50 protein-coding genes, 4 tRNA genes and 1 pseudogene (2 of these 55 running past the window's edge) are annotated in these 56,649 nt (G+C 70.1%); 23 read left to right on the plus strand and 32 right to left on the minus strand.

The features are described from left to right. A protein-coding gene (locus tag QWU11_RS33800) for an AMP-binding protein (protein WP_290118559.1) crosses the window boundary here: on the minus strand, positions 1–153 show its start. The gene continues 1,473 nt to the left of window position 1, outside the view; only the first 153 of its 1,626 coding nucleotides appear in the window; the start codon lies at positions 151–153; the stop codon falls past the left edge of the window. Between the two features lie 147 nt (positions 154–300). On the opposite strand from QWU11_RS33800, the gene QWU11_RS33805 reads away from it, so the two are divergent. Then, on the plus strand, positions 301–1,581 hold the full coding sequence (locus tag QWU11_RS33805) for an amidohydrolase family protein (protein ID WP_290118560.1): 1,281 nt from the start codon (positions 301–303) through the stop codon (positions 1,579–1,581). A 21-nt stretch (positions 1,582–1,602) separates the two neighbouring features. On the opposite strand, the gene QWU11_RS33810 is transcribed toward QWU11_RS33805, so the two are convergent. The 5 genes from QWU11_RS33810 to QWU11_RS33830 form a co-directional block, all read right to left on the minus strand. Continuing rightward, positions 1,603–2,265, minus strand: coding sequence for a GntR family transcriptional regulator (locus tag QWU11_RS33810; RefSeq protein WP_290118561.1), 663 nt, complete (start codon positions 2,263–2,265; stop codon positions 1,603–1,605). 199 nt (positions 2,266–2,464) lie between these two features. After that, complete coding sequence (locus QWU11_RS33815) at positions 2,465–3,703, minus strand: amidohydrolase family protein (RefSeq protein ID WP_290118562.1); 1,239 nt, start codon at positions 3,701–3,703, stop codon at positions 2,465–2,467. A 78-nt stretch (positions 3,704–3,781) separates the two neighbouring features. Next, positions 3,782–4,453, minus strand: coding sequence for a TetR/AcrR family transcriptional regulator (locus QWU11_RS33820; RefSeq protein ID WP_290118563.1), 672 nt, complete (start codon positions 4,451–4,453; stop codon positions 3,782–3,784). Continuing rightward, positions 4,446–5,426 carry a Rieske 2Fe-2S domain-containing protein gene (locus QWU11_RS33825; protein WP_290118564.1) on the minus strand — a complete coding sequence of 327 codons (981 nt, stop codon included), beginning with the start codon at positions 5,424–5,426 and terminating at the stop codon, positions 4,446–4,448. Before QWU11_RS33825 ends, QWU11_RS33820 begins: the two co-directional genes overlap by 8 nt. Before the next feature lie 30 nt (positions 5,427–5,456). Next, positions 5,457–6,686, minus strand: a complete 1,230-nt coding sequence (locus tag QWU11_RS33830) for a CaiB/BaiF CoA-transferase family protein (protein WP_290118565.1) — start codon at positions 6,684–6,686, stop codon at positions 5,457–5,459. Positions 6,687–6,737: 51 nt separating this feature from the next. On the opposite strand from QWU11_RS33830, the gene QWU11_RS33835 reads away from it, so the two are divergent. From QWU11_RS33835 to QWU11_RS33845, 3 genes are read left to right on the plus strand one after another with little or no spacing between them, the layout of a single operon-like run. After that, positions 6,738–7,535, plus strand: coding sequence for an enoyl-CoA hydratase-related protein (locus QWU11_RS33835; protein ID WP_290118566.1), 798 nt, complete (start codon positions 6,738–6,740; stop codon positions 7,533–7,535). Then, a complete protein-coding gene (locus QWU11_RS33840) occupies positions 7,525–8,235 on the plus strand; it encodes a GntR family transcriptional regulator (RefSeq protein WP_290118567.1) in 711 nt (236 codons plus the stop codon). Before QWU11_RS33835 ends, QWU11_RS33840 begins: the two co-directional genes overlap by 11 nt. Before the next feature lie 9 nt (positions 8,236–8,244). After that, positions 8,245–8,625, plus strand: coding sequence for an ACT domain-containing protein (locus tag QWU11_RS33845; RefSeq protein WP_290118568.1), 381 nt, complete (start codon positions 8,245–8,247; stop codon positions 8,623–8,625). A 2-nt stretch (positions 8,626–8,627) separates the two neighbouring features. Here the strand turns inward: QWU11_RS33845 and QWU11_RS33850 are convergent, their stop codons facing one another. The 3 genes from QWU11_RS33850 to QWU11_RS33860 are packed head-to-tail and all read right to left on the minus strand — an operon-like array spanning position 8,628 to position 12,017. After that, positions 8,628–9,782, minus strand: coding sequence for a thiolase family protein (locus QWU11_RS33850; protein WP_290118569.1), 1,155 nt, complete (start codon positions 9,780–9,782; stop codon positions 8,628–8,630). A 16-nt stretch (positions 9,783–9,798) separates the two neighbouring features. Beyond that, on the minus strand, positions 9,799–10,560 hold the full coding sequence (locus QWU11_RS33855; protein ID WP_290118570.1) for an SDR family NAD(P)-dependent oxidoreductase: 762 nt from the start codon (positions 10,558–10,560) through the stop codon (positions 9,799–9,801). 53 nt (positions 10,561–10,613) lie between these two features. Beyond that, entirely contained in the window at positions 10,614–12,017 is a 1,404-nt protein-coding gene (locus QWU11_RS33860; protein WP_290118571.1) for an AMP-binding protein, read from the minus strand. A gap of 62 nt (positions 12,018–12,079) precedes the next feature. Here QWU11_RS33860 and QWU11_RS33865 point away from each other — a divergent pair, with 62 nt between their 5' ends. Next, complete coding sequence (locus QWU11_RS33865) at positions 12,080–12,532, plus strand: MaoC family dehydratase (RefSeq protein WP_290118572.1); 453 nt, start codon at positions 12,080–12,082, stop codon at positions 12,530–12,532. Between the two features lie 36 nt (positions 12,533–12,568). Here QWU11_RS33865 and QWU11_RS33870 read toward each other — a convergent pair whose 3' ends face one another. Then, complete coding sequence (locus tag QWU11_RS33870; protein ID WP_290118573.1) at positions 12,569–12,979, minus strand: nuclear transport factor 2 family protein; 411 nt, start codon at positions 12,977–12,979, stop codon at positions 12,569–12,571. Between the two features lie 67 nt (positions 12,980–13,046). On the opposite strand from QWU11_RS33870, the gene QWU11_RS33875 reads away from it, so the two are divergent. From QWU11_RS33875 to QWU11_RS33905, 7 genes are all read left to right on the plus strand, one after another. Next, the gene (locus tag QWU11_RS33875; protein WP_290118574.1) at positions 13,047–14,393 is read left to right on the plus strand and encodes an ABC transporter substrate-binding protein; all 1,347 of its coding nucleotides are present in this window, start codon (positions 13,047–13,049) and stop codon (positions 14,391–14,393) included. A gap of 7 nt (positions 14,394–14,400) precedes the next feature. Continuing rightward, a complete protein-coding gene (locus QWU11_RS33880; protein WP_290118575.1) occupies positions 14,401–15,468 on the plus strand; it encodes an acyl-CoA dehydrogenase family protein in 1,068 nt (355 codons plus the stop codon). Positions 15,469–15,587: 119 nt separating this feature from the next. Continuing rightward, positions 15,588–16,361, plus strand: coding sequence for a hypothetical protein (locus QWU11_RS33885; protein WP_290118615.1), 774 nt, complete (start codon positions 15,588–15,590; stop codon positions 16,359–16,361). Next, positions 16,277–16,828 carry a hypothetical protein gene (locus QWU11_RS33890; RefSeq protein ID WP_290118614.1) on the plus strand — a complete coding sequence of 184 codons (552 nt, stop codon included), beginning with the start codon at positions 16,277–16,279 and terminating at the stop codon, positions 16,826–16,828. Before QWU11_RS33885 ends, QWU11_RS33890 begins: the two co-directional genes overlap by 85 nt. 45 nt (positions 16,829–16,873) lie before the next feature. Then, the gene (locus QWU11_RS33895) at positions 16,874–17,527 is read left to right on the plus strand and encodes a hypothetical protein (RefSeq protein WP_290118576.1); all 654 of its coding nucleotides are present in this window, start codon (positions 16,874–16,876) and stop codon (positions 17,525–17,527) included. Between the two features lie 85 nt (positions 17,528–17,612). Continuing rightward, positions 17,613–17,747, plus strand: a complete 135-nt coding sequence (locus tag QWU11_RS33900; RefSeq protein WP_290118577.1) for a hypothetical protein — start codon at positions 17,613–17,615, stop codon at positions 17,745–17,747. A gap of 119 nt (positions 17,748–17,866) precedes the next feature. After that, complete coding sequence (locus tag QWU11_RS33905) at positions 17,867–18,586, plus strand: hypothetical protein (RefSeq protein ID WP_290118578.1); 720 nt, start codon at positions 17,867–17,869, stop codon at positions 18,584–18,586. A 20-nt stretch (positions 18,587–18,606) separates the two neighbouring features. Here the strand turns inward: QWU11_RS33905 and QWU11_RS33910 are convergent, their stop codons facing one another. After that, on the minus strand, positions 18,607–19,761 hold the full coding sequence (locus QWU11_RS33910; protein WP_290118579.1) for an aldose epimerase family protein: 1,155 nt from the start codon (positions 19,759–19,761) through the stop codon (positions 18,607–18,609). Positions 19,762–20,064: 303 nt separating this feature from the next. On the opposite strand from QWU11_RS33910, the gene QWU11_RS33915 reads away from it, so the two are divergent. Further along, the gene (locus QWU11_RS33915; RefSeq protein ID WP_290118580.1) at positions 20,065–24,129 is read left to right on the plus strand and encodes a discoidin domain-containing protein; all 4,065 of its coding nucleotides are present in this window, start codon (positions 20,065–20,067) and stop codon (positions 24,127–24,129) included. A gap of 17 nt (positions 24,130–24,146) precedes the next feature. Here the strand turns inward: QWU11_RS33915 and QWU11_RS33920 are convergent, their stop codons facing one another. The 3 genes from QWU11_RS33920 to QWU11_RS33930 all read right to left on the minus strand — a co-directional run bounded on the left by QWU11_RS33920 (position 24,147) and on the right by QWU11_RS33930 (position 27,311). Next, entirely contained in the window at positions 24,147–24,383 is a 237-nt protein-coding gene (locus QWU11_RS33920; protein WP_290118581.1) for a hypothetical protein, read from the minus strand. Positions 24,384–24,448: 65 nt separating this feature from the next. Next, positions 24,449–26,140, minus strand: coding sequence for an AIPR family protein (locus QWU11_RS33925; protein WP_290118582.1), 1,692 nt, complete (start codon positions 26,138–26,140; stop codon positions 24,449–24,451). 265 nt (positions 26,141–26,405) lie between these two features. Further along, positions 26,406–27,311, minus strand: a complete 906-nt coding sequence (locus QWU11_RS33930; RefSeq protein ID WP_290118583.1) for a LysR family transcriptional regulator — start codon at positions 27,309–27,311, stop codon at positions 26,406–26,408. 82 nt (positions 27,312–27,393) lie between these two features. On the opposite strand from QWU11_RS33930, the gene QWU11_RS33935 reads away from it, so the two are divergent. Next, the gene (locus QWU11_RS33935) at positions 27,394–28,332 is read left to right on the plus strand and encodes a DMT family transporter (protein WP_290118584.1); all 939 of its coding nucleotides are present in this window, start codon (positions 27,394–27,396) and stop codon (positions 28,330–28,332) included. A gap of 145 nt (positions 28,333–28,477) precedes the next feature. Further along, positions 28,478–29,341 (plus strand): pyridoxal-phosphate dependent enzyme, encoded by an 864-nt coding sequence (locus tag QWU11_RS33940; protein WP_290118585.1) that lies wholly within the window; start codon positions 28,478–28,480, stop codon positions 29,339–29,341. Between the two features lie 226 nt (positions 29,342–29,567). On the opposite strand, the gene QWU11_RS33945 is transcribed toward QWU11_RS33940, so the two are convergent. After that, a tRNA-Val gene (locus QWU11_RS33945) sits at positions 29,568–29,639 on the minus strand. Positions 29,640–29,714: 75 nt separating this feature from the next. After that, positions 29,715–30,077 carry a TIGR02611 family protein gene (locus QWU11_RS33950; RefSeq protein ID WP_290118586.1) on the minus strand — a complete coding sequence of 121 codons (363 nt, stop codon included), beginning with the start codon at positions 30,075–30,077 and terminating at the stop codon, positions 29,715–29,717. A gap of 204 nt (positions 30,078–30,281) precedes the next feature. On the opposite strand from QWU11_RS33950, the gene QWU11_RS33955 reads away from it, so the two are divergent. Beyond that, on the plus strand, positions 30,282–30,704 hold the full coding sequence (locus tag QWU11_RS33955) for an SsgA family sporulation/cell division regulator (protein ID WP_290118587.1): 423 nt from the start codon (positions 30,282–30,284) through the stop codon (positions 30,702–30,704). 84 nt (positions 30,705–30,788) lie between these two features. Here QWU11_RS33955 and QWU11_RS33960 read toward each other — a convergent pair whose 3' ends face one another. The 3 genes from QWU11_RS33960 to QWU11_RS33970 are packed head-to-tail and all read right to left on the minus strand — an operon-like array spanning position 30,789 to position 34,379. Beyond that, positions 30,789–31,622 (minus strand): aminotransferase class IV, encoded by an 834-nt coding sequence (locus QWU11_RS33960; RefSeq protein ID WP_290118588.1) that lies wholly within the window; start codon positions 31,620–31,622, stop codon positions 30,789–30,791. Next, the gene (locus tag QWU11_RS33965) at positions 31,619–32,593 is read right to left on the minus strand and encodes a chorismate-binding protein (RefSeq protein WP_290118589.1); all 975 of its coding nucleotides are present in this window, start codon (positions 32,591–32,593) and stop codon (positions 31,619–31,621) included. Before QWU11_RS33965 ends, QWU11_RS33960 begins: the two co-directional genes overlap by 4 nt. 16 nt (positions 32,594–32,609) lie before the next feature. Beyond that, positions 32,610–34,379: a carboxyl transferase domain-containing protein gene (locus QWU11_RS33970; RefSeq protein WP_290118590.1), complete on the minus strand. Its 1,770-nt coding sequence runs from the start codon at positions 34,377–34,379 to the stop codon at positions 32,610–32,612. Between the two features lie 98 nt (positions 34,380–34,477). Between QWU11_RS33970 and QWU11_RS33975 the strand changes: the two genes are divergently transcribed. Then, entirely contained in the window at positions 34,478–36,154 is a 1,677-nt protein-coding gene (locus QWU11_RS33975) for a serine/threonine-protein kinase (RefSeq protein ID WP_290118591.1), read from the plus strand. Here QWU11_RS33975 and QWU11_RS33980 read toward each other — a convergent pair. From QWU11_RS33980 to QWU11_RS34000, 5 genes are all read right to left on the minus strand, one after another. Beyond that, the gene (locus QWU11_RS33980; protein WP_290118592.1) at positions 36,132–38,558 is read right to left on the minus strand and encodes a transglutaminaseTgpA domain-containing protein; all 2,427 of its coding nucleotides are present in this window, start codon (positions 38,556–38,558) and stop codon (positions 36,132–36,134) included. The two genes, QWU11_RS33975 and QWU11_RS33980, sit on opposite strands and share 23 nt — an antisense overlap. Further along, positions 38,555–39,682: a DUF58 domain-containing protein gene (locus tag QWU11_RS33985; RefSeq protein ID WP_290118593.1), complete on the minus strand. Its 1,128-nt coding sequence runs from the start codon at positions 39,680–39,682 to the stop codon at positions 38,555–38,557. Before QWU11_RS33985 ends, QWU11_RS33980 begins: the two co-directional genes overlap by 4 nt. 2 nt (positions 39,683–39,684) lie before the next feature. After that, positions 39,685–40,674, minus strand: coding sequence for a MoxR family ATPase (locus tag QWU11_RS33990; RefSeq protein WP_290118594.1), 990 nt, complete (start codon positions 40,672–40,674; stop codon positions 39,685–39,687). Next, positions 40,674–42,785 carry a fibronectin type III domain-containing protein gene (locus tag QWU11_RS33995; protein WP_290118595.1) on the minus strand — a complete coding sequence of 704 codons (2,112 nt, stop codon included), beginning with the start codon at positions 42,783–42,785 and terminating at the stop codon, positions 40,674–40,676. Before QWU11_RS33995 ends, QWU11_RS33990 begins: the two co-directional genes overlap by 1 nt. A 256-nt stretch (positions 42,786–43,041) precedes the next feature. Next, on the minus strand, positions 43,042–43,740 hold the full coding sequence (locus QWU11_RS34000; protein ID WP_290118596.1) for a winged helix-turn-helix domain-containing protein: 699 nt from the start codon (positions 43,738–43,740) through the stop codon (positions 43,042–43,044). A 138-nt stretch (positions 43,741–43,878) separates the two neighbouring features. On the opposite strand from QWU11_RS34000, the gene QWU11_RS34005 reads away from it, so the two are divergent. The 3 genes from QWU11_RS34005 to QWU11_RS34015 all read left to right on the plus strand — a co-directional run bounded on the left by QWU11_RS34005 (position 43,879) and on the right by QWU11_RS34015 (position 44,144). After that, positions 43,879–43,951: transfer RNA gene (locus tag QWU11_RS34005), tRNA-Gly, on the plus strand. A 28-nt stretch (positions 43,952–43,979) separates the two neighbouring features. Next, positions 43,980–44,050, plus strand: a tRNA-Cys gene (locus QWU11_RS34010). A 19-nt stretch (positions 44,051–44,069) separates the two neighbouring features. Continuing rightward, positions 44,070–44,144, plus strand: a tRNA-Val gene (locus QWU11_RS34015). A 362-nt stretch (positions 44,145–44,506) separates the two neighbouring features. Here QWU11_RS34015 and QWU11_RS34020 read toward each other — a convergent pair. The 4 genes from QWU11_RS34020 to QWU11_RS34035 form a co-directional block, all read right to left on the minus strand. After that, on the minus strand, positions 44,507–44,872 hold the full coding sequence (locus tag QWU11_RS34020) for a hypothetical protein (protein ID WP_290118597.1): 366 nt from the start codon (positions 44,870–44,872) through the stop codon (positions 44,507–44,509). A 194-nt stretch (positions 44,873–45,066) separates the two neighbouring features. Then, the gene (locus QWU11_RS34025) at positions 45,067–47,472 is read right to left on the minus strand and encodes a ThiF family adenylyltransferase (protein ID WP_290118598.1); all 2,406 of its coding nucleotides are present in this window, start codon (positions 47,470–47,472) and stop codon (positions 45,067–45,069) included. Then, positions 47,469–49,724, minus strand: coding sequence for a hypothetical protein (locus QWU11_RS34030; RefSeq protein ID WP_290118599.1), 2,256 nt, complete (start codon positions 49,722–49,724; stop codon positions 47,469–47,471). The genes QWU11_RS34025 and QWU11_RS34030 overlap by 4 nt, the downstream gene beginning before the upstream one ends. A 107-nt stretch (positions 49,725–49,831) precedes the next feature. Next, a complete protein-coding gene (locus tag QWU11_RS34035) occupies positions 49,832–52,222 on the minus strand; it encodes a hypothetical protein (protein WP_290118600.1) in 2,391 nt (796 codons plus the stop codon). Positions 52,223–52,439: 217 nt separating this feature from the next. On the opposite strand from QWU11_RS34035, the gene QWU11_RS34040 reads away from it, so the two are divergent. Beyond that, the gene (locus QWU11_RS34040; RefSeq protein ID WP_290118601.1) at positions 52,440–52,583 is read left to right on the plus strand and encodes a hypothetical protein; all 144 of its coding nucleotides are present in this window, start codon (positions 52,440–52,442) and stop codon (positions 52,581–52,583) included. Between the two features lie 431 nt (positions 52,584–53,014). Beyond that, on the plus strand, positions 53,015–53,272 hold the full coding sequence (locus tag QWU11_RS34045; protein WP_290118602.1) for a hypothetical protein: 258 nt from the start codon (positions 53,015–53,017) through the stop codon (positions 53,270–53,272). Between the two features lie 111 nt (positions 53,273–53,383). On the opposite strand, the gene QWU11_RS34050 is transcribed toward QWU11_RS34045, so the two are convergent. After that, entirely contained in the window at positions 53,384–53,572 is a 189-nt protein-coding gene (locus tag QWU11_RS34050; RefSeq protein ID WP_290118603.1) for a hypothetical protein, read from the minus strand. A gap of 154 nt (positions 53,573–53,726) precedes the next feature. Here QWU11_RS34050 and QWU11_RS47505 point away from each other — a divergent pair. Beyond that, positions 53,727–53,972, plus strand: a pseudogene (locus QWU11_RS47505) (integrase core domain-containing protein); the annotation flags it as partial. 91 nt (positions 53,973–54,063) lie between these two features. Here the strand turns inward: QWU11_RS47505 and QWU11_RS34055 are convergent. The 3 genes from QWU11_RS34055 to QWU11_RS34065 form a co-directional block, all read right to left on the minus strand. After that, positions 54,064–55,119: a pentapeptide repeat-containing protein gene (locus QWU11_RS34055; protein ID WP_290118604.1), complete on the minus strand. Its 1,056-nt coding sequence runs from the start codon at positions 55,117–55,119 to the stop codon at positions 54,064–54,066. 297 nt (positions 55,120–55,416) lie between these two features. After that, positions 55,417–55,992: a hypothetical protein gene (locus QWU11_RS34060; protein WP_290118605.1), complete on the minus strand. Its 576-nt coding sequence runs from the start codon at positions 55,990–55,992 to the stop codon at positions 55,417–55,419. Between the two features lie 564 nt (positions 55,993–56,556). Continuing rightward, on the minus strand, positions 56,557–56,649 hold the final stretch of the coding sequence (locus QWU11_RS34065; protein WP_290118606.1) for an integrase core domain-containing protein. 624 nt of this gene lie beyond the right edge of the window; only the last 93 of its 717 coding nucleotides appear in the window; its start codon lies beyond the right edge, outside the window; its stop codon occupies positions 56,557–56,559.

A 56,649-nucleotide genomic window follows, 5' to 3' on the forward strand; every position in this document is an offset into this window, starting at 1 on the left:
GGCGTTCGCCACGCGGGCCGCCGCGCGGTCCAGCTCGGCGGCGGTGTACGGCGTGCCGCAGCAGTCGATGAAGGGCGTGTCGGGCTCCCGCTCCAGGCGGCGCTCCAGCAGGTCGGGCAGGGTCTGTTGCTCTGCCACCACCCAGTCGGCCATCGAGGTTCTCCTCGCTTCGACCTCTAGATCAAATCATTAATACATTATCCATCTTGCTCCTGATCTGCGAGACCCTCTTGCCGGTCGAGCCGAACCGTTGTTCACTTTGCTGAAACCACCGTTCATACCGTCCGGCGAGGAGCAGCGATGAACGCTGAGGAACTCATCATGATCAGCGTCGACGACCACGTCGTGGAGCCTCCGGGCCTGTTCGAGAACCACATCTCCGGCAGGTACCGCGACCAGGCCCCCAAGGTCGTCAAGCAGAAGAACGGCGCGGACGTCTGGACCTTCGGCGGCTCGATCATTCCCAACATCGGCCTCAACGCCGTCGCCGGGCGCCCCAAGGAGGAGTACGGCATCGAGCCGACCGCCTTCGACGAGATCCGGCCCGGCACGTACGACATCGACGAGCGGATCAAGGACATGAACGCGGGCGGGATCCTCGCGTCCATGAACTTCCCGTCCTTCCCCGGCTTCAGCGGACGACTGTTCGCCGCGGCCGAGGACAAGGACCTCGCGCTCGCCGTGCTGCGCGCGTACAACGACTGGCACGTCGACGAGTGGGCCGCCGCGTATCCGGGCCGCATCATCCCGATGGCGCTGCCGATCCTCTGGGACGCCGAGCTGTGCGCCGAGGAGGTGCGCCGCGTCGCGCGCAAGGGGTGCCACTCGCTCACGTTCACCGAGAACCCCGCCACGCTCGGCTATCCGAGCTTCCACAGCGACCACTGGGACCCGCTCTGGCGCGCGGTCTCGGAGGAGAACGTCGTCGTCTCCATCCACCTCGGCTCGTCGGGCCAGCTCTCGGTGACCGCGCCGGACGCGCCCATCGACGTCATGATCACGCTGCAGCCGATGAACATCTGCCAGGCGGCGGCCGACCTGCTCTGGTCCCGCGTCATCAAGGGGTTCCCGGACATCAAGTTCGCGCTGTCCGAGGGCGGCACCGGCTGGATCCCGTACTTCCTCGACCGGATCGACCGCACCTACGACATGCACCACCTGTGGACCGGCCAGGACTTCGGCGACAAGCTGCCCAGCGACGTCTTCCGCGAGCACTTCCTCACGTGCTTCATCTCCGACCCGGTGGGTGTACAGCTCCGGAACCTGATCGGCATCGACAACATCGCCTGGGAGTGCGACTACCCGCACTCGGACTCGTCGTGGCCGAACGCGCCGGAGGAGCTGGCGGAGGTCGCCGAGGGGGTGCCCGACGCGGAGCTCGACAAGATCAGTTACGAGAACGCGATGCGGTGGTACTCCTTCGACCCGTTCGTCGGCCGTACGCGGGAGCAGTCGACGGTCGGCGCCCTGCGCGCCGAGGCCGCCGGGCACGACGTGAGCATCAGGGCCTCGGACAAGGGCCGGTTCGAGAAGTCGGTCGGCGTCGAGATCGGCAAGCTCGCCAAGGCCGCCACGGCGTGACTCACCGCGCGGCGGGCTCGGTCAGGTCGAGTCCGCCGCGGCCTCGGCGGGTTCTTCGAACATGCCGCGCTCGCGGAACAGCCGGACGACGTTGTCGCCCTGGCGGCGGAGCATCTTGGTGTACTCCGCGGCCGCGCGCTCGGCGTCGGCCTTGCGGATGGCGCGGACGATGGCGGCCGTGCCGTCGCGCTCGGCCTTGTCCGAGCCGGGCACCTGCTCGAAGAAGTTGCCCGGGACGATGCCGGTCATCTGGCCGAGCATGCTGCGCAGCCGCGGGGAGCTGGCGGCGTCGATGACCAGGCGGTGGAAGTCGAGCGTCAGCTCGTGCAGCCGCGCGACGTCGTCGCACCCGGCGATCTCCCGCTGGACCGGGGCGAGCCGGTCCGCGAGCGCGGCGCCGCGGCGCTCGACCGCGCACTTGACGCCGAAGCCGTAGAACAGGCCGTACAGCTCGTAGTGGTCACGGACCGAGGCCTCGTCGAGCGCGTTCACGAAGACGCCTCGGTGCGGGACGATGGTCATCCAGCCCTCGCGTTCGAGGGCGACGAGCGCCTCGCGAACGGGGATGCGTGACACGCCGAGCGTCTCGGCGATCGCGTCCTGGGGCACGCGCTGGCCCTGGCGCAGCACTCCGTCGAAGATCAGCCAGCGGATGTACTGCTTGACCTGCTCACCGCTGCTCATGCGCGAAAGCTGGGAGCCGGGGAGCGGAGTGGCGTCTCCGGCCGGCAGGTCCGATCGCCTGAGAGGTTGCTGACGGCGCGCGATCGTTCTCACTCCTCCATCCGGCGGACGGCGCTGCACCACCCGGGCCCGACCAAAGTTAGCAGCAGCGGGACCGGAGTCCGGGCGTTCGGCGGCGACGCCGGACGCCCGGGCGCCGTCACCGTACGGGCAGGTCCAGGCCCAGCAGTTCGATCGCGTTGCCCCGGGCGATCTTGTCGATCGCCGTCTGGTCGAGGTGGCCGAGCTGCATCGCGGCGGCCTCCCGTGAGTGCGGCCAGGTGCCGTCCTGGTGCGGGTAGTCCGTCTCGAAGGTCACGTTGTCGAGGCCGACCTTGTGGAGGATCTCCACGCCGACGGCGTCCTTGAAGAAGCAGCTGTTGATCTGCCGGTAGTAGTAGGTGGACGGCGGCTCCGGGCAGTTGTCCTTCCCGCGTGCCCAACCACGGTGGGTCTCCCACACGTCGTCGATGCGTTCGAGGAGGTAGGGGATCCAGCCGATCTGCGCCTCGGCGTACAGCAGCCTCAACCGCGGGAACCGGTGCAGCACGCCGGCGAACAGGAAGTCGGTCATGCTGGCGACGCTGTTGCCGAAGATGATCGTCGCGCCGACGGCGCCGGGGGCGTCGGAGGAGGTCTGCGGCGTCTTGGTGCCCGAGCCGATGTGCATCGCGACGACCGTGCCCGTCTCCTGGCACACCGCGAAGAACGGGTCCCAGTAGCCCGAGTGCAGGCTCGGCAGGCCGAGGTAGGCGGGAAGCTCGCTGAAGGCGACCGCGCGTACGCCGCGTGCCGCGTTGCGCCGTACCTCGGCGACCGCCAGCTCGATGTCCCACAGCGGCACGACGCACAGCGGGATCAGCCGTCCTCCGCTGGAGCCGCACCACTCCTCGACCATCCAGTCGTTGTAGGCCTCGACGCTCAGCCGGGCCAGCTCGCGGTCCTTGCCCCACAGGAAGATCTGGCCGCAGAAGCGCGCGTAGTTGGGGAAGCACATCTGCGCCTGGACGCCGTTCAGGTCCAGGTCGGCGAGCCGCTCGGCCGGGATCCAGCAGCCCGGCCGCATGTCGTCGTAGGTGATCCCGCCGGTGGTGACCTCGTCGGCGGGCACTCCGGCCGCCGCGATGTAGCGCTTGATCTGCGTTCTGGCCTCCTCGTAGAACCACCAGGCCACGTCGGGGCCCTCGGTCCCCGGGGTCTCGACGTACTTCCCGTCGACCAGCCGGACATCGCCGGCCGGCGCGTGGACGATCCTCGGGCCCGCCTCGCGGTGGCGCTGCGGGAGGCGGCTGCTCCACAGGTCCGGGGGCTCGACGACGTGGGCGTCCATGTCGATGATCGGCGGGATCTTTGCCAGTCGTTCGCTCAGCACGTCGGCGCCGACTACCTGGTCTGTCACGATTCACCTCGGGACGTATATCAGATCTTTTATACATTTTATGTGCAACGTGGGGCGACCGCGAGAGTGTCCTCCGGGTCATTCCCCCAAGTACCGGCGGGTCGCCGGATCGACCGGCGCGGTCAGGGCCGCCGTCGTCATGTCGATGAGGTTCTGTGCCACCACGGACAGCGGCAGCGGACGCCGCCTGCTCTCCTCGCAGTCCTCGACGATCGCCCGGTCCGCCATCGCGTGCATGATCGACTGCGACGCGACGACGAGGCGCTCGACGGCCAGTTCGCGGGGCATCGACGCGGACATGACCTCGACGAGCGTACGGGCGGCCAGGGTGAGCGCCGGGTCGACGATGGTCTGGACGTCCTCGATGGCCAGGCCCGGGTGGGACAGCATCGAGGTCCAGATCCGGATCGCGGCCCGCTCGCCGCTCCCCCGGCCGATGTACTCGGCGACCGGCAGGACGATCACCGCGACCAGGTCGCGCACCCGCGGCTCGCCGCCGACGATCTCGGCGTAGAGCTCCTCGTGGCGGGCCCGCAGCCAGGGCCCGTGGCGCTGCATGATCGCGCGCAACAGCCCGTCGCGGTTGCGGAAGTGGTAGTGCAGCGCCGCGGTGTTGCGCTGGCCCGCCGCCGTGTTGATCTCGTTGAGCGAGACGCCGGCGATGCCGCGCTCGGCCATCAGCCGCTCGGCGGCGTCCAGGATGCGCTCGCGCGTCCCGGCGCCTCGCGACGCGACGGCTCGCTCAGACACCACTGCCTTCCATCCGGCGTACGCGGCCCGGCACCCATGCCTCCTTCGGCACGTCCTCACCATAGAACTGCTTCGCCCAGTGGCGGAACTCGATGATGGGCCCGTCGCCCTTGATCAGCAGAGGCTTCTCGACGTAGACCTTGTTCTCCCAGATCGGCACGTCCTCGGCGATGGCGTCGACGAAGGTCTGGATCATCTTGGCGGCGAAGCCCGCCATCGACTTCGGCGTCGTGAAGACCCAGCGGATGTGGACGTGCTCGTCGTCGACGGGGCTGACCGAGGAGACGAAGGACATCACGCCCTTGAGCCGCAGCGCGCCGAGGCCGAGCCCGTAGGACCGGCGGACGAAGTCGACCGCGTGCCGCTTGCCGCTCTTGCTCGTGAACTCCTGCCGCTCGGTCACGGTCTTGACGAACCCGTCGTATTCCACGTCGCCGCCCGGCACCGTCTCCAGGCCGTGGACGTACTTGAAGTGGACGTAGTCGGCGTTGTTCTCGGCCATCTCCTGGCAGCAGGTCGCGAACCGGAACTCATGGAAGACCGGTTCGGTCCACTCCTCGTCGCCGAACTCCTCCATCGCCGGCATCTCGATGTACGGCTCGGCGGCCCCGAGGTGGTGCCAGGCGAAGACGAGGCCGAAGCGCTCGACGACGGGATAGGAGCGGACCCGCGCCTGCGGCGACGGCTCGGCGTCGGTGTAGGGCACGTCGAGGCAGCGGCCGGACACGCCGTCGAACCGCCAGGCGTGGAACGGGCACTCGAGCAGCTCTCCGGTGACCCGGCCGCCCTTCGCCAGGTTGGCCCCCAGGTGCGGACAGTGGGCGTCGACCACGTGGGCATCGCCGGACGCCGTACGGAACACCGCCAGGTCCCGCCCGAAGTAGTGCGCGGGCTCGACCTCACCGACCTTGATCTCATCGCTGCGCGCCACGGCGAACCAGCCGTTCGGGACCGGGAACGGGAAACGGGGCACGACGCCCTCCTCCGATTTAAAGAGAGTTCTTCAATCGAAGGTAACACCGGCCCCGCCGTCTGACCACAGCCCCGGACCCTCGTCGATGACGCCGAGAGCGCGCATGGCGGCCAGGTCTTCGGCGCCGTAACCGAGCTCTCTCAGCACCGGCTCGGTGTGCTCGCCGAGTGCGGGGATCGGGTCGAGCCGCATCTCCCAGTCCGCCGACTCCGGCGGTGGCAGCAGGGCCCGCAGCGGACCGGCGGGCGAGGCGACCTCCCGCCACCGGCCGCGTTCGGTGAGCTGAGGGTGGTCCAGCACCTCGCTCGGGCGGTTGAGCCGCGCGTGCCCGAGCCCGGCCGCCGCCGCGGCGCCGCGGCACTCGGCCAGCGTCCGGCTCCCCGCCCACGCGCCGATCGCCGCGTCGAGTTCCGCGCGGTGCTCGACGCGCCCGCGGTTGCTCCCGTACCGGTCGTCGCCCGCGAGGTCGGGCCGGTCCAGCACGTCGAGCGCCAGCCGCCGCCACTCGCGGTCGTTGGTGGTGCCGAGCACCAGCGTCTGCCCGTCCGCGGTGCGGTACGCGCCGTACGGGGCGACCATCGGCGAGCTCAGGCCGTTGGGCCGCAGGTCGGAGCCGCCGTAGCGGGCCTGGTTGAGGGCGAAGCCCATCCATTCGGTCACGGCGTCGAACAGCCCCACCGAGATGGCCGTCCCCTCGCCGGTCCGCTCGCGGACGAACAACGCGGTGAGCACGCTCGACAGGGCGTACATCGCGGCGCTGAGGTCGGCGACCGGGACGCCCGGTTTGGCCGGCTGCTCAGGAGTACCGGTGATGGCGCACGAGCCGGCCTCTGACTGGACCAGCAGGTCGTACGCCCGCTCCCCCGCGTACGGGCCGTCCCGGCCGTATCCGGAGATGTCAACCGTGATCAGGCGGGGATGCGCGGCCCGCAGCGCGGCCGGGTCCAGGCCCAGCCGTACGGCCGCGCCGGGCGCCAGGTTCTGCACGAGGACGTCGGCTCGCGCCACCAGCCGGGCCAGCGCCTCCCGGCCCAGCGGGTGCTTCAGGTCCAGCGCGACGGACTCCTTGTTCCGGTTGGCCCAGGTGAAGTGGGCGCTCATCCCCCGTACGACGTCGTCGTAGTCGCGGGCGAAGTCGCCGCCGGCGCGGTTCTCGATCTTGATCACCCGGGCGCCGAGGTCGCCGAGGTGCCGGGTGCAGACGGGGGCCGCCAGCGCCTGCTCGACGGCGACCACGACGATTCCGCGCAGAGGGTGCACTCGGACGCTCCGTAAAGCCGAATTTGATTCTATATATATAATATCCGAGTGATGCGTGAACGCGACGGTGCGCTGGTCGGCCTCTCGATCGACGACGGAGTGGCACGGATCCGCCTGGCCGACCCCCGGCACCGCAACGCGCTGTCCAAGCGGCTGAGCGACGACCTGGCGGCGGCCGTCGGCGCCGCGCTCGCCCAGGACGCCCGCGCGATCGTGCTGACCGCCGCGCCTCCCGTCTTCTGCGCGGGCGGCTCACTGGAGGGACTGCTCGACCGCACGACCCCGCTCGCGGACATGTACGCGGGCATGACGCGCCTGGCGGACGCCCCGGTCCCCACGATCGCCGCGGTGGGCGGCGCGGCGATCGGCGCGGGGGTCAACCTGCCGCTGGCCTGCGACGTCGTCATCGCCTCGCCGGACGCCCGGTTCGACCCGCGCTTCCTCGACGTCGCGATCCACCCCGGCGGCGGCCATCTGTGGCGACTGGCGCGGCGCGTCGGCTCACAGGGCGCGGCGGCGCTCGTCCTGTGCGGCGACACGCTCACCGGGCGAGAGGCCGCCGACCGCGGCCTGGCCTGGCGCTGCGTCGACGGTCCGGACCTGGAGCCGACCGCCCTGCGGCTGGCGCGGCGCGCGGCCGGGCGGTCCGCGCCGCTGGTCCGCCGTACGAAGGCCACGCTGCGCGACAGCGTCGCACTGTGCGACGCCTCGGACGCCGCCCGGCTGGAGCTGCGGGCGCAGCAGTGGTCGGTCGAGCAGCCGGAGTTCCCCGAGGCGGTAGGGCGGATCCGGCAGCGGCTCCGCGACGGTGAGACAACGAGTGACAGCGGGGGTTCCCATGTCGACTGACGCGGCGAGCGAGGCGGCCACGTCCCTGCCCGCGCCCAGCGGGGCGATGGTGCGGCGCAACAGCGGCGAGCAGGTCGCGCTCTACCTGCGCCGGCTGATCTTCGACGGCCACCTGCGGCAGGGCGACCGCGTGCCCCAGGACGAGATCGCCCACGTCCTGGGCGTCAGCCGGATCCCGGTCCGCGAGGCCCTGCTCTCACTCGAACGCGAGGGCTGGGTGACGATCAGGCCGCATCGGGGCGCCTTCATCGGCGCGCTCGACGAGGCCGCCGTACGCGACCACTACGCGCTCTACGGCCTCATCTACGGGTTCGCGGTCAGGCGCGCCGCCGAACGCAGCACGCCGGAGCTCGTCGAACGGCTGGCGGCGACGTGCGCGGAGCTCGACGGGGAGGACGACCCGGCGATCGTCTCCCGGCTCACTCGCCACTTCGACCGCCTCATCCTGGAGACCGCGAGCTCCCCGCGGCTGCGCGCGGTGCTGCGCGGGATGGTCGGCATCGTGCCGGGCAACTTCTTCGCGCTCGTCCCGGGCTCGATCGCGGTGGAGCGGACCGGCAGCAAGGCCATCCTCGAGGCCATCCGGCGGCACGACGCCGAACAGGCCACCGAGGCGTACGCGACGATGCTGAGGCGGCAGGGCGACCTGGTCGCCGACCTGTTCACCTCCCGCGGCCTGTTCCCAGGCCCCGGGGCCTAGCCTGGACCGATGACCACGGCTCAGCGGCTGCGCGTGCTGGCTCGTCCCTACCTCGTCGACTTCGTCGAGGACGGAAGTCTCCCCGCCGACGGCCGGTGGACGGCGCTGGTGCGGGCACCGGAGGGCCTGACGGTCGTCCGCGAGGCGCCCCCGGCCACCGGGGACGGGCTGTGGGCCGGGCTGTACGGCGGTGAGACCGCCCATGGGCCGGACACTCCGGGAATGCTGGCCGCGCTGGTCGGGCCGCTGGCCCAGGCCGGGATCGCGGTCTTCGTCGCGTCGACGTTCCACGCCGACCTGCTGCTCGTGCCGTACGAGCGGCTCCCGGAGGCCGTCGAGGTGCTCCGCGGCGCCGGGCACGAGGTGGATCCGGCCGCGCGCGAACCCTGAGCTCACACGATTTCGAGGACGAGGGCCGAGCCCATGCCGCCTCCCGCGCACATGGACACGCAGCCAAGCGCGCCGCCCCTGCGGCGCAGCTCGCCCAGCATGGTGATGACCATGCGGGCGCCGGTCGCCGCGACGGGGTGACCGAGGCCGCATCCGCTGCCGTTCACGTTGAGGACGTCCGGGTCGATGCCCAGGATCCGGCTCGACGCGGCCGCCACCGGGGTGAACGCCTCGTTGATCTCGAACAGGTCGATGTCGGCGGTCCTCAGGCCGGCCCGGTCCAGCGCCTTGGGGATCGCCTCCGCCGGGGCCAGGCCCGTACGCTCCGGTTCGACGCCGACCGAGGCCCACGACACGATCCGCGCGAGCCGGTCGAGGCCGTGCGCCCGCGCGTACGCGTCGTCGGCGAGCACGACCGCCGCGGCGGCGTCGTTGAGCCCGGCGGAGTTGCCCGCGGTGATCACCGCGCCGGGGATCTCCGGGTGCAGGACCGGAAGGCCCGCGAGCCGCTCGGCGCTGGTGTCCGCCCGCGGGTGCTCGTCCGTGTCGAACACCCGGCCGTCCGGCAGCCGCACCGGCGTGATCTCCTCGCGGAACCGGCCGCCGGCCACGGACGCGGCGGCACGCAGGTGGGACCGCAGCGCCCACTCGTCGGCCTCGGCCCGGGTGACGCCGGCCAGCCGGGCCGTGTTCTCCCCGACGGTGACGGACATGTCCCACGCCGGAGCCCGCGGCGTCTCCGGATGGCTCGGCGAGGCCCACGGCTCGAAGGAGCCCGCCGTCGCCTTGAGCACGCGGGGCATGGAACTCAGGCTCTCGGTGCCACCGGCCACCACCACCCGGTCCATCCCGGCCAGGATGGAGGAGGCGCCGATCTGCACGGCGCTGAGCCCGGCCGCGCAGTGCCGGTTGCCGGCGAGCCCGGGTACGTGCGCGAGCCCCAGTTCCAGGGCGACGTACCGGCCGATCACGCCACCGCCCTGCAGCGACTCGGCGAGGACCAGGTCGTCGATGTCGGTGGCGGGCACCCCCGACCGCTCGATCGCGGCCCCGGCGGCGACCTCGGCCAGCGCGAAGGCGTCGACGCCGGCCAGCGAGCCCTTGCGCGCCCGGCCGATCGGCGTTCTGGCCGCGGCCACGATCACTGCGTCCGTCATCGGGACTCCTCCGGTCTCAGCGCGGGGCGAACCGCTGACCCCCGTCCAGGCGGATCGTCTGCCCGTTGAGCATGGGGTTCTTGACGATGGCCTCGACCAGCCAGGCGTACTCGTGCGGGAGGCCCGCGCGCCGGGGGAACGCGGCGTCCTTGGTCAGCTCGGTGATGAGCTCCTCGGGCGCGCCTTCGAGCAGTCCGGTGGCGAACAGGCTGGGGGCGATGGCCATCACCCGGATGCCCAGGCCGCCGAGGTCGCGGGCCATGGTCAGGCTCATGCCCGCGATGCCGGCCTTGGCGGCGGTGTAGGCGACCTGGCCGATCTGCCCCTCGAACGCGGCGATCGAGGAGGTGTTGACGATGACGCCGCGCTCGCCCTGGCCGTCCGGGTCGTTCCGGCTCATGTACCAGGCCTGCAGGCGGTTGAGGTTGAAGGTGCCGATCAGGTTCAGCTCGACGATGGCGCGGAAGTCGGCCAGCGGGAGCGGGCCGCTCCTGCCGATGGTGCGCTTGCTGACACCTCCGCCGGCGGTGTTGACCGCGACGTGCAGGGCGCCGTGCGCCTCCAGTACCGCGTCGAGGGCCGCCTCCGTCCCCTTCTCGTCGGTGACGTCGCACGGGTGGAACGTCGCGGAGCCGCCGAGCCCGCCGACGACCTCGGCGCCCTTCCCCGACGGCAGGTCGAGGACCGCGACCGTGGCGCCCTGCCCGGCCAGCAGCTCCGCCGAGGCCCGTCCCATGCCGGATCCGCCTCCGACGACGACCGCCACCTTCTCTGCCACGTCCACACGACCTCCTCTATGTATTGTTTATCTTATATATAAGTTTGGCGAGATCAAGGGCGCACCCGCCGCTCCGCCTCCGCCCGCAGGGCCCGCCGGGCCGCCTTCCCCGCCGCGTTCACGGGCAGGTCGTCCACCCACCAGAGCAGGCGCGGCACCTTGAACCCGGCCAGCCGCGCCCGGCAGAAGGCGCCGACGCTCTCGTCCCGCGTCCCCACGACGAACGCGGCGGGCACCTCGCCGAGCCACTCGTGACCGACGCCGACGACGGCCGCCCGGCGGACCGCCGGATGTTCGAGCAGCACCCGCTCGATCTCCGCCGGATAGGCGTTCAGCCCGCCGACGATGATCACGTCCTTGAGCCGGCCGACCACGCGGAGGCGTCCGCCGGCGTCGAGTACGCCGAGGTCCCCCGTACGGAGCCAGCCGTCTCCCATCACCCGCGCGGTCGCCTCGGCGTCGTCCAGGTAGCCCGCCATGAGACCGGCGCCGCTGACCAGGATCTCCCCGCTGCCAGCCGCGATCCGGACCCGTACGCCCGGGATCGGCCGCCCGGCCGTCTCCGCCACGGCCCGCGCGTCGTCGCCGGGACGCGTCATCGTGCACACGCCGCTCGCCTCGGTCAGCCCGTACGCGGTGATGACGGTGCCGACGCCGAGGACGGACCGCAGGTCGCGGACCAGCGCGGACGGCACCGAGGCGGCCCCGGTCACGGCGGCGCGTACGCGGCCCGGCGCCGTCGTGTGGTCCAGCAGCGCCTGGTACATCGCCGGCGGCCCCTGCAGGAAGGTCACCGCGCCGCCCGCGACCGCCCGGCTCAGCGTGGGCGCGTCGAGCGCCGGCTGCGGCAGCCCGCAGGCTCCGGCGACCGCGCAGGCCAGCAGCCCCGTCTTGTGCCCGCCGATGTGGGAGAAGGGCGCCACCAGCGGGTATCGGTCGCTCGCGCGCAGGCCGGTGATCTCCACCCAGGTACGTGTCGTGGCCACGAGGGCGCCGTGGCGCAGGAGGACGCCCTTCGGCCGGCCCTCGGTACCGGAGGTGTACTGGACGTGGCTGATCCGTTCCGGCGTGATCGCCCGCATCCGCCGGCTCACCTCGGCGTCGTCGCCCCCCGTGAACTCGTCGCCGGGGCCGATCACCAGCGCGCATCCCGCCCGCTCCACGATGTCGGCCGCCTCCGGATCGGTGTAACGCGCGTCGAGCGGCACGACCGTCGCGCCGGCGCAGAGCACGCCGTACGAGGCCACCGCCCACGCCGTGCCGTTGGGCTGCCGGATCGCGACCCGGTCCCCCGGGCCGACGCCGAGGCGCACCAGCCCCGCGGCGGTTCCGCGCGCCGCCGCGAGGAGTTCCCGGTAGGTCAGCGTGCCCCGGTGGTCCACCAGGGCGGGCGCGCCGTGATGGGCCAGGGCGGCGCGCTCCAGCACGCCCGGTACGGTCGCGGCGTCCGCGTGCACGGCCTTCCTCCTTCTCTCGACATCATGGTAGATCTTCTACTTGATATTTGATGGAGGCGGTCATGCGCATCCTCAACGGTTCCGGCGAGGTCCGCGCCGCCGTCGGCGAGCACCTCGGCCACAGCGACTATCGCCCGATCACCCAGGCCGACATCGACGCGTTCGGGGCGCTGACCGGTGACGACCAGTGGATCCACGTCGACGTCGCCCGCGCCGCCGAGGGCCCCTTCGGCGGCACGATCGCCCACGGGCTGCTGACGCTGTCGCTCGGCCCGCGGCTGGTCCGCTCGATCTACCGGATCGACGGGATGCGGATGGGCGTCAACTACGGCTACAACAAGATCCGGTTCCCCAGTCCCGTACCGGTGGACTCGGAGGTACGGGTCGGCGTCACCCTCGACGCGGCCGACGACGTCCCCGGCGGCATCCAGGTCACGCTCGGTTTCGTGTGGGAGATCAAGGGCCGTCCGAAGCCGGCCTGCGTGGCGGAGATGCTGCTGCGCTACGTCGCCTGAGACGCCGGGCCGCGGAGTGGCACGGCGCCGCTCCGTCTAGCCGCCGGAGATCAGGCGTTCGGCGAGGCGCCAGCCCTCGGGCGTACGGCGGAAGGTGTCGCGGTAGTGCCCCATCGACCGGAGCACCGGCGCCGTGGCGGTGTCGGCGTAGAACTGCCAGTACGACTCGGCGACCGCGGTGTCCCCGTCGACGGTCACCGCCGTCGTACCGACGACGTGCCGGGTGTCGCTGCCCGGCCCCGTGGCGCCCTCGGCCCGGCGCGCCACGCCCGCCTCCTGGATCCGCGCCCGCCCCTCCTTGACCGGCACCCCGGACATCTCCCAGCGGGCGTCCTCGGTGAACTGGGCGCCGTACTCCTCGATGTCGCCCATGTCCGACAGGTGCGCGATCCGCGCGAGCACGTTGCGGATCGCCGCCTCCGCCTCGGCACTTCCACTCTTGTCCACGGAATGGATTTTATATATAAGTTGCAAGCGTACGCTCGGGCCCACGTCGCCACGAAGGAGAGTCCCGATGGTCAGTCAGGACGGTCCCCGCTACGCCGAGCGTCTGTTCCCCGCGCCCCGCGACCACGGGATAGCCCTCCCCGACCGTGCCGCCAGCACGGTCGCGTCCGGCACCGACACCGTTTCCGGCGAGAGCGAGCTGTGGTACCAGGGCGGCGGCCGGATCGGTGAGAAGGCGGTCGAGTCGATCGTCGTCTACCCGCCCACCGGAGGCGTGCGGACCCAGGGCGACCCGTTCGAGCCGGTCAGGATCGGCGTCCTGATCGACATGGACCTCGGCCAGCTGCTCGCCGACCTGATGGACCCGATCATCCTGGCCGTCGAGGACGCGCTGAACGAGGGCGCCTACGACCGGCCCGTCGAGATCCTCACCGTCGACGCCCGCGGCCTGCCGCGCGAGAACTACCTGAAGGTCCGCAAGGGCTACCAGCGGCTGGTGGACGAGGGCTGCGTCGTGGTGATCGGCCCGTTCATCTCCGACAACTCCGTCAACCTGTGCGCGACCGTGAACCGCACCGGTGTCCCCTGCCTGGGCTGGACCGGCACGACCCGGTTCTACGGCGAGTACTGCTTCACCGTCGCGAACGGCGACATCCCGGTCGAGGGCGGCATGGCGGCCGACTGGTGCTTCCGGAGCGGCCACACCAAGCTCGGCTTCTTCTGGGAGCAGGGCTCCTCCGGCGACCTGTACTCCGACTACTTCCGCGCCGCGGCACGGGGGTACGACCTGGAGATCGTCAAGGAGGTGCAGCTCGGCCCCAACCCGCGCGACCTGGAGCGTCACCTCGCCGTCATGCGCGACCAGGGCGCCCAGGCCATCGTCTACATGGGCTACGGCTACTCCACGTTCCACTTCGCCGACGCGTTCCGCGCGCTGGAGTGGGATCCGCCGCGCTTCATGGGGACCGCGTTCATGTTCTACTCCAACTCCAACAGGTGGGCGGAGGGCCTCGAAGGCTGGCACGGCGTCGACCAGCTCGGCGAGGACGGCGCGAACCCCAACTACGAGGCCATGCTGGAGCGTTTCCAGGCCCGGTTCGGCCGCGTCTCCCGCAACGTCGTCGTCGCGCTCTCCTACGACACCGCCCGCGCGGCCGTCCACGGCATCGGCAACGCCCGCATCGCCACGCCCGAGGAGGTCAAGGCCGGGCTGGAGAAGATCAAGTGGATGCCGTGCACGAACGGCGGCCCCGGATGTCACCTCACGTTCGCCGAGTACGACCACCGCGGGTACAAGGGCGACTTCCTCACCATCCGCGAACTGCGCGGCGGCGAGCTGCACTTCCGTGGCTACCACCGGCCGGCGTGGCCGTCCAACACCCGCTCGCCGCTGCTCGCCGCCGGGCGTCCCTAGGAGGGCCATGTTCAGCGAGGAACAGGACGAGCTGCGCCGGACCGTACGGGCCTTCCTGCGGGAGACGTCGCCGGAGACCGAGGTGCGGCGGCTGATCGCGTCCGCGAGCGGCTACGAGCCCGCGGTGTGGACGCGGATGAGCGGGGAGCTCGGCCTGCACGGGCTGGCCGTGCCCGCGGAGTACGGCGGGTCCGGGTTCGGCGTCCTGGAGACCGGCATCGCCTTGGAGGAGATGGGCCGGGCGCTGCTGTGCGCCCCGTACCTGAGCACCTGCGTCCTGGCCGCGCGAGCGGTGCTGGCCTCGGAGGACGCCGGGGCGGCGAGGGAGCTGCTGCCGGGGATCGCGTGCGGGGTGACCATCGCCACCGTGGCCCTGCCACCGCCCGGCGCCGTCACCGTACGGCGGTCGGACGGCCGGTGGCTGCTGAACGGGACCGCGCGCCTGGTGGTCGAGGGAGGGCTGGCGGACCTGATCCTGGTGGTGGGCGCCGCCGAGGGCGTGTACGCGGTCTCCGGCGACGCCGGCGGCCTGTCCCGTACGCCACTGAGCACGCTGGACCCGACGCGGCGGCTGGCGAGCCTCGGCTTCGCCGACACCCCCGCCCATCCCCTGGGCCGCGCGGGCGACGGCCCGCGCATCCGGTCGGCGGTCCTGGACCACGCGGCGATGGCCCTGGCCGCCGAGTCCGTCGGCGGCATGGAGCGGGTCATGGAGCTGGCGGTCGAGCACGCCGGGACCCGCGTGCAGTTCGGCCGCCCGATCGGCGCGTTCCAGGCGGTGAAGCACGCGTGCGCCGACATGTACGTCGACGTCGAGTCGGCCCGCGCGGCCGCGCACCGCGCCCTGTGGTCGGCCGCCGAGAACGCGTCGTCGGCCTCCGCCGCGGCGAGCCTGGCCAAGGCGTACTGCACGGACGCCTACATCCGCGTGACGACGGAGGCCATCCAGGTCCTCGGCGGCATCGGCGTCACCTGGGAGCACCCGGCCCACCTGTACTTCCGCCGGGCCAAGAGCTCCCAGCTCCTGTTCGGCGACTCCGACCACCACCGCGACCGGCTGGTCGGCCACCTCTGAGGGATCTGCCATATAGCCTGCAGCCGCTCCACCAAGCTGGCCCGGTACCAGACGAGCCGAATCACGAGAACCCTTGCCTCTATTGATGCGCTGAGGACCGTCGATGGAGGAGGGGTCGCATGTCGCCGGACAGATTCTCGGCTTTGTTGTCGGCGGAATTGAGGGATCGAAACTCCGACGGCGACACGCAAGAGCTCCTGGCGTGTTCCGAGAGTACGGTCGTCGAGGGGACCCGGGAGGTGCTCAGGCAAGTCCTGGACCACATCACCGAGTACGAGTTCGAAAATCCCGATCGGACCTTCTTCGAAGCGTGCAGCGACGCCCGGGCCCGTTTGATGTCACGAGCGGAGAGCGGCCGCTCTCCGCTGATCGGCGCGCTCGGGTTGATCTGCCTCAACGTCAAGCTGCTCGATCGGCGCTTCAAGTCCCCCAGCAAAGTCGAACAAAGAGAAGCCGACCTCTACTGCGCGTCGTTGTTCACGACGCCGGAGGTCGGCCTGGCGATCGCCACCATATACGCACCGGACGAGGAGACGGGCAATCGTATCGAGCACAGGACCTGGGATGAGATCGACTTCGCCCACCTGAGCTATCACAAGGCGGGTACGACCTCCTTCATCCTGAAGGGGTACAAAATCGAGCCCGACAACGAGGCCGGAGCCCGCTCACCGCTTGCGATCAAATGTGTGCTCTTCCCCTGGAACAAGATAACGGCGATGCTCCTCTGGACGGAGGCGATCCGCGTAGGCAGCACCTGGATCTGTCGCCGCAAAATGTCATCGTCGACGCGGAGGGATACTTCAGCTTCATCGACCTCGGCGTCAATCACCTCTACAGTCGGCAGGTCGGCATCGCCGAACACGACGACGCGGTGTACATCGCGCCCGAGGTGAAGAATCGCCACCGGTTGCACGCGATGGCGGACGTCTACTCGCTCGGCGTCATCCTTATGCACATACTCGCCGGCCAGCCGCCGAGGGACGGCAGGACTCCCGAGGCCGTATGGACGGCGAGCCCCATCCTCGGACGCACACTGGAGGATCTCATCGAGGAGGCGGCGGACAATCGTCTGCTCCTGATGCCGGATAACGAGCGTCATTCCTACTCGTCGCTGAGAGCCCACCTGGACTTCTGCTTCGAGCTCGTCTCCCGGGAGCCGGTGACGAGCAGGTCTCTGTGGGGCTACCGGTGGGCACAGATCGCGCCGACGTCACGAGAGTTCCGGACGCAGCTGAAACAGTGGTGGACCTGGCGCAGGGGTGAGGGCCGTAAGCCGGAGTACGAGCGATATCTGCTGTTGTTCAGCGCGCTGTCGTCGTTCTCGTGGTGGCTGATCGTCGCCAAGACGGCGCTCTTCTAGTCGGATGACCTGGTCAGCTTTCAGCCGCTGTCCCTGCCCAAAGGGATGCAGTTGTACGCCGACGTCATCGCCCTTTCGCAGGGCCTCGTGGCGGCGAAGTTCTACCAGACGGTCCTCGCGCGGCTCACCGTGCGCAACATACCCGGGAAGCTGGCCCGGTTCACCGAGGTGCTGATCCGGTCGATGACGGTCGTGGCGGTTCCCACCACGCTGTTATCCACCGTCTCCAGTTCCACGTACTGGATGTGGCCCTGGACCTGCGCGGCTGGTGCCGTCGCGGTCGCCGCGTGCAACTGCCTCACGTACTTCCTGGCGGACCGCATCCTCAGCGCCGCCCGCGACGGACTGTCCACCGTGCCCGACGCCGACCGAAAGTTCGCACGCGGTTACGAGCAGTGGTGGTGGACGATGTTGCTGTACGCCTTCATAATCGCGACAATCGCCACCGGCCTTCAGGTGGGCGCACTGAAGGACCGATGGGCGTACGTGTTCGTGCTCGTGATCATCACTGTCGGCGTTCACTACGCCGCCAAGTGCGCCGCCGCGGGACCGGCGGTTCGAGGAAGCATCGCGCGTGCCTTCTCGACCGGTGAACGCATCGCCGTCTCGTCCCGTCATCCGAGTGATCCGATGACGTGGCCCCCACGGCTGTTCTCGCCGCACGACCCACCTCCGGCGGAGCTCCGACGAGGGCGGTGAGGGCCTGTCCCCTGGGGCCGGCCCTCACCGCGTATCTCAGTGGGCCGAGAAGGCGAAGGACGGTCCCGTCGAGGAAGTCGCCCGAGTGGAACTGGACGCCCGGCTGGTCGATCGAGATGCTGAGCGCCCGGCCCACCTGTACTTCCGCCGGGCCAAGAGCTCCCAGCTCCTGTCCGGCGACTCCGACCACCACCGCGACCGGCTGGTCGGCCACCTCTGACGGATCTGCCACAGAGTCCGGCGCCGTTCCACCATGCTGGCCCGGTACCGGACGGGCCGAATCGCGAGAACGCTTGCCCCCATTGACGCGCCGAGGGCCGTCGATGGAGGAGGAGCCGCATGTCGCCGAACGGATTCCCGGCTCTGTTGTCCGCGGAACTGAGAGACCGGAACTCCGATGACGACACGCGAAGGCTGCTGCGGCTTTCCGAGAGCACGGTCGTCGAGGGGACCCGGAAGGTGCTCGGGCAGATACTGGACCACATCACCGAGTACGAGGCCGACAACCCCGACCGGACCTTCTTCGAGGCGTGCAGAGACACCCGCGCCCGGTTGATGTCACGAGCGGAGAGCGGCCGCTCTCCGCTGATCGGAGCGCTCGGGTTGATCTGCCTCAACGTCACACTGCTCGATCGGCGCATCAAGTCCCCGGGCAGAGTCCAGCAAAGAGAGGCCGACCTCTACTGCGCGTCCCTGTTCACGACGCCGGAGATCGGCCTGACGATCGCCGCCATCTACGCACCGGACGAGGAGACGGGCGATCCTCTCGAGCGCAGGACCTGGGACGAGATCGACTTCGCCCACCTCAGCTACCGCAGGGCGGGGACGGCCTCCTTCGTCCTGAAGGGGTGCAAGGTCGGGGCCCGCTCACCGCTCGCGATCAAGTGTGCGCTCTTTCCCTGGGACAGGATGACGGCGATCGCGAAGGCGACGAATCGCCACGCCACCGAGTACGGACGGCAGAGCGCCGTCGTCGAACGCCCCTGCGCCAGGTCCACCACCGTCGTCGTTCTCCTGATGGCCGATCGGCCCGGCGAGGCGGCGGGGCCGGTCTCCTGAGACGGGCCCCACCGCGTCTCTCAGTGGGCCGAGAAGGCGAAGGACGTGGCCGTACGGTAGGTCTGGCCGGGGCGGAGGACGGTGGAGGGGAAGGCGGGGTGGTTCGGTGAGTCGGGGAAGTGCTGGGTCTCCAGCGCCAGGCCGTCGCCCTGGCGGTACTGGTGGCCGCTCGTCCCGTACAGCGTCCCGTCGAGGAAGTTCCCGGAGTAGAACTGGATGCCCGGCTGGTCGGTGGAGATGCTGAGGACCCGGCCGCTGTCCGGGTCGCTGACGCGGGCGGCGAGGCGGAAGCCCGAGCCGTCCAGCACCCAGTTGTGGTCATAGCCCTGGCCGTACGCGAGCTGCTGGAAATCGTCCCGGATCCGCGCGCCGACCGCGGTCGGCCGCCGGAAGTCCATCGGCGTGCCGGCGACCGGCGCGATCTGGCCGGTCGGGATCAGCGTGGAGTCGACGGGCGTGTAGTGGCTCGCGTTGAGCTGCAGGCGGTTGCCGTAGATGCCGCCCGTGCCCTCGCCGCCCAGGTTCCAGTAGCTGTGGTTGGTGAGGTTGACGACGGTGGCCTTGTCGGTGGTGGCCTGGTAGTCGACGCGCAGCGCGCTCCCCCGCAGGGTGTACGTCGTGGTCGCCTTGAGGGTGCCGGGGTAGCCCATCTCGCCGTCGGGGCTGGTGTAGTCGAGCCGCAGCGAGACCTCGTCACTCGTCCTGCCGGGGGTGGCGTTCCAGACCTTGGTGTCGAAGCCCTTGGTGCCGCCGTGCAGGCTGTTCGGGTCGTTGTTGATCGGCAGGTGGTACGTCTTGCCGTCGAGTGTGAACGTGCCCTTCGCGATGCGGTTCGCGTACCGGCCGATTAAGGCGCCGAAGTACGGCCCGGGGTTGTTCTTCTCGACATAGCCGGCGAGGTCGGGGAATCCGAGGACGACGTTCGCCTGGTGACCGTGCTTGTCGGGCGCGTCGAGCCGCTGCACGATCCCGCCGTACGTGATGATCCGTACGCGGAGAACACCGCTGGTCAGCGTGTACCGCCAGACCTGGGTGCCGTCGGAGAGCGTGCCGAACAGGTCCTTGGTGATGTCGGGTCTGGGCGCCGCCTCGACGGCGGGCGCCGAGAACGAGGTCATCAACCCGGCCAGCATGGCCAGGCCGACGAGCCGGGTCCTCATGGGGCGGATGAGCATGAAGTGTTCCTTTCTCCGACCACAATTAGGCCACATTGTTCGACATTTCGAACAATGTCCGAGATATGCGCGCCCTGAAGGTAAGTTGCGGCGGAATAGCTGTCAAGAATTCGCCGCAAAGCCTTGAAAATCGGTGCGGCGGCCGGCCCGCGGGATCCCCGCCGGCGGGGCGCGCCGGGAGCGTCGCCCCGCTCACCGAAACGGACATTGTCGTAGATCTTGACAGGAGTCGGCCTCAGAGCGGAGCCTATGACAACGTTGTCATCCGCAGCCCCGCCGGGCCGCCCACTGGAAGTCGGATTCATGGCAAATCAGGCGAATCTGCGTCACCCCTCGCGGCGAACCGTCCTCACCGCCGGTTCGACTCTTCTGGGCGGCTTCGGTCTCGGCGTGCTGCGGCCGGGGACGAGTTCGGCCGCCGGCCCCGCGAACGCGCCGGCGTCCCAGGAGCTCGCCGCGTACCGTCCGGTCGCGGTCTCCTCGACCGCCTACGCGCCCACGCCCGGCGCGTTCGCGGTGGACGGGATCGCCACGCCCGGGGTGCGGGGCACCGGATGGCGAGCCGCCGGCGGTGACCCGCAGTGGATCTCGGTCGACCTGCAGGCGGACTGCCAGGTCACCTCGGTCCGGCTGACGTTCGAGGCCGCCGCCGGCGACCCGGTGTTCGTTCCGCCCGCCACGGGCAACCCCGCCGACGGCACCACCGGCAAGGAGATCCTGTCGAGTTACGCGCTCGACTTCTCCGTCGAGACGTCCCGGGACAACCGCTCGTGGACGAGCGTCCACCGTACGACCTCCGGGACCGGCGGCGTCGTGAACATCGCCCTTGACAGGCCGGTCGCCGCCCGGTGGGTGCGGATGACGGCCCGCGAACGGTCCAGCGCCAATCCCGTGGGCCTCAACGGCTTCGAGGTGTACGGCACCGCGGCGGGCCGCCGGCCGTCCGCCACCGGCTGGACCGACTGGGGCACGCACGACCATCACGCCCCCGGCCTGAAGGTCGCCTCCGACGGCACCGTTCCGCTGGAGTCGGGCTGGACGCTGACCATGGATGACTGGGCCGGCGGCGAGGGCGCGGACCTGTCCCGTACCTCGGTGGACACCGGCCGGTGGCTGCCCGCGACCGTACCCGGCACGGTCCTCGCCTCGCTGGTCGAGCAGGGTCACCTGCCCGACCCGGTCGCCGGCCTGAACAACCTGCGCATCCCCGAGGCCCTGTCGCGCCACTCCTGGTGGTACAAGCGCGACTTCGCGCTGCCACGCGGCCTGCGCACCGGCTCGGGACGCCACGTCTGGCTGGAGTTCGACGGCGTCAACCACCAGGCCGACATCTGGCTCAACGGACGGCACGTCGGCGGCATGACGTACCCCTTCGCCCGCTCGGCCTACGACGTGACGCCGCTGCTCGCCACCGGGGAGCAGGCGCTGGCGGTGAAGATCACACCGATGCCCGTCCCCGGGAGCCCCGGAGACAAGGGGCCCGCCGGGGAGTCCTGGGTGGACGCCGGGGCCCAGCAGATGAACCTCAACTCGCCGACGTACCTCGCCGTGTCCGGCTGGGACTGGATGCCCGCCGTACGGGACCGCGTCTCCGGGATCTGGAACCACGTACGGCTGCGGTCCACCGGCCACATCGTGATCGGCGACCCGCGGGTCGACACCCTGCTGCCGAAACTGCCCGACACCTCCGCCGCCGAACTCACCATCGTGGTCCCCGTACGCAACGCCGACTCCGCCGACCACAAGGCGACCGTCACCGCCTCCTTCGACGGGGTACGGGTCGCCAAGGACGTCACGGTCCCGGCCGGCCAGAGCGTCGAGGTCGTCTTCGCTCCCGGCGCCTTCGGCCGGCTGCGGCTGCGCGACCCGAAGCTGTGGTGGCCGAACGGCCTCGGCAGCCCCGACCTGCACGACCTCACGACGACCGCCTCGGCCGGGGGCAGGGAGAGCGACCGGCGCACCACCCGCTTCGGCATCCGTCAGTTCGGCTACGAGTCCACGGTGCCGCTGCCCTTCACCAGCGGCGACGACTCCTACACCCAGTCCGTCGCGCTCGGCCGGCAGAGCGCCCGGTACGTACGGATCAGGTGCCTGACGCGCGCCACCGGGTGGGGATCGTCGCTGTGGGCGCTCTCGGTCTTCGACGGCTCCCGGCCGGGCACGGACCTGGCCCTGCACGCCGAGGCCACCTCCTCCAGCGTGGACGAGGACGACCACGGGCCCGGCAACGCCACCGACGGCGACCCGGGCACCCGCTGGTCCTCGGCGTTCGAGGACGACCAGTGGATCCAGGTGGACCTGGGCTCCGTGCAGGCGTTCGACCAGGTCGACCTGGTGTGGGAGCAGGCGTACGCCCGGACGTACGTGGTGCGGGTGTCGGCCGACGGCTCGGCCTGGACCGACGCGAAGTCCGTCGACAACACCGCGGTGCCACTGCCGTTCAACGGCGGTGACGCTAGCCTGCAGACCGAGGACTTCCCCGCGCGGACCGCACGTCACGTACGGATCCAGTGCGGCCTGCGAAACACCAGCTGGGGCAACTCGCTGTGGTCCCTGGCCGTCGTCGACAGCGCCGACCCGGGCACCGACCTCGCGCTGCGCAAACCGGTCAGGGCCTCGACCGAGGACTCATCCAACCCCGCGGCGAACGCCACCGACGGCGACCCGGGCACCCGCTGGTCCTCGGAGTACAAGGACGACCAGTGGATCCAGGTGGACCTGGGCGCCTCGCGCCGGTTCGACCGGGTGACGATCGTCTGGGAGCAGGCGTACCCGAAGACGTACGTGATCCAGGTGTCCGACGACGGTGACACGTGGACGGACGTGAAGTCCGTGAGCAACGCTCCGGAGCCGCTGAAGATCAGCGTCAACGGAACGCGCGTCCTCGCCCGCGGCGGCAACTGGGGCTGGGACGAACTGCTGCGCCGCATGGACCCGGCCCGGATGGACGCGGCCGTCCGGATGCACCGCGACATGAACTTCACCATGATCCGCAACTGGGTCGGATCGAGCGACCGCGAGGAGTTCTTCGCCGCCTGCGACGAACACGGCATCCTGGTGTGGAACGACTTCCCCAACGCCTGGGGAATGGACCCGCCGGACCACAGGACCTACAACGACCTGGCCGCGGACACCGTGCTGCGCTACCGCGGCCACCCGTGCGTCGTGGTGTGGTGCGGCGCCAACGAGGGCAACCCGCCGGCCGCGATCGACAAGGGCATGCGCGACGCCGTGCACTCGCAGGCTCCCGGAATCCTCTACCAGAACAACTCGGCCGGCGGCATCATCACCGGCGGCGGCCCGTACAACTGGGTCTCGCCGGAGAAGTACTACGACCCGTCGACGTACGGAAGCAACGGTTTCGGCTTCCACACCGAGATCGGCATGCCCGTCGTCTCCACCGCCGAGAGCATGCGCCACTTGGTCGGCGACGAGCCGGAATGGCCGATCGGCGGCGCGTGGTTCCACCACGACTGGAGCGAGCACGGGAACCAGGCTCCGCAGAACTACAAGGCCGCCATCGAAGCCCGCCTCGACACGGCGACGGGACTCGACGACTTCGCCCGCAAGGCACAGTTCGTCAACTACGAGAACACGCGCGCCATGTTCGAGGCGTGGAACGCCCACCTCTGGAACGACGCCAGCGGCCTCATGCTGTGGATGTCGCACCCCGCGTGGCACAGCACGGTGTGGCAGACCTACGACTACGACTTCGACGTCAACGGCACCTACTACGGGGCCCGTACGGCCTGCGAGCCCCTGCACGTCCAGGCCGACCCGGTGAAGTGGCAGGTCATCGCGGTCAACCACACCGCGCGCGCACTGAACGGCGCGACGGTGCGGGCCCGCGCGTACGGCCTGTCCGGCCGGCCTCTCGGCAGCGCCCAGACCGCGAAGGTCGACGTCGGGTCCTCGGCCACGACGCCCGCTTTCACCGCCGCCTGGACCGATGACCTGCCTGACCTCCACCTTTTGCGGCTGACCCTGGAGGACGGCTCGGGCCGGCCGCTGTCACGGAACACCTACTGGCGCTACCGCACGCCCGCCGCGATGAAGGCCCTGAACGGGGTCGCGCAGGTCAAGGTCGCGGCCTCCGTGGGCCGGGTCACCCGCTCCGGCCCGCGGCACGGGCTGACCGCGACGATCCGGAACAATGGCCGGGCGGTCGCGGCGATGGTCCGGCTGTCACTGGTGGACGACAAGAGCGGCGAGCGCGTCCTGCCGACGCTGTACAGCCACAACTACGTGTGGCTGCTGCCCGGCGAGTCCCAGACCGTCACGCTCTCCTGGCCCGCCGAGGCCCTTTCCTCCGGCCGCCCGGCGTTGCGGGTGGAGGGCTACAACGTCCCGCGCACCATGACCCGGTAGATCGACGGAGTCCCTTCTCAGACGAGGAGCCGCTTGCCGCCGTCCACGCCGATGACCTGGCCGTTGATGTAGCCGACGCTTTCGCCTGCGAGGAAGACGAGCAGCGGGGTGCCGCACTTGGCCCACTTCTGCGAGGCGTTCCTGGTCAGGGCGTCCTTGGACCGGGCCTCCAGGTAGCGCATCTCGCCCATGGCGCCTTGGGCGATGGTGGCCAGGATGTCGATCCGGCCGAAGGATGCGACGGCCGCGTGCACGACGGCGCCGCCTTTCCCCGGCGAAACGTCTCGCCGTCGCCGAGCCGATGCCGCCCGCAGGTTTCCTACTCAACTTCGAGCGCGGCTCGGACTCCAGCGGCCAGATCGCGACACTTGGTTATGTTTTTGAAGAGACTCGTCACATAGTTCGTAGAGTATCTGGCTTCCACTTCATCGATCAGCGCCTCGACGACCCTGCCTGTCAATTTTTCGACTTTGGTGAGCTCATCCGCCCATTCGAGCTCTGGGTCATCGATTCGGTGTAGATCAAGTCCGCGGAATACGAGATGAAGGACAAGGCGGTTACCTTGAGCAGCGATTGACCTGGAACGGCCGTCCATATGTCGCTGAAGCCTCACGAGTTCAGCATCTACAGACCGCATAACCTGAACGCACCGCCATACTCGGTATGCTCCGATGCCTGAATTGAATAGGAGCCGATAAGGCGGTTTCTCAATGGACTCCCACAGGCTTCCGACTTTACTTTTCGCGAGCACCGCCAGCTGCGGTTCCCGATTGGCGCAGGCAAGGGCAATGGTCGCATCGACAACGGTACAGCCGTCCTCCGGCCGGGGAGTTTGTTCACCCCGCTTTATGGAGTACGTTTTGCGCAACGAAAGCACCAGTTCGGTCCTCAAGCGGTTCTGCTCGGGATCCAAGGCGACGAAGTCACGAGCCTCAACGGTATTTTGCGTGTTAGTCGCTCGCGTAACGGCCGTCCCAAAGTCAGGCGGGCATCCCTCAAGCGATATGAACCTTACCCAGACCCTTGCCTCACCCACCGACTCCGCACTCCGATGGGCCGCCCTGTGGACGGCCGCAACCGTCTGAGCGCCGTTCACAACACTGACACCCGAGAGGGAGAAGGCGCCGTACGTTCGAGACGTCGCCCCGCGCGCAGTCTTCTTGATGGACTCACAGAGTGCGGTGATTCCGTTGTTGAAGTACCAGAAGTGTCCGGGATCCTCGACCAGGGTGTCATCAAGAGTTTCATTGACCGACGTCCGCCCGAGCGCTTTCCTTATGTTCTGCGAAAACAACCTGTCGCCATGCCGCTCATACCAGTCGGAGACGTCAGTCGCGGCCACGACTCCATAATACGCTTCATAAGGCTCGCCGATCGTTCCCCAATTCTCCAAAGTTACATCTAGATCGATTCGGGATCCGTCGAGACCTTCGCTTATCAAAGCATGAAACTCATTGAGGCCGAGCACCTCAAGAGTCGCCAGTGGCTGAGTCTCGTTTATCTCGGCGAGCTCATCGTCGAACGCATCTTGTACCGGCTTGGCGAGATCGGTCTGGCCGGTAATCGCCACGATCAGCATGAATCGGATGTCCGGATTATCGAGCGCCGCCGTTATCTGCTCCTGTTGCCGGCGAAGCGCAGCCGTGAAACGGTCGTACTTTAGATTGAGAAGGTCCCTGAATCCGGCAATGAAGTTCCGTGCGTCCCCCAGCCCGAGTCCCCCGTTCCCCGACCCGTCCCACTTCGACTGAACGAGAATGACCAGCTGCTGGTCTTCATCTACTGCTATGGCGTCTATTCCGTTGTCTCCGGTGCCGTCAACGACGGTACTGGCGGCGTCCTTAGGCGTGAGACCGGTAAACCGCTGGACGGCAAGAGCGGCCAGTCCACGACTGAGGAATGCCTTCTCCCGGACAGACTCATTCGCGTTGGCGTAGTCGTGCAGATCTATATGGTCCGAAAACCCGGTCTTGATGGCTTCCCTGATGTGCCGCACCCACAGCTTCTTCACTTGCGCCCCCAATGCCGGCTGCGTAGCAGCCTAGGCCGCCCATCGCCTTGGTTGAACCCCTGCCACCAACTAGCAACAGCTATCGTCGAAACAAGCTCACCGTTACATATTCCGAGTTAAAGGATGAGCTGTAATCCCAGATATGGCCAAGACAGAAACGGCGCCCGCCGCGCTCCGGCGGGACGACCTTCGCACCGGCCTCGGCGCCGCGGCCAAGGTCCACGGGGTCGCCGACCGGGCTGGTGTCACTGCTGACGCGTGCTCCTCAGGCGTCCCGGTCCTGGATCGCCGCGGCGGCACGGTGCAGCTCGGCGAGGACCGTACGGACGGCCCTCCGCGCGGTGCGCTCGGGCCGGTGGAGAACGTCGATGTGACGCCGGGCGTGGACGCCGCTCAGCGGCCTGAGGACCACGTCGGGGTGCGCGCGGGCGGTCCAGCGGGGCATCAGCGCCAGGCCGCCGCCGGCCGCGACGGCCTCGGCGACCACCGCGAACTCGTTGATGCGGTGGACGATGTCCGGCCGCCGGTCGGCGGCGCCGGCGATGGCGTCGATGGTGGCCATCAGCGGGAAGCCGTCGTGGACCGTGATCCAGGGATGTCCCGCCACGTCGCGAGGCGAGAGGACCGGTTGGGAGGCGAGCGTATGGCCGACCGGCAGCGCTACGTCGAGAGGTTCGCGCAGTAACACGGTGGCGGTCACCGTACGCGGCCAGGGCGGACCGTGGTCGAGGCGGTGGGCGAGCACGAGATCGTAGTCACGGGTGAGCGCGGGGAAGCGATCCTGGGCGACGTCCTCGTCGGCGAGCACCAGGCGCGGACGGTCCGGTCCGGTGAGGCCGCGCAGCAGGAAGGGGAAGAAGGCTGAGGCCGCACTGTGGAACGCCGACACCGACACACTGCCGTCGGGTCGCTCCGCGAAGTCGGTGACGGTGTGCCGCGCCCGCGCCAGGGCGACCTCCACCTCGATGGCCGCCGCGGCCAGGGCCCGCCCGGCGTCGGTCAGCACCACCCGGCGCCCAGAGCGCTCGGTGAGGGGTACGGGGATCGAACGCTGCAGCAGCCGCAGCTGCTGGGAGATCGCGGAAGGCGTCACGTGCAGCGCCTCGGCGACGGCGCTCACGCTGCCCAGCTCCCCCAGCTCGCGCAGGATCCGTAGCTGCCGTTCGTCCATCTTCGTCAGTGTAGGGCGGCTACAGCGTCGTTGAAGAACCTGGTCGTAGCCTTCACCATCCTGGCTGGTGCAGCGTTGGGGCATGCCCGCCGCACGCCGCACCGATGCGGTACTCCTCCTGGTCGCCCTCGTCTGGGGTTCCAGCTACCTGTCGGCCAAGACCGCCACCGCCGCACTCCCGGTCATGACGGTGCTGTTCGCCCGGTACGCGATCTCCGCGCTCGCCTGCGGCGCCTTCGCCGTCTTCCGTCGCCGGACACACCGCTGGACCCGCTCGGAGATCACCGTCGGGTCCCTGCTGGGCCTTACGCAGGCGGCCGTGCTCGTCCTGGAGACCTTCGGGGTGGCGCACACCAGCGCCGCCAACGCCGGGTTGATCATCAGCCTGACCATCGTGCTGACGCCGCTCCTGGACCGTACGGGAGGCTCCGGCGGCCTGCCGGCACGGTTCTTCCTGCCCGCGGGCCTCTGCGTCCTGGCCGTCGGACTGCTCACCTCCAGCACCGGCCTGCACACGCCGAGGCTGGGAGACGCTCTGGTACTCGCCGCCGCGGTGGTCCGGGCGGGCCACGTCGCCCTCGTCGGCCGGCTCACGGCTCGCCGTCCGCTGGACCCGGTGAACCTGACGACCGCCCAGACGATGGTCGGCTCGGCCTTGTTCCTGACGCCCGCCGCCCCTCATCTGCCCGACCTGGCCCGTAGCAGCGCCACCACCTGGACGCAGCTGCTCTACCTGGCCCTGTTCTGCAGCGTGTTCGCCTTCCTCGCCCAGACCTGGGCCGTGCAGGGCACCTCCGCCAGCCGGGCCAGCCTCCTCCTGGGCACCGAACCGATCTGGGCCGTCGCCGTCGGAACCATCGTCGGCGGCGAACACCTGACCGCCTGGGCCACCGCCGGCGCGGTGCTCATGGTCGCCGGAACCTACTGGGGTCAGGCCATCGAACGCACCCACCGCGCGACCCCGGCGGGAGACCGATCGGCCGAAGCGGGAGATCTGGTCGACGCGGGCAGGACCCGATGAAACACACGCGCGGTGCACACACGCGCCGCCGTAGCAGAAGCGTTCCTTCACCCGGGCGGCAGCGACGGCGCGGTCCGCAGGAGCAGGTGATCGATACGGTCGGGGAATGGCGGCGACCGGGCGTGAGAGAAGTGCCTCTTTCCTCTTGCCTTCACCGGTCGAGGAACTGACGGACCCTCGGCTCACCGATCGTTCGGTACGGCTTCTGCTGAAGCGGGATGACCTGATCGACCCCGACGTCCCCGGAAACAAGTGGCGCAAGCTCAAGTACAACCTCGAAGCCGCCCGGCGCGATGGCCACAAGACGCTCCTGACCTTCGGGGGCACTTTTTCCAACCACATCCGGGCGACCGCCGCCGCCGGCCACTACTTCGGGTTCGCGACGATCGGCGTCATCCGCGGTGAACCGCACGACCCACTGAATCCCGTGCTCACCTATGCCGTCGACCACGGCATGACCCTGACGTATCTCGACCGCAGCGCCTACCGGCACAAGCATGAGCCCACCGTCGTACGACGGCTTCGCGACGAGTTCGGCGAGTTCTACCTGCTGCCCGAGGGAGGGAGCAACGCCCTCGCGGTGCGAGGCTGCGCCGAGATCCCGCAGGAGATCACCGAGCGGTTCGACGCGATCTGCTGCCCGGTCGGCACGGGCGGGACCCTGGCCGGTGTCGCCGCAGGGCTCCAGGCCGGCCAGGAGGCGATCGGCTTCTCGGTGCTCAAGGGAGGGGGTTTCCTCAACGATGACGTACGGGAGTTGCAGGAGCAGGCCTACGGTGAGGAACGCGGACCCTGGCGGATCGAGCTCGGCCATCACTTCGGCGGCTACGCGAAGCAGAAGCCCGAACTCACCGAGTTCATCGACGATTTCGCCGGCAAGCATGGCCTGCGGCTCGATCGGATTTACGGCGCGAAGATGATGTGCGGAATCTTCGACCTTGTTGAAAGGGGCCGGTTTCCCGCCGGCTCGGTCGTCGTCGCGCTCATCACCGGTGTCGCGGACACCTAGAGTTCGAACGTGCGCCGCAGCCCCTACCTGCGCGCCGCCCACCTGGACAACGCCACCGCTGAAACGACAATGGCGCCGCCCGCCACCGCTCGAACCAGCCGGTGTACGAACAACGCCATCGAAACGACTTCAAGCCATCCGCCGACCTCAGCCCGTGGGGGGCTGTGGGGGGCGGAGCCCCTCACATCGAGGGGGTTCCGGGGGGTCGCCCCCCCGGGCCAACACGTGGGCGATACTGGGTTCGAACCAGTGACCTCTTCGGTGTGAACGAAGCGCTCTCCCACTGAGCTAATCGCCCTTGACAGGTTGCCCCGTCGCCAGCACAGATTAGCGCATCTCGGCCCCGCTTCGCTCGCCCGAAGCGGCTCGGGCCTCAGAACGGCAGGCTCAGCCCGAACACCGCCAGGTACGCGATCACCCCCGCCGCGATCACCAACCCTGCGATCACCGCGATCAGTGTGTTCCGGCGGCGAGCCTCCGGATCAAGGGCCTTGTCCTTGGCCTTCGCCGCCTTGTCCTTGGCCCACAGCAGCGCCGCCTTCGCCCACGCGAACTCCGTGGCCAGGATCGCGAAGCCTACGAAGATCGCGGCCCAGCCCGGTCCCGGCAGCACCAGCATCGCCACGCCTGCCAACAGCACGGCCATACCCACCGTGAACACAGCGATGCGCCATGCGTTGTTCAACAATGCGTTGCGCCGGACGCGCTCACGCCACCTCGTCAGGTACTCAGACACGCATCGACCTTAGCCCGCCCCGCTTCCATGCAGGTCAGAGCGGGTATCAGGACGGTGAGGCCGGTCAGATCGGGTTCGGGGGGCGGAATGTTCTTAGGAGTTTTCGCAGTTACGGGTCATAGACCGAAGGGGACACCCGTTGGAGGGAGCGACGTCCTCACCGAGTGCCCGCGATGCGGGTCCGACGCCTGAAGGAATGGCCCGATGAACAGCAGCAGCACCGTCTCGGCCGAGGTCGGCCTTCGGCTCGTCGTTCCCGACCGTACGACGGTCCCGCTGCTCGCGACGCTGGAGTACGCCGCCGACGATCCCTATGCCATCCGTGTCGCGTTCCACGTCGGGGACGACGATCCCGTGGAGTGGATCTTCGCTCGCGAGCTGCTGACCGTCGGGGTCGTGCGCCGGGTCGGGGACGGGGACGTTCAGGTGTGGCCTGCCGACGAGGTCGGGGACGGCGGGGCACTGAACCTGTCGCTTTCGTCACCCTTTGGTACTGCGCACTTCGAGGCTCCCCTGACGCCGCTGACCGACTTCCTCAACCGCACCTACGAGATCGTGGCCGCAGGCCGGGAATCGGACTTCATCGACATCGAGGCGGAACTCGACGACCTTCTCTGGCACTCCTGACGTAAAAGACCGTACGGCCCCGTGCCAAGCGCCTCCCAGCGCTGGCCCACACCCAGGCGCGGGGCCGTACGCCCCGAACCGGGATCACGGGTCCAGGTCGGCCGCACCCCGTGAGGCGAACACCTCGATCGCCTTGCTCGTGACCGGGCCCGGAGCGGCCGGGAACACCACACCGTCCACCGCGCGGATCGGCTGCACGTCGCGCGTGGTCGAGGTCAGGAACGCCTCCTCCGCCTCACCGAAGGCAGCGAGCGGCACGTCCTCCTCCGAACCCCCCACCCACTCCAGCACCAGCGCCCGCGTGATGCCCGCCAGGCAGCCCGAGGACAGCGGCGGGGTGATCAGCCGGCCGCCGCGTACGAGGAAGACGTTGGAGCCGGTGCCCTCGCACAGGTTGCCGGCGAGATTCCCGAAGATCGCCTCGGCGCCGCCGCGGTCGTGCGCGTACGCGAGGGCCTTGGCGTTGTCGCCGTACGAGGTGGTCTTCAGGCCGCTCAGGGCGCCGCGCTCGTTGCGCGGCCACGGCACGACCGACACGTCGCCGGTGGCCGGGAACGGCTGCTGCTCGGCGATGGCCACGACCGCGGTGGCGCCGTGCGCGCCCCGGTCGGAGCCCAGCGGGCCGACCCCACTGGTGTAGGTGATGCGGATGCGGGCGAGCTCCCAGGCGGGCGCGGCGGCGAGCACGTCGAGGGTGCCCTGCCGGATGGCGCCGAGGTCGGGGTCGGGCAGGCCGAGGCCGGCCGCCGACACGGCGAGGCGGTCGAGGTGGCGGGTCAGGGCGAAGGAGACGCCGCGTACCGCCTTGATCGTCTCGAAGACGCCGTCGCCCACGAGGATGCCGTGGTCGAACACGGACACCTGGGCGTCCTCCGGTGCGTGGAGCGCACCGTTGATCCATACCGGACCCACACTCATCGCGAAGCCACCTCCAATAGCCGGGCCGCCTTCAGCTCGGTCTCACGCCATTCGCGGCAGGGCTCAGAATGCCATGTGATGCCCGCCCCGGTGCCGAACCTGATCAGGTCGCCGGTCGCCCAGAACGTGCGGATTCCGACGGCCAGAGATCCGCGCCGGGAGTCCGCGTCCACCCAGCCGATGGCTCCACAGTACGGCCCCCGCGGCGCCGTTTCGAGCTCATCGAGCAGGGTCAGGGCGCTCGACTTCGGCGCGCCGGTGACCGATCCGGGCGGAAAGGTCGCCGCGATCAGCTCCGGCCAGCCGGCCCCGTGGGGCAGCCGCGCGCGTACGGTCGAGACCAGGTGCACCAGGCCCGGGTGTTCTTCGAGATTGCACAGGGCCGGCACCGACACCGAGCCGGGCTCCGCGATCCGGCCGAGGTCGTTGCGGACCAGGTCGACGATCATGACGTTCTCGGCGCGGTCCTTGGGCAGCAGGTCCGCCGGCGTACGGCCGGTGCCCTTGATCGGCCGCGACACGACGATGTCACCCTTGCGTGACAGGTAAAGCTCCGGTGAGGCGGAGGCGATCCGCAGCCCCGGCAGGTGCATGACGCAGGCGTACGGCGCCGGGTTGCCGGCGGCGAGGACGTTCGCGAGGCCGAGCAGGTCCGCGTCCGGCAGCGGGGCGGACAGCACGCGGCACAGGTTGGCCTGGTAGACCGTGCCCTCGGCGATCGCGGCCCGCACGCGCTCGACGCCCGCGACGTACGCCGCCTCGTCGAGCGAGGTGGACCAGGCGTCGCGCGGCGGCCCCTTCCAGGGCGCGTACGGGAGTGGCGCCTCGCGTACGGTCCCGAAGCGGGCGCAGGTGACCTCTCCCTCGTACGTGACGACGACGGCCCAGAAGCCGGCCGAGTCGAGCGCGGCGAGGTCGGTGGTCACGTCCTGGAGGTCGGTCGCCAGCACTCCCCCGACGTGGGCGAACATGGCTACAGTCTGCCGGTCACCAGGTGTCCAGCGGAATCCGGCGTTCGCCGCGCGGTGCGTCCCGCAGGGCGGTGCCGATCCACTGGCGGGTGGCGGCCGGGTCGATCACGTCGTCGATCTCGTAGACGGTGGCGGCCGACAGCGCCTTACCGCGCTCGTACGCGCGGGCGACGAGGTCGTCGAACAGCGCTTCGGAGTCCTCGGCCCCCTCCAGCTCCTTGCGGTAGCCCAGGCGCACCGCCCCCTCCAGCCCCATGCCGCCCAGCTCGCCGGTCGGCCACGCCACGGTCGCCACCGGGACCTTGAGGCTGCCGCCGGCCATGGCCTGCGCGCCCAGCCCGTACGCCTTGCGCAGGATGACCGTGACGACCGGGACACTGAGGTTCGCCCCGGTGACGAACATGCGGCTGAAGTGGCGTACGGTCGCGGTCCGCTCGGCGTCGGGGCCGACCATGAACCCCGGGGTGTCGCACAGCGAGACGAGCGGCAGGCCGAACGCGTCGCACAGCTTCATGAACCGCGACATCTTGTCCGCGCCGTCGGCGTCGATGGCGCCACCGAGGTGGGCGGGGCTGTTGGCGACCAGGCCGACGGGCACGCCCTCGATCCGGGCGAGCGCGGTCACGACCCCGGGGCCGAACGCCCGCCGCAGCTCCAGCACCGAGCCGGTGTCGGCGACCGTCTCGATCACCGTACGGACGTCGTAGACCCGCTTGCGGTCCTGGGGTACGAGGTCGCGCAGCGCCTCCTGGTCGGCGCACTCCCACTCGGCGGCGGGCCCCTGGAAGTAGCCGAGGTAACGCTTGGCGACCCGTACGGCCTCGGCCTCGTCGGCGACCGGAACGTCCACGACGCCGTTCGGGACCTGGACCGACATCGGCCCGACCTCCTCGGGCGCGAAGACGCCCAGGCCGCCACCCTCGATCATCGCCGGGCCGCCCATGCCGATGTTCGCGTCGCCGGTGGCGATGACGACGTCGCAGCAGCCGAGCAGCGCGGCGTTGCCCGCGAAGCACCGTCCGGCCACGATGCCGACGAGGGGCACCTGGCCGCTGAGCCGGGCGAACAGGTAGAACGCCATGGTGTCCAGGCCGGAGATCGAGGTGGTGTCGGTGTCGCCGGGCCGCCCGCCGCCGCCCTCGGCGAACAGCACGACCGGCAGGCGCCTGCGGTCGGCGAGCTCGAGCATCCGGTCCTTCTTGTAGTGGTTCATGGCGCCCTGCGTGCCCGCCAGGACCGTGTAGTCGTAGGCGAGGACGACGGCCGGACGCCCGTTCACGTCGCCGACGCCGGCGACCAGCCCGTCGGCGGGGGTCTTGTCGATCAGCTCGTCCATCGTGCGCCGGGCGCGCTGGGCGGCGACGGTCAGCGCGCCGTACTCGGTGAAGGCCGTGCACAGGTCCGCGACGTTCTCCCGCGCCGTACGGTGCCCGGTGCCGCGCCGTCGTCGTACGGCCTCCGGGCGCGCGGCGTCGAGGCCGATCTCGTGGCGGCGCAGCACCTCGGCCAGGTCGGCCCGCTCGCGCGGCGCGAGGTCCTCGGGCTCGGCCGGGACGACGACCTCCCGCTCCTCCATCGACAGGAGGAGCTCGTCCTCGCGGACGACCTCTCCCTGGACGGCCGCGACCTCGCGGACGACGCCGCCGACCGGCGCCACGACGACGTGCTCCATCTTCATCGACTCGAGGACGAGCAGCGGCGCTCCCGGCGGAACGGATTGTCCCGGGATCACGTCGATACTGACGACGACGCCGTACATCGGCGCGGTCACGGGGGTCGTGTCCATGAGCTGCAACCCTCTCTCTGTTGTCAGGGACACGTACTACCATCAACGGGACACTCCCCCCGCTGCTCCGTGCCCCTGATCGACAAAGAAGGGACCGCATGATCGACGAGGTCCCCGGCTACCGCATTCTGCAGCGGGCGGGGGAAGGCGGATTCAGCGTCGTCTACCGTGCGCACCAGACGCGTCTCGACCGCATCGTGGCGCTGAAGGTGCTGTCGGTCGACGCGGTGGACGACGACACGATGCGACGGTTCGAGCGTGAGTGCCAGATCACCGGGCGGCTCACCGGGCATCCGAACGTCGTCACCGTTCTCGACACCGGGATGACCAGCGGCGGCCGGCCCTACATCTCGATGGACTACTTCGAGCACGGCTCGCTGCGCGACCGGCTGTCCCGCGAAGGACCGCTGCCCGTGCCGGACGTGCTGCGGATCGGAGTCAAGATCGCGGGCGCGCTCGCGGCAACGCACGAGGCCGAGGTGCTGCACCGCGACGTCAAGCCGCAGAACATCCTCGTCTCGCGGTACGGCGAACCGGCGCTGGCCGACTTCGGCGTCGCGCGGCTGGTCGACTCCGCCGAGGCCACGCACACCAACGCGTTCACGCCCCACCACGCCGCACCCGAGGTCGTCAACGGCGACCCGCCGGGCGTGACCTCCGACATCTACGCCCTGGCGTCGACGATGTACCAGCTGCTGGCGGGCGGCCCGGCGTTCCGTACGGCCACCGGCAGCGGCATCGGCCCGCTGATGATGCGCATCCTGAACGAGCCGCCGCCGCCGATCAAGCGTTCCGACCTGCCGCCCCAGGTCTTCGAGGTGATCTCCAAGGCGATGGCCAAGGCGCCCGGCCAGCGTTTCCCGAGCGCGGTCGCGTTCGCGGGGCGCCTGCAGCAGCTCCAGGTGGAGCTGCGGCTGCCCGTGACCGAGCTGGCCCGCAGCGGCGCGGTGTCCGGTCCGCCGGGCCCGGTGGACCACTCCGGGTTCACCGGCCCGGGGCTCGACATGCTGATCCGCTCGCTCGATCCGCACCTGCCGGCGGCCCATCCCGACGCCTCGGGGCCGCCGCCCGCGCCACCGTCGCCGTCCGTCTCCCAGCCCTCGCTCTCCCAGCCTTCGCTCTCCCAGCCCTCGGTCTCCCGGCCGTCGGCCGCTCAGCCGCCGGTCTCTCAGCAGCAGCCGGCCCGGCCCATGGCGCCGCCGCCCGCTCCTCCGCGTCCCCAGGCACGGCAGACCGCTCCACCCGCCACCACGGCGACGCCACAGACCGGGCCCGCGAAGGGCGGGAGCCGCCGCGGCCTCGTCATCAGCGGGGTGCTGGCCGTCCTGCTGGCCGGTACGGGCGCGGGCGTCGGCGGCGTCCTCCTGCTGGGCGGAGGCGGTGGCGGCGACAAGCCCGCTCCGCCGACCACGAGCCCGACCTCGGCGACGTCGCCGAGCCGGACCGCCGCCCCCGCCGTCCCCTCGCGCGTCCTGCGCGCCGCGATGCCACGCAGCGTCCGCGCGATCGGCAAGGGCCAGCTCGTGAGCCTGCACTGGAGGCTGATGCGCGGCAACGACTACCCGATCATGGTGCAGCAGGCCGACGAGACGGGCTCCCAGACGCCGCAGGCGCTCCCGAAGCACACGCTGAGCACCACGATCAGCGGCCTGAACCCGGCGAAGGGCTACTGCTTCACGGTCGGCGCGATCGTCGCGCTCGGCCAGAGCGACGGCCAGCCGGCCACCATCGCCTGGGCCAGGCCCGCCTGCATCAGGGGCGCGACCGCCCACTAGAGGTGGAGCGCAGTGTGCGCGGGTGGAGGCGGCGGCCGACGCGGCGCATCGGGCCCGCGGCGCTCGCGACCAGGCGTCCGATCTGGTCGGTGTGCTGCCAGGCGGTCTCGGCGGCGGCCGGGTCCGGCGGCCTCCCGGCGTACTCCGCGCGGTTGACCAGGTCCGCGAGCGGGCGGAGGTGGTGCTCGGTGCCCGTCACCGTACGGCCGCCGAAACCGGCCACCTCGTGCGCCGTCAGCGCGGTCGCCGGGGGCAGGCCCACGGCGTGCAGGGTCTCGACCGTCTGTTCCCACGCTCCGGCGATCCGGTCGGCGGGCGTGGCTCCCTTACGCCTGCGGCGGCGGCGCAGCACCGGCAGGACCAGCGCGGCGGCGAGGTACGCGACCGGGACGAGCGCCGCGGCGGCCAGCGCGAACACCCACCAGGGCGTCGCGTGGCGCACCGGCGGCTTGGCCGGGAGCGCCGGCGGCGGCTGCTTGCCGGTGCCGGACCCGGTGCCCTTGTTCTTGGAGGCGGCGTTCTTCTGCGCCTGCTCGAGCTTTTGCTGCGTGTCTCCGGCCGGCACCGAGCCGGACTGCTGGGAGCGCCCCTGCTGTTCCGGCGTCGGGTAGAACGGCACCCAGCCGAGGCCGGCGAAGTCCACCTCGGGCCAGACCAGCACGTCGCCCGAACGCACCTCGAACGCGCCGTTCCCGCCGATGCCCGGCCGGAAGCCGACGACGACGCGCGTCGGCAGCCCGACCGACCGGGCCAGGACGGCGTACGCCGTGGCGAACTGCTCCGACGTGCCGCGCCGGGACCGGGTGAGGAAGTAGTTGAGCTGCGCGTACGTGTGGCCGGGCAGGCCGCTCACGTCGTACTTGGCCGTGGTCCGCAGGTAGTCCGCGAGCTTGGCCGCGCGCGCGAAGCCGGTGCTCTGCCCGCCGGTGACCTGCTCGGCGAGCTTGCGGAACGCCGGGACCTGGGCGTTTCGGGCCGTCGTGCCGGGCGACTCGGGCAGGGTGGTGGCGGCCTGCGCCTCCGCGTCGCGGGCGGGCTCGGCCGTGGCGAGCTCGTCGGCGTCGTAGTCGCGGGCCGCCGAGGTCACGTCGTACGCCTGGCCGGTGTGCAACTGCTGCGCCGAGGTGAGCACGCCGCTGACCGGGTCGACCGTGACCGCCAGGCCCTTGACCGTACGGGGGCGGTCCGCGGCGGGCACCCAGACGCCGGGCAGGTTCTGAATGGTGAAGTGCTGGTCGACGGCGGTGGCGGCGATGTGCCTGGTGTGCTCGGCGGCGGGTACCCGGCTGCCCGCCGGGACGAAGCTCGCGCCGGAGGTCCAGGTGATGCCGTCGAAGCGGTCGAGCACGGCGAGCCGCCAGTTCTCCGGCGAGGTGGTGTGCACGGTGAACATCTGCTGGTCCGGCGTCTGCAGCCAGGCCGAGACGCGGTCGAGCGGGCTGATGCTGTCGCGCTGCTGCGGGGGCGGCGCCTTGACCGTCGCCCTCGGGTCGTACGGGGTGCCGGCGACCGGCAGGACCGGGCCGGCGAGGGCCGCCAGCACCGCGAGCACGGCCGCCATGGCGATCCCGGCCGGCGCGCGGGACGCCCGGCCGCCGCCGCGCACGATCACCAGTACGGCGGTGAGGGCGACCAGCCCCGCCGCGACCGGGAGGTTCGAGCCGGGACCGCCGACGCCGATGAGCAGCGCCACGCCGAAGACGGCGATCGCGGGAAGTGCGGGAAACGCGCGTGTCCGTGAGCGCAGGACGAGCTCGGCGCCGGTGGCGGCGGCGAACCAGACCAGGATGTGCGGAAGAACGAGCAGCTCGGGCCGGCCGGGGGCGGGCATGAGCGTGGTGAGGGTGGCCTTCCAGGAGTTCCGGAGGGCGCCGCCGATCACGCCGAAGTCGCCGTGGAACAGCGTGAGGCCGGCGACGAGCGTCCAGCCGCCCACGGTCAGGATGATCGCGATCCAGAGCGCCCAGGTGCGGCGCCGGGGCCAGGAGATCAGCGCGGACAGCAGCACCGGGACCGCCGCGATCGCCGCGACCGGGCCGATGTCGCGCAGCGCGTACACGCGGTGGAAGCCGAGCCCGGCGCCGGCCGCCAGCACGGCCACGCAGACGAGCGCGAAGACCAGGCGTCCGGCGGGCTCGGGGCGGGTGTACGGAGCGGGGGCGCGCTTGGCGGCGCGCGACGCGGGCCGGGGGGGCTGCGCGTCCGGCGCAGGGACGTGCGCCGCCGCCCCGGAGCCGGCCCCGTCTGGGGCGTCCGGGCCGTACGCCGGGCCGTCGGCGGGGCCGAGGTCCGCCTCGGAGAGCACGGGTCCGGGGGTGGTGGGGGCGGGCTCCTCGTAGGAGTCCGGGCCGGGCGGCGGCGCCGAGCCGTTGCCCGCCTCGGGAGGTTCGGGAGGTGTCGTCACCGGATCGCCCCCGCCCAGGCCGCGCGCAGTTCGTCGAGGTCGGCCATCTCGATCAGGGCGATGCCGGCCAGGCCGGGGCCGGGTGCCTCGGGACGCACCCGTACGCACACGACCCGGTCGAACCGGCGACGCAGTGTCCCGGCCCGCGAGATCTGCCCGCGCGCCCCGGTGAGGACCACGAGCGACCCGCCCGCCCGTACGCGGCGGGCGACGTCGAGCGCCTCGTGCGGCACGTCGTGCGCGCTGAGGCGGGCCAGGCGGTCCAGGATCAGTTCGATGTCGTGCCGCCCGCCCTTGGTCTCCACGAGCGGCCCGTCGCCGGTGAGGACGCGTACGGGGAAGCCGGCCCCGGCGGCGCCGGCCGCCACCGACGCGGCGGCGTCGACGGCGAGCTCGAAGTCGTCCGCGTCCGGGTAGGCGGCCTCGTTCGTGTCGATCACGATGGTCGTCTGCGGCAGGCTCGCGTCGACGAGCTGGCGGACCATGAGCGTGCCCGTACGGGCGCTGGAGCGCCAGTGGATGTGCCGCAGGTCGTCGCCGACGACGTACTCCCGCAGCGCGTGGAAGGTGACCGTCCCGGCGGGGGCCGTGTCGGTGGTCGGCCCCTCCAGGTGGTGGTTGCGGCCGGACGGCATGAGCGGGAGCGCGACCGTCCGCGGGCGCACGAGCAGGGTCTGGCGCTCTCCGTACTCCCGTACGCGCCGCGCGAGGCCGAACGGGTCGGCGCGCACGAGGCGGAGCGGGCCGACCGGGATCTCTCCCCGCCGGTCGGTGGGCAGCGCGTAGGTCACCGACTCGGTACGGCCCGGGCGCAGGCCGGGGACGTCGACCTCGATCGCCCCGGCGCCGCACGCGTCCTGGGCGCGCATCCCGGCGCGGCGGAGCCGGCCGGTGTTGGTGACGCTCAGCACGCCGCGCGCGGACTCCCCGCGCGCGACCTTGAGCGGACTGATCTCCCGCCGGACGGTGAGCCGCGGCCGCGGCACCGTCCACAGCAGCGCCGTCACCACGGCCAGCACGCCGCCGACCGCCAGGACGACGGGTTCGGGGTAACCGAGCCAGGCGCCGGCGGCGTACACCACGACGGACGCCACGGCGATCCCCCAGCCGAGCCGCGTCAGCACGGTCAGACCCCGGCCGCCTGCGGGACGGGAACCCGGCCGAGCGCCTCGGCGACCAGCTCGGCCGCCGTACGGCCGCGCAGCTCCGCCTCCGGCGTCAGCATGAGCCGGTGCGCGATGACGTGCGTCGCGAGGGCCTTGATGTCCTCGGGCACCACGAACGAGCGGCCGGCCGCGGCGGCGCGGACCCGTACCGCCCGGAGCAGCGCGAGACTCGCACGCGGGCTCGCGCCGAGCCGGATGTCGGGATGCTGCCGGGTCGAGGCGACGATGTTCACGACGTAGTCGTACAGCGGCGGCGCGACGTGGATCCGGCTCGCGAAGTCGATCATGTTCTTGACGTCGTCGCGGCCGGCCACCTTGGGCAGCTGCTCGACCAGCGGCCCGTTGGGCATGCCGGTCAGCACGGCGACCTCCGACGCGTGGTCGGGGTAGCCCATCGAGATCTTCATCAGGAACCGGTCGAGCTGCGCCTCGGGCAGGGGGTACGTCCCGTCCATGTCGACCGGGTTCTGCGTCGCGATGACCATGAACGGCCGCGGCACCGGCTGCGGGCGCCCGTCCACGGTCACCCGCCGCTCCTCCATGACCTCCAGGAGCGCCGACTGCGTCTTGGGCGAGCCACGGTTGATCTCGTCGGCGACGACGATGTTGGCGAAGATCGGGCCCGGGTGGAACTCGAACTTGCTCGTCGCCTGGTTGAAGATCGACACACCGGTGACGTCGGACGGCAGCAGGTCGGGCGTGAACTGGATGCGCGTCCACTGCGCGTCGACGCTCGCCGCGACCGTACGGGCCAGGGTGGTCTTACCGACCCCGGGCACGTCCTCGAGCAGCAGGTGCCCCTCGCTGAGCAGGCACAACATCGAGAGCTCGACGTTCTCCCGCTTGCCCCGGATGACCCGTTCCATATTGCCGACGAGCGCGCCGAACAGCCGTGCGAACTGTGCCGCCAAAGCCTCCGCGTCAGGCGCCCCGTACGCCTCCGCCGTCATCAACACTCCCAGATGGTGGGACCGGCCAGCTCCTGCCACGGACTGTGCGGCGTGTTGGGGAGGTAGCCGATCATGTAGCCGACGTTTCCGTTGTGGCTCAGGTAGTCGTACAGCTTGCCGCTGAACGCCGCCTCGCCGTTCGGGTGGTTGTACTGCGCGCCGATCTTCTGGCACCGGACCTGGACGCTCTGGCCGTTGGCGTCCAGGATCGACTCGACCTGGCCGCTGCCCGACGCGGCCTGGGACCAGATGTAGCTGTGGTCGTACTCGGTGCCGCCGTTGTGGATCACGTAGGTGCTGTACGGGCCGGCGAGGGTCCTCGTCGCGCTGCCGGTCCGGCGGCCTGCGGGGTTCACGGCGGTGACCTGGATCGTGTACGAGCCGTTCTTGGAGATCTGCGCGTACGTCACCGACGTCCCGGAGTAGTTGGCGCTGGTGGCGGTCTTGGCCCCGGTCACCTGCACGTCGTAGGTGATCTTCTTGGCGCCGGCGTTGGGCGGAGCCTGCCAGCTCGCCCGCAGGCCCTGCTGCGTGGCGGTGCCGGTGATGTTGCTGGGCGTGTCCGGCTCGGTGCACGACAGGGCGGGCGGCGTGTACGCGGAGTCGACCTCCGAGGCGTGGTCCTTGTTCTGGTACAGCGCGGCCACCGCGAACTGGTACTCCGAGCCGCAGACGCCGCCGTTGACGGTGAAGGTGTAGTCGGGCCCGGTCGGCTGGATCTGGTCGGGCGTGGCCGTCAGGCCCTCCGGCAGCAGCAGCTTGAAGCCGGTGGTCTCACCGCCGCCGCCCGGCTCGAAGTCGACCTTGATGGTGCCGTCCGGCTGCGCCGTCGCCCGCAGGTTGGCGGGCGCGCCCGGCGGGGTGACCTTCGGCGGGTCGGGCTTGTGCGTGGGGGGCGCCTTCGGGGTCCTGGTGGGCGTGGGCGTCGACTTCGGGTGACCGCCGCCGGACCCTCCGCCGGGCGCGGGCCGGCCCCGGTCGCCGCCCGGGTCGACCGCCTTCGGAATGGGGTTGTTCTGGCTGCCCGGTACGTCGGGGGTGTACTTCTGGATCGGCTTGTGCGCGCCGGACCCGTCGATCACGACGGCCTTGGCGCTCTCCGGGCCGTTGACCCACAGCAGCCCGTCCTTGACGAACGCGTCGAGCTGGCCGGGCCGCCCGGTGACCGGGACCTGCTGCTCCATGCGGTTGGTCGCCGAGTCGTACACGAGGAGGCTGCCCGTGCTCTGGTCGGGGATGTAGACCTTCTGGCCGAGCGCCTGCGGCGCGGCCAGCCGGTGCCGCGGCGGCAGCTTCAGCGCGACGCTGCTGATCGAGCCGCTGCCGGCATTGAGCACGATGAGCGAACCGCCCGCGAGCAACGGGACGAGCTGGCCGTCCGTGCTGGTCGGTGCGAGCACCGAGCCCTTGGGCGCCTGCGCGACGGACGAGGGCAGCCGGACCTTCACCTGGATGCCGTCCTTGCCCAGGATGACGCTCTGCGCGGAGGTGAAGTCGGTGATCACCGCCGAGCCGGCGGCGATGGTGAGCGCGAGGTCGTCACCGGCACTCCCGATGGCGACCGGCCGGGCGGCGAACCCGCTCCGTACGGGCGCGGCCTGGCCGTTGGTGGGGACCGGGACCCAGAGGACGGAGGTCGCGTCGATGGCCGCGGCGCCGAGCGGGCTGGTGAGGCTGAGCGGCCCGCCGAGTGTGGCGAGGGTCATCGGGTCGAGCCGCTGGACGCTGCCCTTCTTCTGGTCCAGCGCGTACGCGGAACCGGCGGCGGACACGACCTGCATGCCCGCGGCGCCGCGGTAGCCGGCGCCCTGGACGACGTTGAGGTGGGCGGGGTCGACGCGGCTGACCACACCGGTCACCTCGTCGACGATGAGCACCACTCCGCCCTGCTGGATCACCTTCATCGGGTGACCGGTCGAACCGGACAGCGTGACCTTGCCGTCCACCTTGCCCGACAGGCCGTTGACGTGGACCAGCTCGCCCTTCTCCGTCGAGGTCAGCCAGCCGCCGACGTCCGCGAGGTGGTACTTCGCGCTGGCCATCCCGACCCCGAAGACAACGGCCGCGGCGCAGAGCACGCCGACGACACCGATCGCGATATGTCCCGTCATCCGATCACGACGGAAGAACCTGCGCTCCCCGCTCACCGTTTCGCCTACCTCCCGCGTCGCGTCACGGCCCTAAGGGCTGGGACCTAATGAGTGACGCAAGGGTCACCTTAATGTGTCGAAGCCGCCTAAATGACGCGTGTGCCTAATTGGTGACACACTTCTCTGACCTGCCACTCGGCGTTACTTTTGCGACCTGTATCGTCACTTGCTTCGGCACCGCTTTGACGTGGGCCAACGGTGTCCGGTTCCCGTGTTCTCAGTCGACGACGCAGCCGAAGACGTCGGACAGCCCGGACCGCCCCTTCTCGGTGAGGACGAGGGAGCGGCGGGACGTACCGCGCTCGAACCAGCCCAGGTCGACGAGCCCGGCCGTGACCGCGGCGCCGAGCGCGCCGTTCAGATGAGGACGCCGCTCGGTCCAGTCGAGACAGTGCCCGGCGAACCTCCGCCGCGAGCCGCGTACGGCATCGACGTCGACGCCGATCTGCTCAAGCCGCTCTCGGCCCTTCTCCGTGACGTCGTACGCGTCTTCCTCGTGGCGCTCGATCAGCCCGCGCCCGAGCATCGCGTCGAAGAGCGCGGCCCCGGCCCGGCCCGCGAGATGGTCGTAACAGGTACGGGCCTGCGCGAGCGCGGCCGCCTGCCGCGACTGCCGCAGGCTGCACACCCGTACCGGCGGACTGATCACACTGAGCGCCTCGATCACCGCGGCCACCTCGGCCCCGTTGAGCCGGTAGTACCGGTGACGCCCCTGCTTCACCACGGTCACCAGGCCCCCGTCCAACAACTTGGCGAGGTGCGAACTGGCCGTGGCGGCACTGACCCCGGCCGTACGGGCGAGCTCTCCGGCGGCGAGGGGCCGCCCGTCGAGCAGAACGGTGAGCATGACCGCCCGCGTACGGTCCGCGAGCAGCGCGGCGACGGGGGCGATGTCGGAGCCGAAGGGTTCGGACATGTCTTGACGTTACGCCCACGACGCTTCGGCGCCGGTCGAAGTACGGCCACGCCTGAGCTGTTATCGAGTTGGGGGTTGGGCTGAGTATCCGCTAGTGTTTGGCGTGTCGCCAGGGGGGTTCGACCTCCAGGGCAACACGCGGACGTGGCTCAGCTGGTAGAGCATCACCTTGCCAAGGTGAGGGTCGCGGGTTCGAATCCCGTCGTCCGCTCGGAGAGGTCTAGTCGAAGGCCTCACTCGGTGGAGTGGCCGAGAGGCGAGGCAACGGCCTGCAAAGCCGTGTACACGGGTTCAAATCCCGTCTCCACCTCTGAAGCACTCAGCTTCGAGGGCGATTAGCTCAGTGGGAGAGCGCTACCTTGACACGGTAGAGGTCACTGGTTCAATCCCAGTATCGCCCACCACATATCCCCAGGTCAGACCATGTGTCTGGTCTGGGGATTCGTCGTTTCGGTGCAGTTGGGCGCAGGATCGGGAGCAAATCGGGAGCAGACTGCTCCACAGGGTGTGGGACACAACCCTGTGCCGTGCCAGAACTCATCGTCGAGCTCTTACCTGGGCTTTCACGTTGATCGTTAGGCGGCCCTTCGATGCTCGTGGATCAGGCCCGCGGCGATAGTGCGGCGCTTGATCACAGCCGTGAGGTCGATCGGCTCGTCGGGGTCATGCAGCGGTGGTCTTTGGTCGCGGGACCGGTGAGCCCGATGGGCGTTGTAGTGCCGCTCGTAGTCGGTCAGCACCCGCCGCAGGTGCTGTACGCCGTAGGTCAGCAGGTGGTCGAGGCATTGCGCCGCAATGTGCCCACGAATCGTTCGGCGTAGGAGTTCGCACGAGGCGATCGTGGCGGTGTCTTGATGATCCGTATGCCGCTGCTGGTGAGGACCTCGTCGAAGGTCAGGGAGAACTTGCCGTCGCGGTCTCTGATCAAGAATGTGAACTGGTCGACGCGCTCCCCCAGGTCCATCAGCAGGTTCCGTGCCTGCTGGGCCGTCCAGGCACCAGTCGGGTTCGCGGTCACGCCCTGGATATGGACTCGGCGTGTCTGAATCTCCATGACGAAGAACACGTACAAGCGCTTGAGGAACACGCTATCGACGTGGGCGAAGGCGCCTCTCCACGAGATCAAAGGCATCAGGATTCCAGCAAACCGACTCCACCGAAGCCGGGGTACATCAGCACCACCGGCAAGCCGCACAGGCACCTCAACACGCGGTAGACGAGCGATCACAGCACCCCAGCGATGGGGCCAGCCACAGCGCTGATCCTGCAGCACGACCCCAGGTCACAGCACAAGACCGAGTTTCCGAGCGGCACACGGTCGGGGGGTCAGGCCGGGCTGGTCTCGGTCTCCGAGATCGTGATGGTTCGGCTGATCAATCTCGCGTACAGCTGCGGTTCGTCGACGTCCTGTAGCCATTCCCGCCAGACATCCGTTCCTCCACCGACGATGAGCAGTATCGCTCTCGGTGGTGCCTGGCGGGTCGGTACGAGGAGGACCTCCATGGCGTTCTGGTCCATCTTGCTCGGGGCCGGGCCACCGCCCGGGTGCGTGTGCCACATGCCGACGAAGCGGATGCGGCCGTCCCCGGCCAGGCGGTAGTCAGCGACTAGCTGTTCCACGCCTTGCAGGCCGTGGCTGAAGCGATGCGTGGATCGCTCGCTGTCGGGCGGCGGGCTCTCGGCGTAAGTGACGTAGACCACGCGGCAGGCGTCGTCGATCCGGCCGAGTAGCATTCCGCCGGTCTCGATCGTCGGGCCGTGCGTCTGTGCCGTGGTCAGCGCCTCACATCGCATGGTCTCCAGTGCCTCCGGTGTAATGCGAATCTGGTAGCCGGTGTCCGGGTCGTTCACGAGCTTGTCGTTCGGCCACTCCAGGCACTCCGCGGACGGGACGGGCTCGGCCGGCGTCGGGAGGCGCGCCACATACGCTGAGCGGGGTGTGATCGGGGCGCCCAAGGCATGGGCGCGAAGCGTCGCGACCCCCCAGCCGAACAACTGCCCCGCCAACGCCGCCACCTCATAGTCGGCACCGCTGAAGGTGGGTTCGGAACAGCCGGGCTCTGGCTGGAACGGGGCACGGCCGTTCGGATCACCGGCGCCGAAGAAGTCCTTGGCGACGTCACGTAGATCGGGATCTAGGGCGGCCGCGTCTCCCAGCCGGTGGAGGATGTCGCTGCCCGCGCCCGTCGCCCCGGGTAAGGCGAGTGTGGCAACGCCGCGTTCGCAGTCGTGGCCGACACCGACCGAGAGAATCGGCGGCCACGGCTCCTCACTCCGGTGGCGCAACGCCTCTATACGGGCGGCGACCGCCTGGCTCGCCGTCGCGTCGATGACGAGGTCGATCTTCGGCCAGGCACGCGGTTCATCCAGCAGCGTCCGCAAGATGTCGCCGCGGACCGGTTCTACGTCGAGATCGTGCCGGATCTCCAAGAGCCGTGCCGCGAGTGCTGCGGCCTTGAGGATGCCGACGTCACGGTCCACGTACGGCTGCCGGACCAGGACCCCGGCGGTCACGATGTCGCTGTCGGCGAGCGTGATCCCTGCGACGCCGGCGCGAACGCAGTGCTCCGCGATGCGGGCGCCCAGAGCGCCGCATCCGAGCAGGAGTACGCGCCGGTCGCGGAGCCACCGCGCGGGCCTGTCATGGTCCCGCCGGAGGACGACGCTCGGCCGTTGGTCGTGCACGCTGGCCCAGCTGACCTCGGCCGAGTCGATCCATCGCGTGAATGCGGCGTCGAGCTGTCGTCGTCTCGCGAGGACCTCGGGGTCCTCGCTGATACGCGGCAGGATCGCCGTGACGGCCTGATACGCCTCGCGCTCGTTGAGGCGCCACGCCGCCAGATGGGTGAAGCATTCGATCTCCCCGGCGAGCCCCAGCATCGGGGCGCCGATGAACGCGTGAAGCGGTGTCGGCGGCCGGGAGTCCGCGAAACCCCGGGAATTGATCCACGCCGCTAGGCCGAGCTCACTGACCAGGACGTTCTCCGGCACGCCGCGCTCGGCGAGCGCCGCCACGAGATCGGCCACGGTCCGCGGGAACTCGAAGTCGAGCGGTGTGGGGAGCACGATGACCGGCCCCACCGTGACCCGGCTGTCTCTTCCGCGTACGGCTGCGGCGACGACACGGCGGAAGAGCCGACGCGCGGCCTCGTCGTCGAAGCCGGCGCCGTCCTGCCAGTCGACGACGTCCGTGCGGTACGGACCCGTCGCATGAAGGAGGGCCTGGCCGACCCACGGCCTGCCGCTCGGCAGATCGGGCAGTTCCGCAGCGATGACCACGTGCCCGGCCTCCCGGACCGGGTACACCAGCGGCGGATGCGGCGGAAGGCCGACCGGTTCCAGGGCGCCATGGGCGGCGCGGACGTACCACTCGTCGAGTCGCTCGATGAAGCCGAACATGCCCTGCGCGGGATCCCAATCGTCCGCGCCGAGGTACAGGCAGATGACTCGCCCCCACAGGACGTGGGGCAGGCCCGCGAACCTCGAGTGTCGCACCATCGCCACCGGAGCGACGTACGGAAAGTTGTCCGGTATCACGATGGTCACGTACTCGCGCGGCTTGAGGCGTCGCTCCTTCGCGTCGACACTGACGCGCATGTAGTCGAGGATGACCTCGACTTTCAGCCAGCCGTGCTCCGGCTTCCGCGCGCGGTTCGCGATGACCATTGCGTTCGGGTCGGCGTCATGGATCCGCTGGAGCTCCTCCATGGCCTGCCGGTGCCCAGCGGTCACGACGCAGCCCGGTTGCCGAAGACGGTCACCTTCTGCGGCGCGGCGTCCGCTCCTCCCGCCTTCCTCGCCGCGGCTCCCGGCCGGCCGACGGACGCCGCCCCGCCGACGGCGCCGCTCCCGGAGGCCGCCGCCCGTCGTGCGCCGCCGCCCCAACCGGTCGAGCGTCCGCTCGTACGCCCGCCGCGGGAAGAACCTCCGCCGCCGGTCCGCCGCCGCACGCCGCTGCCTCCGGCCGGCCTGAAACCCCCGGCCGATCCCCCCGACGCCGCACCGCGCGGTGTGCTCTCTCCCACGCCGTCGGCGGAGGCCCTCCGCGCCCGGCCGCCAGCGGCGGCGTTCCCGGGCTCGGACACCCGCGCGGCACCCGGCTCCATATCGCCGATACCTTCGGTCTGGAGCGGTTCGCCGTCCGTCCCCTCACCACGAGCGCCGTGCTCATCCGGCTCCCGATGGAGCTCAGACGCGCGCGCGTCCAGGGCATCCGCCGGCCCTCGCTCGCCTCGCTCCCGAGCGTTCTCGGCGAGCAGCCGCAGGACACGGCCCTCGAGCCCCCGGTCGCGCTCGGCGCGGGCGACCTCGATGGCCTGTTCGAGCACCGATCCGGCGTCCGTACGACGAGTGAGGCGCACGAAGTGGACGAGGCCATCCGCGAACTCTCCCGCGAGCCCGGCCAACGCACTGCCCGTACTGGCCCGGAGCGCCGCGGACAAGGACTCCCGCATCGTGTCGGCCTGCGTACGCGCCCAGGCCTCGATCGACGGGTCGCTCCCCACGCCGGGCGAGCGGAGCAGGCCCAGCAGGCTCCGCAGCCGCCGAAGGTACAGCTGGGCGGCGAGACCGGTGATCGTGTCGCGGTCCTCGCGAAGACGCCGCGGAGCGGCCTGGTACGCGAAGCTCGCGACCAGCGGATGCAGGCGCCACCGGTCCCCGGTGCGCCCGAGCGTCTCCATCAGCGCAAGCCCGGCGAGCCGGCTGAGCACGTCCTGCGTGGTGGCCTCCGGCACGCCCGAGGCGACCGAAAGGAGCCGCCCGTCGTACGCGGGCGCGCCGAGCAGCGCGGCCACGTACAGGATCCGGCGCTCGTTCTCCTCAAGCATCGAGTACGTGGCGTGGAGTGCGGCGTTGACTGGCCGTACGGTGTCGTCGTGGCCGTGGAGGGCGGCCGTGAAGCGCCTGGTCAGCTGCTCCGCCTGCGAGCCGGTCGCCGTGGCGAGCCGGCCGGCCATGAGGGCGAGGGCGAGCGGGACGCCGGAGCAGAGCCGCGCGACCTCGCGTGCCCGCGCGGCGTCCGGAGCATCGGACAGGTCGACCCCGGCCCGGTCCGCAAGGGCCAGCACCGACTGTTCCTCGGTGAGCGGGCCCAGCCCCAGGGAAAGTCCGTAGCCGAGATCGGGGATCGGATCGGTGCAGGTGATGAGCACAGCCCCGTCGCCGGGCGGGGTGAGTGCCTGGACCTGCAGAGCGTCCCAGGCGTCGTCAAGGAGAAGCAGCGGGCGCCGGTCGCGCAGCTCGGACCGGTACCGCTCGTGGCGCTCCTCGGCAGCGGCGGGGATATCGCCGGCGGGGACGCCCAGCGCCATGAGCACCTCGGCCTGTGCCTCCGTGGTCGGCCTGCGGTCGCGTCTGCCTGGTAGCGCTGGCGCGGGCGTTGTCAGCCGCACCTCGACCTGCGTCCGGCTGCTTCCTCCGCGGTGGGCGCGGTCAGCCAGCTCCCGTGCGAAGTCGGTACGGCCCGTGCCCGGCGCGCCGGTCACCATGAGCACGACGGGGTGGCCGTTGCGCCGCTCCATCCGGCGGAGGGTCTCGCCGAGTTCGGTGTCCCGTCCGACGTGCGCGGCCGAGGGCGCGGTGATGCGGTCGCATTCGGCGCTGCTCCAGCGGAGTTCAATCGTGACAGGCGGATCGGCGATGAAGATCATGGTCACACCGTCGGCCGGGACGACTCGGCCCGCCTCGGTGAGGAAACGGAGGAGTTCATGGCGGTAGGCCGGCTCGGCGCGCAGCCAGTGGTGGAGGTGCCGCTGCAGGTGAGCGCGAGCGTGCTCGTCGTCCCGGATCGCCACCACCGCCTCGGCGGTCGTCGCGTCGAGACCGGCCAGCTCGTCAACGAGGTCGCGGATCGCGAGGAGGGCCTCGTCCGGCTCGATGTCGGGCTCGGACTGGAGGCCGCTGCCGAGCGCTCCGGGGTCATCCGCAAGGTAGACCCTGATCGCGACTGCGGCCGACGCGAGCATGAGGAGATCAAAGTCCATTCCTACCCCCTGGTGCGACGTTACCCCTGAGAGAAGGATGTGACGGTGTGTGGCGATTCGCCAGCCGATACGAACGCCTTGATGGTGACAGTGCGGTAACCCCTCGCTTAACCGGCGCCCGGTTCCCACGGCTGAGCCGTACGCCCGTCGGGCTCGATTCCGTACCTCTTGAGCCGGTCGGCCTCCGCCTCCCGGCCGTGGCGCCTGAGGAAGCCGGCCAAGTGCTCCAACGCAGGCGGATGCCCGTTCCCGCCGGCGTCGCGCCACAGCCTCTCCGCCTCCGTGGACCGGCCGGCTCGCTCCATTCGTTCTGCCAGGCCGGCCAGCGCGTGCGTGTCACCACGGTCGCCAGCGCGTCGCAGCCACTGCTCGGCCTCGGCGGTGCGCCCGTCGCGGTCAGCCAGCTCGGCGAGCTGCCACATCGAGTACGTGTCGCCGGCCGTGGCTGCGCGGTGGAACCAGTTTTCGGCCTCTTCCGCCCGGCCGTCCTCCTGGTCGCGTCGCGCCAGGTCCCGGATGGCGACGACGTCACCGCCGTCAGCCGCGCGTACGAGCCAGTCGCGTGACCCGTCGCGGTCTCCGTCCGCCTCCAGCATCATGGCGAGCCGCCGCATCGCCGTGGGATGCCCGTTGTCGGCCGCGTGCTTTATCTTCCGCCTCGCCTCCTCCTTACGATCGGTGTCGTCGAGGAGACCGCTGAGCGCGATGGCGCTGCCCAGCCACTGCGCGCTGAGGACACGGCCGGTCCTTGACACCTCGCGCCACAGCTGCTCCGCGACCTCCGCACGGCCCTGCCGGGTCAACCAGTCGGTGTACCGTTCGATTACGAACGGGTCGCCCAGCCGCACAGCTTGCTCCCACAGATCCTCCGCCTCGGCGACGCGCCCCGACAGCTGGAGACGGTCGGCGAACTGCCACAGCGCGTACGCGTCACCGGCTTCGGATGCCTTCCGCCAGTGACCTTCCGCGGCGTCGGTGTCGCCCTTCTCCTCAAGCCGGCGCGCCCACCGTACGGCGCCATACGAACCGCCGATCTCGGCCGCGCGCCGCCACCACTCGTCGGCGTCGTCGGCGCGGGTGAGCCTCTCGTACTGCTCGGCCAGCAGATACATCGACGCCACGTCGCCTTTGACGGCGAGCGGCCAGGCGAACCGGCCAGCGTGGCGATACAGCCCGCGTCGCGCGGCCTCCCTGGCCAGGATCCGGCGGTCGCGCGTGTCGCCGACGCGGGTGAACGCGTCCCAGATCTCGGCGGGAACGAGCCGGCCACGCCGCCGGTCGCCTTCCTGGTCGGCGAGGTAGCCGTCGAGCTCGAACGCCCCGCCCTCGTCGGCGGAGACCAAGGTCAGCGCGGCGAGCCCGCCGCGTTCCTCGCGGCAGTATTTGAGGGCCTTCTCGAACCGCCGGTCCGGCTTCGCCTCCACCGCAGCCTTCTCCTTGGCATTGAGGTAGCCGAAGGCGGCGCTCCGGAGCAGGCTCGCGGGCAGCGGACCGTCGACGCCGAGCCGCCGGGCGTCGATCGCCGCGTCCAGGACGGCCTTGGGCAACGGCTTCGCGTCCTTGTGGTGCTCGACGATCTCGGGCCCGCCGGCGAGCACCTGGGTGACCGTACGCGAATCGCGGCACGCCGCCAACGCGACCCGAAGCCGCGGGTCCAGCCGTGCCTCCTGGTGGGCCCTCGCAACCTCAACCTCGTCGAACGCGTCCGGTACATCGACGCGTACCGCCATCCCGAGCAGCCTGCGGGCGTCCCGATACGGGTCGGCGCGCCCCTCGGCGGGCCCGCCGCGCAGCCGGTTCCACTGGTCATGCCAGAGCGTTCCGACGATCAGGATGTTCCCCTCACGGGTCGTCATGAGCTTGAGGAGTGCGCGTGCGGACTCGGCGTCCGTGAGATGCGGCTGCGCCTGGTCGAGCCACACGACGTTCTCCGTCGCGACCCCAACGGCATTGCGGGCGTCCTCCGGAGCCGGAGCGAGGAGCCCCCAGTCCGGTACGCAATGCCTAAGCGCCTCGTATGCCGATCTCGACTTGCCCGTCGCGGCCCTGCCGACGAGCAGGACCAGCCGGGGCCGGCCGTCGTTCGCGGAGACGATTTCGCGCAGCTCCCGGTCGTGCTCGCGGGACACGTAACGAGGAGGCTCCGCGGACCGGATGGGCGTCCCGGGCGTCCGGATGCTCTGGCGCACGCCGAGAGCGACGGCGACCGCGTCGCAGACGAGGGGTAGAGGCCTCGCACGCTCGACGCGATCCCGCGCGGCAATCCAGCGCTCCGTCTCCGGGGGACGGACACCGCAGACCCTCAGAAACGTCTCCAGCGTCTTGAGGCTCGGGCACGTGAGGTCCTTCCCGCCGAGGAGCCCGCCCACGGTCGCCTTGGCCAGCTCCGGCCGCCGGGCGTTGTACGGCACCGGACCCCAGAGAGCCTTCAGGCCACGCCGCAGGTCTTCGATGGTCCTGATGCTGTCGGGGTCGGGGTGTTCTGGTATCCCGCCCATGCTGCGCCCTCCCGTCGGCCGGCCGTCCGGAAGGGCGCTCCGGACGCTCCGGACACTCGGCGATCTCGGCCTCCGCCACCCCGTGCGCCCACTTCATCCTGGCCCGCCGTACGCGCCGCCGAAAAGGGCCGTCCGGCACATTGCCGGACGTGGACGCCTGCGGCGTACTCGGCACCACGACCGCCGAGCGCGGACACCTAATCCTCGGGAGCCAACGATGCAGCACCTCAGCGAACTCGCCGCCATTACCACCGCGACCATCAACCTCACCACCACGCTCGTGCGCCTCGCCACGGACGCTCTCGCGCACCGCCGGCCGCGCCACACCGGTAGCGCGCCGGAGCGGCGAGAGGAGAGCTGATCCGCGCACCGGACATCCACGCCGGCTTTCAAGCCAGACGAGATGGCCGTGCCGCTTGACCCGGTGGCACGGCCGGTGGTCGAGCGCGATCGCCTCGATGCCCGTGGAAAACTCACCCAGCGCTCGCCACCGCCCGCACGAACGACACAAATTCCAGCGCCCGCTGCCTCATGTCCTTGTGCGGGCAGGCAAACCAGGGGCGATGGCAGTGCTTGCCACCTGTCGATGTTGTAAACGACCCGCCGGGCCCGATCCGGTTCAGCAAGTCCCGCCCCCAACAAGCGCCCCTGCCACCGGCCGCGTAATCACCTATGTGCGATCCACCAGGCCGATAAGGTCACGATTGAACCTGTGGGTGCCGAATATCGTGTCACAGGGTTTGATCTGGGGTTTCGGCGCGCTCGTCGGCTTGGCTCCGGCAGGATCTCAGGATGACTCTGCGGCTGCTGTACTTGATCGTCTTACGGATGTTCGACTGGATCGCGCTGCTCGCTCGATCCCAGGCGTCCAAAGACGCAGAGATCCTGATATTGAGGCACCAACTCGCGGTGCTTCGTCGCCAGGTCGCCGTTCCCCGGCCGTCATGGGCGGACCGGGCGATTCTTTCCGCGCTCGCGCGGCTACTCCCCCGGGCACCGTCGGCAGCACCTGTTCCTCACGCCTCGGACGCTTCCACGCTGGCACGCTGAGCTGGTGAAGCGGCGGTGGACCTATCCCAAGCGCGGGCCGGGGCGACCGCCGATCCGGCCCTCGATGCGGGCCCTGGTCCTGCGATTGGCGGCAGAGAACCCGACCTGGGGCTATCGCCGCATCGCTGGCGAGATCGCCGTGCTGGGCCGGAAGATCGCCCCGGCCACCGTCTGGGCGATCTTGAAGAAGGCCGGGTTCGATCCCGCACCACAGCGCGGTGACCTGACCTGGAGCCAGTTCCTCAAAGCCCACGCGTCCGAGATCTTGGCCTGCGACTTCTTCAGCGTCGAGACGATCACACTCGCCCGCCTGTACTGCTTCGCCGTCCTCGAGCACGCCACGCGTCGTGTCCACGTGCTGGGAGTCACGGCGAACCCGACGGCCGGCTGGGTCGCTCAGCAAACCCGCAACCTGATGCTCGACCCGGGCGACCGAGCCAACGACTTCCGATTCATGATCAGAGACCGGGACAGCAAGTTCACCGGACTGTTCGACGAGGTCTTCAAGGCCGAGGGCACCCGCATAGCGCTCACCGCTCCGCAGGCACCTCGGATGAACGCCATCATGCAGCGGTGGGTGGGGAGCGTACGCCACGAACTCCTCGACCGGACTCTCATCATGAACGCCCGCCATCTGCGCAAGGTCCTCACTGAGTACGAGGCCCATTCCAACACCCATCGCCCACACCGGGCACTGAACCAGGCCAACCCGCTGCGAGCGGCCTCCTCCACGAATACACCCAGGTCGCATGAGGTGACACAATATTCGGCACCTACAGGCTGGCCATCGTTTAGAAGCTCGTGTTGGAGTCGGTGTGGACTTGAGCGCGTATCACGTCTGGAGTCATCCCCGTTATCAGCGATAGGTTCGCGCCGGACAAGTCCGCGCCGCGCAGATCCGCGTCGGTCAGACGCGCGCGGGCCAAATCCGCGCCGCGCAGATTCGCGCCGCGCAGATTCGCGCCGAGTAGGTCGGCACCCGTCAGGTCGGCGCCGGTCAGGGTCGCGCTGTCTAGCGCCGCCTCGTACAGAAGTGCACGGGCTAGGTTCGCATGAGACAGATCCGCGATGGTAAGGGTCACGTCCGCCAGGGTCGCGTCGGTCAGACGCACGTCGGTCAGGCTCGCGCGGGTCAGGTCCGTGCCGTCGAGGTTTGCGCGGGTCAGATCCGCACGGGCGAAGTTCGCGTTGTATAGTTTCGCGCCGTCCAGGTCCGCTCCGGACAAATTCGCTTTAAAAAGGTTCGCGTTGGAAACGCGGATGCCGTCAAGGTCGGCGGAGAAGCCGTCGCTGCGGGGTTTGCGTCGGCCGATGATGGTCAAGGCAGCTTGGATGTCGGTGGTCGGGCGGTCGGGGATTTTCGCAGCGGGTTTGGGGTCATGTTCGCGGGTGAACGCGGTCAGGACATCGTAAATGCTGCGATCGTCACGGGGCGAGTCGATAGCGAGGCGTTCGAGGGCGTAGATACCGCCGAGGCGGATGTCGAGCGTGGGAGAGCCGAGCTGTTCGACGGCTTTCGTGTAACGATCGGTGATTTGGCCTTGCTGACCGTTGCGTAATTCGTTCTGGGTGGTGCGGACGCTGAGAGCGGTGGCGATCAGGCTGCCGGCGGTGAACACGACGCCGAATAAGATGCCAATGCTGTTGAGCGTCTGGTGCCTGCTCTGACGTCGCCGGTCGAGCAGTTCCAGGCGATCCTTGACCTGCAGCCCGTCCAGCTCTTCTTGCGTCGGTGCCGTGATCCGGGCCCGGCGCCAACCGGTGCGGCGCACCGCGATCGGTGGGGGGCTCGCGGCCTCCTCCGCCGGTTCCGCGGTGGCCTCTGATGATTCTTCGGGGACGGTCACTCTAGGCACAGTAGATGCCGCCCAGTCGTCCGGCGACCGCTTTCCAGACCGTCCCCCCGATGCCGTCGGCAGGCTCGGTTCAACGTAGCGAGAACGAGCACCAGGAGTGGGGCCATGAGGAACAGTCGCGCGGAAAGTCACGGTTAGCGGCTTGGGTGGCCGCGGTAAGCGTGACTGGCGGGCGGATGCGCCCGGGGAACTGTGCGGGGAGGGGTGACTCGGTCCAGGCTCGCGAGCGCGGTCTGAGTCGGGTGGGGTCGATCGGGTGCCACAACCGCTACTGCCAATACCGGTTAGTTAAGGCTTGTGGCTGACTGTCCAGGGGTTTGGTGGATCTTGGAGATGTGAGAACGGCAGGGCTGTCGGGGACGCATCGTGGTGCCATCCATCGCACACACCAGCAGACGCCGCCACCGCACCGCTCCCGCAGGCGGACCGGCCAGCAACAGGAACAACGCCCGCAGCGGCGCGACCCCCACCCGGCGGCGGGCCTGGGCCAGCACCGACGACGACGGCGCCCCACATCTTCTCATCCAGGTAGGCCAGATTGGTGACGGTCGCGCCGTTGGCCGTGGTGTCGCCGGTCCGCAGGCCGATGGCAGCGGTGCGGGCGGCCTGACTGGCGGTGATCAGTTCGGTACGCAGGTCCGGGTAGAGGTGGCTGTAGAAGGTCGGGTAGACCAGGCCTTCGGTGAGGAGTTGGCAGTTAACGCTTTGCCGTAGCAGGTCGGTAGTGACATAGACCGAGCTGAGGTCGGGTTTGTCCGAGATGCCGGCGTAAGCGAAGCAGACCGTGTACCGCTCGAAAATTGGGTCAGGGTCGTTGACCTGCAGGTTCAGACGAGAGGGGGTCTCTGGGCATTCCGTAGGCACTCGATCGGCACACCCCCTGCCGGTCGCGTGGCCACGTTCTGTCCCTGTGTCAACCCAAGGTCACCGCCGTGTCCGGCTCCTGGTGTGAAGTCCGCCAGCAAACCGAACGAGTCCCGCAACCAGATTGACAGAGCCAGACCGCCGCATGGCGGAGGACGCCAATCATGCAATACGTCGTCTCAGGTCCAGAAGACCGCCGAGAACAACCGCGCTCCCCCGGTTCATGCTCCCGCTGCTCCCACCCGGAGCAGGGAGCCGCGGGAGCACACGTGATTCCTAGACCGTCCCGAACAAGCGCCAACTAACATCAACACACGGAACTGACCTGCGGCATCTCGAAAAGCCACAGGTCAGATCTTGATCGATACGACATTGACACGGTAGAGGTCACTGGTTCAATCCCAGTATCGCCCACCACATATCCCCAGGTCAGACCATGTGTCTGGTCTGGGGATTCGTCGTTTCGGTGCAGTTGGGCGCAGGATCGGGAGCAAATCGGGAGCAGACTGCTCCACGGTGCCGTTGACACAACCCTGTCCCTGCCGAAAACCCCATCCGTGCAGGTCACGCAGCGTGCCGGTATTCGTTAAGAATTCCGCCGAGGCGCTGGTGTCTTCGTACGTCCAGGCGGGCGATCTGGTCGGGTTCGGTGATCGG

Origin of the sequence: Actinomadura sp. DC4 (genome assembly GCF_030406325.1) — a bacterium.
Classification (GTDB): domain Bacteria; phylum Actinomycetota; class Actinomycetes; order Streptosporangiales; family Streptosporangiaceae; genus Actinoallomurus.

What these genes read in the sequence shown, in the direction of transcription:
- QWU11_RS34000 (WP_290118596.1), bottom strand. Translation starts at nt 43,740, where the DNA reads ATGTCCGAACCCTTCGGCTCCGACATCGCCCCCGTCGCCGCGCTGCTC.
- QWU11_RS33875 (WP_290118574.1), top strand. Translation starts at nt 13,047, where the DNA reads ATGGTCAGTCAGGACGGTCCCCGCTACGCCGAGCGTCTGTTCCCCGCG.
- QWU11_RS33930 (WP_290118583.1), bottom strand. Translation starts at nt 27,311, where the DNA reads ATGGACGAACGGCAGCTACGGATCCTGCGCGAGCTGGGGGAGCTGGGC.
- QWU11_RS33805 (WP_290118560.1), top strand. Translation starts at nt 301, where the DNA reads ATGAACGCTGAGGAACTCATCATGATCAGCGTCGACGACCACGTCGTG.
- QWU11_RS33915 (WP_290118580.1), top strand. Translation starts at nt 20,065, where the DNA reads ATGGCAAATCAGGCGAATCTGCGTCACCCCTCGCGGCGAACCGTCCTC.
- QWU11_RS34030 (WP_290118599.1), bottom strand. Translation starts at nt 49,724, where the DNA reads ATGGACTTTGATCTCCTCATGCTCGCGTCGGCCGCAGTCGCGATCAGG.
- QWU11_RS33965 (WP_290118589.1), bottom strand. Translation starts at nt 32,593, where the DNA reads ATGTTCGCCCACGTCGGGGGAGTGCTGGCGACCGACCTCCAGGACGTG.
- QWU11_RS33995 (WP_290118595.1), bottom strand. Translation starts at nt 42,785, where the DNA reads ATGACGGGACATATCGCGATCGGTGTCGTCGGCGTGCTCTGCGCCGCG.
- QWU11_RS34045 (WP_290118602.1), top strand. Translation starts at nt 53,015, where the DNA reads ATGACTCTGCGGCTGCTGTACTTGATCGTCTTACGGATGTTCGACTGG.
- QWU11_RS33880 (WP_290118575.1), top strand. Translation starts at nt 14,401, where the DNA reads ATGTTCAGCGAGGAACAGGACGAGCTGCGCCGGACCGTACGGGCCTTC.
- QWU11_RS33845 (WP_290118568.1), top strand. Translation starts at nt 8,245, where the DNA reads ATGACCACGGCTCAGCGGCTGCGCGTGCTGGCTCGTCCCTACCTCGTC.
- QWU11_RS33935 (WP_290118584.1), top strand. Translation starts at nt 27,394, where the DNA reads ATGCCCGCCGCACGCCGCACCGATGCGGTACTCCTCCTGGTCGCCCTC.
- QWU11_RS34040 (WP_290118601.1), top strand. Translation starts at nt 52,440, where the DNA reads ATGCAGCACCTCAGCGAACTCGCCGCCATTACCACCGCGACCATCAAC.
- QWU11_RS33885 (WP_290118615.1), top strand. Translation starts at nt 15,588, where the DNA reads ATGTCGCCGGACAGATTCTCGGCTTTGTTGTCGGCGGAATTGAGGGAT.
- QWU11_RS33895 (WP_290118576.1), top strand. Translation starts at nt 16,874, where the DNA reads ATGCAGTTGTACGCCGACGTCATCGCCCTTTCGCAGGGCCTCGTGGCG.
- QWU11_RS33850 (WP_290118569.1), bottom strand. Translation starts at nt 9,782, where the DNA reads ATGACGGACGCAGTGATCGTGGCCGCGGCCAGAACGCCGATCGGCCGG.
- QWU11_RS33970 (WP_290118590.1), bottom strand. Translation starts at nt 34,379, where the DNA reads ATGGACACGACCCCCGTGACCGCGCCGATGTACGGCGTCGTCGTCAGT.
- QWU11_RS33905 (WP_290118578.1), top strand. Translation starts at nt 17,867, where the DNA reads ATGTCGCCGAACGGATTCCCGGCTCTGTTGTCCGCGGAACTGAGAGAC.
- QWU11_RS33810 (WP_290118561.1), bottom strand. Translation starts at nt 2,265, where the DNA reads ATGAGCAGCGGTGAGCAGGTCAAGCAGTACATCCGCTGGCTGATCTTC.
- QWU11_RS34020 (WP_290118597.1), bottom strand. Translation starts at nt 44,872, where the DNA reads ATGCCTTTGATCTCGTGGAGAGGCGCCTTCGCCCACGTCGATAGCGTG.
- QWU11_RS33865 (WP_290118572.1), top strand. Translation starts at nt 12,080, where the DNA reads ATGCGCATCCTCAACGGTTCCGGCGAGGTCCGCGCCGCCGTCGGCGAG.
- QWU11_RS33990 (WP_290118594.1), bottom strand. Translation starts at nt 40,674, where the DNA reads ATGACGGCGGAGGCGTACGGGGCGCCTGACGCGGAGGCTTTGGCGGCA.
- QWU11_RS33840 (WP_290118567.1), top strand. Translation starts at nt 7,525, where the DNA reads ATGTCGACTGACGCGGCGAGCGAGGCGGCCACGTCCCTGCCCGCGCCC.
- QWU11_RS34035 (WP_290118600.1), bottom strand. Translation starts at nt 52,222, where the DNA reads ATGGGCGGGATACCAGAACACCCCGACCCCGACAGCATCAGGACCATC.
- QWU11_RS33955 (WP_290118587.1), top strand. Translation starts at nt 30,282, where the DNA reads ATGAACAGCAGCAGCACCGTCTCGGCCGAGGTCGGCCTTCGGCTCGTC.
- QWU11_RS33960 (WP_290118588.1), bottom strand. Translation starts at nt 31,622, where the DNA reads ATGAGTGTGGGTCCGGTATGGATCAACGGTGCGCTCCACGCACCGGAG.
- QWU11_RS33910 (WP_290118579.1), bottom strand. Translation starts at nt 19,761, where the DNA reads ATGCTCATCCGCCCCATGAGGACCCGGCTCGTCGGCCTGGCCATGCTG.
- QWU11_RS33975 (WP_290118591.1), top strand. Translation starts at nt 34,478, where the DNA reads ATGATCGACGAGGTCCCCGGCTACCGCATTCTGCAGCGGGCGGGGGAA.
- QWU11_RS33835 (WP_290118566.1), top strand. Translation starts at nt 6,738, where the DNA reads ATGCGTGAACGCGACGGTGCGCTGGTCGGCCTCTCGATCGACGACGGA.